The 50,731-nt window shown below is 59.5% G+C and carries 48 protein-coding genes and 7 tRNA genes (1 of these 55 only partly in view); 39 read left to right on the forward strand and 16 right to left on the reverse strand.

Annotated features, from left to right (window positions below):
* Positions 1-226, forward strand: partial view of a hypothetical protein gene (locus QM647_RS08985; protein WP_414995168.1) — the 3' portion only. 587 nt of this gene lie to the left of the window's left edge; the window shows 226 of its 813 coding nt (coding positions 588-813); the start codon falls outside the window, past its left edge; the stop codon is at positions 224-226.
* On the opposite strand, the gene QM647_RS08990 is transcribed toward QM647_RS08985, so the two are convergent.
* The 3 genes from QM647_RS08990 to QM647_RS09000 all read right to left on the reverse strand — a co-directional run bounded on the left by QM647_RS08990 (position 171) and on the right by QM647_RS09000 (position 760).
* Complete coding sequence (locus tag QM647_RS08990; protein ID WP_414995226.1) at positions 171-293, reverse strand: hypothetical protein; 123 nt, start codon at positions 291-293, stop codon at positions 171-173. The genes QM647_RS08985 and QM647_RS08990 overlap by 56 nt on opposite strands.
* A gap of 99 nt (positions 294-392) precedes the next feature.
* Positions 393-469 (reverse strand) — tRNA-Asp (locus tag QM647_RS08995).
* A 214-nt stretch (positions 470-683) separates the two neighbouring features.
* A tRNA-Asp gene (locus QM647_RS09000) sits at positions 684-760 on the reverse strand.
* Positions 761-1,139: 379 nt separating this feature from the next.
* Here QM647_RS09000 and QM647_RS09005 point away from each other — a divergent pair.
* The 19 genes from QM647_RS09005 (at position 1,140) to QM647_RS09095 (ending at position 19,904) form a co-directional block, all read left to right on the forward strand.
* Positions 1,140-1,517 carry an NADH-quinone oxidoreductase subunit A gene (locus QM647_RS09005; RefSeq protein WP_414995169.1) on the forward strand — a complete coding sequence of 126 codons (378 nt, stop codon included), beginning with the start codon at positions 1,140-1,142 and terminating at the stop codon, positions 1,515-1,517.
* Positions 1,508-2,068, forward strand: a complete 561-nt coding sequence (locus QM647_RS09010; protein WP_414995170.1) for a NuoB/complex I 20 kDa subunit family protein — start codon at positions 1,508-1,510, stop codon at positions 2,066-2,068. The genes QM647_RS09005 and QM647_RS09010 overlap by 10 nt, the downstream gene beginning before the upstream one ends.
* A gap of 12 nt (positions 2,069-2,080) precedes the next feature.
* Complete coding sequence (locus tag QM647_RS09015; protein ID WP_414995171.1) at positions 2,081-2,683, forward strand: NADH-quinone oxidoreductase subunit C; 603 nt, start codon at positions 2,081-2,083, stop codon at positions 2,681-2,683.
* A 43-nt stretch (positions 2,684-2,726) separates the two neighbouring features.
* Positions 2,727-3,941: an NADH-quinone oxidoreductase subunit D gene (locus QM647_RS09020; RefSeq protein WP_414995172.1), complete on the forward strand. Its 1,215-nt coding sequence runs from the start codon at positions 2,727-2,729 to the stop codon at positions 3,939-3,941.
* Positions 3,938-4,285, forward strand: coding sequence for a hypothetical protein (locus QM647_RS09025; RefSeq protein ID WP_414995173.1), 348 nt, complete (start codon positions 3,938-3,940; stop codon positions 4,283-4,285). Before QM647_RS09020 ends, QM647_RS09025 begins: the two co-directional genes overlap by 4 nt.
* A gap of 98 nt (positions 4,286-4,383) precedes the next feature.
* Positions 4,384-5,049 carry an NADH-quinone oxidoreductase subunit NuoE gene (nuoE, locus tag QM647_RS09030; protein WP_414995174.1) on the forward strand — a complete coding sequence of 222 codons (666 nt, stop codon included), beginning with the start codon at positions 4,384-4,386 and terminating at the stop codon, positions 5,047-5,049.
* Complete coding sequence (gene nuoF / locus QM647_RS09035; protein WP_414995175.1) at positions 5,049-6,374, forward strand: NADH-quinone oxidoreductase subunit NuoF; 1,326 nt, start codon at positions 5,049-5,051, stop codon at positions 6,372-6,374. Before nuoE ends, nuoF begins: the two co-directional genes overlap by 1 nt.
* A 7-nt stretch (positions 6,375-6,381) precedes the next feature.
* Entirely contained in the window at positions 6,382-6,810 is a 429-nt protein-coding gene (locus QM647_RS09040; protein ID WP_414995176.1) for a TM2 domain-containing protein, read from the forward strand.
* A gap of 70 nt (positions 6,811-6,880) precedes the next feature.
* Entirely contained in the window at positions 6,881-8,941 is a 2,061-nt protein-coding gene (nuoG, locus tag QM647_RS09045; RefSeq protein WP_414995177.1) for an NADH-quinone oxidoreductase subunit NuoG, read from the forward strand.
* A 13-nt stretch (positions 8,942-8,954) separates the two neighbouring features.
* Positions 8,955-10,025: an NADH-quinone oxidoreductase subunit NuoH gene (nuoH, locus tag QM647_RS09050; RefSeq protein WP_414995178.1), complete on the forward strand. Its 1,071-nt coding sequence runs from the start codon at positions 8,955-8,957 to the stop codon at positions 10,023-10,025.
* Positions 10,022-10,513: an NADH-quinone oxidoreductase subunit NuoI gene (nuoI, locus tag QM647_RS09055; protein ID WP_414995179.1), complete on the forward strand. Its 492-nt coding sequence runs from the start codon at positions 10,022-10,024 to the stop codon at positions 10,511-10,513. Before nuoH ends, nuoI begins: the two co-directional genes overlap by 4 nt.
* Positions 10,514-10,530: 17 nt before the next feature.
* Positions 10,531-11,145: an NADH-quinone oxidoreductase subunit J gene (locus QM647_RS09060; protein ID WP_414995180.1), complete on the forward strand. Its 615-nt coding sequence runs from the start codon at positions 10,531-10,533 to the stop codon at positions 11,143-11,145.
* Complete coding sequence (nuoK, locus tag QM647_RS09065; protein WP_414995181.1) at positions 11,142-11,450, forward strand: NADH-quinone oxidoreductase subunit NuoK; 309 nt, start codon at positions 11,142-11,144, stop codon at positions 11,448-11,450. The genes QM647_RS09060 and nuoK overlap by 4 nt, the downstream gene beginning before the upstream one ends.
* A gap of 74 nt (positions 11,451-11,524) precedes the next feature.
* Complete coding sequence (gene nuoL / locus QM647_RS09070) at positions 11,525-13,603, forward strand: NADH-quinone oxidoreductase subunit L (protein ID WP_414995227.1); 2,079 nt, start codon at positions 11,525-11,527, stop codon at positions 13,601-13,603.
* An 18-nt stretch (positions 13,604-13,621) separates the two neighbouring features.
* Entirely contained in the window at positions 13,622-15,124 is a 1,503-nt protein-coding gene (locus tag QM647_RS09075; protein ID WP_414995182.1) for an NADH-quinone oxidoreductase subunit M, read from the forward strand.
* A 15-nt stretch (positions 15,125-15,139) separates the two neighbouring features.
* Positions 15,140-16,567: an NADH-quinone oxidoreductase subunit NuoN gene (nuoN, locus tag QM647_RS09080; protein ID WP_414995183.1), complete on the forward strand. Its 1,428-nt coding sequence runs from the start codon at positions 15,140-15,142 to the stop codon at positions 16,565-16,567.
* Positions 16,568-16,670: 103 nt separating this feature from the next.
* Positions 16,671-17,432: a biotin--[acetyl-CoA-carboxylase] ligase gene (locus QM647_RS09085; RefSeq protein ID WP_414995184.1), complete on the forward strand. Its 762-nt coding sequence runs from the start codon at positions 16,671-16,673 to the stop codon at positions 17,430-17,432.
* A complete protein-coding gene (locus QM647_RS09090; protein WP_414995185.1) occupies positions 17,416-18,228 on the forward strand; it encodes a type III pantothenate kinase in 813 nt (270 codons plus the stop codon). Before QM647_RS09085 ends, QM647_RS09090 begins: the two co-directional genes overlap by 17 nt.
* A gap of 8 nt (positions 18,229-18,236) precedes the next feature.
* Positions 18,237-19,904: a ribonuclease J gene (locus QM647_RS09095; protein ID WP_414995186.1), complete on the forward strand. Its 1,668-nt coding sequence runs from the start codon at positions 18,237-18,239 to the stop codon at positions 19,902-19,904.
* A gap of 296 nt (positions 19,905-20,200) precedes the next feature.
* Here QM647_RS09095 and phaC read toward each other — a convergent pair whose 3' ends face one another.
* Positions 20,201-22,189, reverse strand: a complete 1,989-nt coding sequence (phaC, locus tag QM647_RS09100; protein WP_414995187.1) for a class I poly(R)-hydroxyalkanoic acid synthase — start codon at positions 22,187-22,189, stop codon at positions 20,201-20,203.
* A 208-nt stretch (positions 22,190-22,397) separates the two neighbouring features.
* Between phaC and QM647_RS09105 the strand changes: the two genes are divergently transcribed.
* The 9 genes from QM647_RS09105 to QM647_RS09145 all read left to right on the forward strand — a co-directional run bounded on the left by QM647_RS09105 (position 22,398) and on the right by QM647_RS09145 (position 27,920).
* Positions 22,398-22,886 carry a hypothetical protein gene (locus QM647_RS09105; protein WP_414995188.1) on the forward strand — a complete coding sequence of 163 codons (489 nt, stop codon included), beginning with the start codon at positions 22,398-22,400 and terminating at the stop codon, positions 22,884-22,886.
* 79 nt (positions 22,887-22,965) lie between these two features.
* Positions 22,966-23,976 (forward strand): class II fructose-bisphosphatase, encoded by a 1,011-nt coding sequence (gene glpX, locus QM647_RS09110; protein WP_414995189.1) that lies wholly within the window; start codon positions 22,966-22,968, stop codon positions 23,974-23,976.
* Between the two features lies 1 nt (position 23,977).
* Complete coding sequence (recJ, locus tag QM647_RS09115) at positions 23,978-25,834, forward strand: single-stranded-DNA-specific exonuclease RecJ (protein ID WP_414995190.1); 1,857 nt, start codon at positions 23,978-23,980, stop codon at positions 25,832-25,834.
* Positions 25,835-25,922: 88 nt separating this feature from the next.
* Positions 25,923-25,997 (forward strand) — tRNA-Glu (locus QM647_RS09120).
* Positions 25,998-26,256: 259 nt separating this feature from the next.
* Positions 26,257-26,823, forward strand: coding sequence for a cold-shock protein (locus QM647_RS09125; protein WP_414995191.1), 567 nt, complete (start codon positions 26,257-26,259; stop codon positions 26,821-26,823).
* Between the two features lie 233 nt (positions 26,824-27,056).
* Positions 27,057-27,133, forward strand: a tRNA-Pro gene (locus QM647_RS09130).
* A 41-nt stretch (positions 27,134-27,174) separates the two neighbouring features.
* Positions 27,175-27,251 (forward strand) — tRNA-Pro (locus QM647_RS09135).
* 271 nt (positions 27,252-27,522) lie between these two features.
* Positions 27,523-27,828, forward strand: a complete 306-nt coding sequence (locus QM647_RS09140) for an ETC complex I subunit (RefSeq protein ID WP_414995192.1) — start codon at positions 27,523-27,525, stop codon at positions 27,826-27,828.
* A gap of 15 nt (positions 27,829-27,843) precedes the next feature.
* Positions 27,844-27,920 (forward strand) — tRNA-Arg (locus QM647_RS09145).
* 11 nt (positions 27,921-27,931) lie between these two features.
* On the opposite strand, the gene sseA is transcribed toward QM647_RS09145, so the two are convergent.
* Entirely contained in the window at positions 27,932-28,762 is an 831-nt protein-coding gene (gene sseA / locus QM647_RS09150; protein ID WP_414995193.1) for a 3-mercaptopyruvate sulfurtransferase, read from the reverse strand.
* Positions 28,759-30,252 (reverse strand): cryptochrome/photolyase family protein, encoded by a 1,494-nt coding sequence (locus tag QM647_RS09155; RefSeq protein ID WP_414995194.1) that lies wholly within the window; start codon positions 30,250-30,252, stop codon positions 28,759-28,761. The genes sseA and QM647_RS09155 overlap by 4 nt, the downstream gene beginning before the upstream one ends.
* Before the next feature lie 61 nt (positions 30,253-30,313).
* Here QM647_RS09155 and QM647_RS09160 point away from each other — a divergent pair, with 61 nt between their 5' ends.
* The 3 genes from QM647_RS09160 to QM647_RS09170 all read left to right on the forward strand — a co-directional run bounded on the left by QM647_RS09160 (position 30,314) and on the right by QM647_RS09170 (position 33,220).
* Positions 30,314-31,087: a glycosyltransferase family 2 protein gene (locus QM647_RS09160; RefSeq protein WP_414995195.1), complete on the forward strand. Its 774-nt coding sequence runs from the start codon at positions 30,314-30,316 to the stop codon at positions 31,085-31,087.
* Complete coding sequence (locus tag QM647_RS09165) at positions 31,087-32,004, forward strand: lysophospholipid acyltransferase family protein (RefSeq protein ID WP_414995196.1); 918 nt, start codon at positions 31,087-31,089, stop codon at positions 32,002-32,004. Before QM647_RS09160 ends, QM647_RS09165 begins: the two co-directional genes overlap by 1 nt.
* A gap of 94 nt (positions 32,005-32,098) precedes the next feature.
* Positions 32,099-33,220 (forward strand): DUF3089 domain-containing protein, encoded by a 1,122-nt coding sequence (locus QM647_RS09170; protein ID WP_414995197.1) that lies wholly within the window; start codon positions 32,099-32,101, stop codon positions 33,218-33,220.
* Here the strand turns inward: QM647_RS09170 and recG are convergent.
* The gene (gene recG, locus QM647_RS09175; protein ID WP_414995198.1) at positions 33,217-35,283 is read right to left on the reverse strand and encodes an ATP-dependent DNA helicase RecG; all 2,067 of its coding nucleotides are present in this window, start codon (positions 35,281-35,283) and stop codon (positions 33,217-33,219) included. The two genes, QM647_RS09170 and recG, sit on opposite strands and share 4 nt — an antisense overlap.
* A 64-nt stretch (positions 35,284-35,347) precedes the next feature.
* On the opposite strand from recG, the gene QM647_RS09180 reads away from it, so the two are divergent.
* Together QM647_RS09180 and mfd are read left to right on the forward strand one after the other, a co-directional pair.
* Positions 35,348-35,644 carry a succinate dehydrogenase assembly factor 2 gene (locus QM647_RS09180; protein WP_414995199.1) on the forward strand — a complete coding sequence of 99 codons (297 nt, stop codon included), beginning with the start codon at positions 35,348-35,350 and terminating at the stop codon, positions 35,642-35,644.
* Between the two features lie 7 nt (positions 35,645-35,651).
* Positions 35,652-39,137: a transcription-repair coupling factor gene (gene mfd / locus QM647_RS09185; RefSeq protein WP_414995200.1), complete on the forward strand. Its 3,486-nt coding sequence runs from the start codon at positions 35,652-35,654 to the stop codon at positions 39,135-39,137.
* 7 nt (positions 39,138-39,144) lie between these two features.
* Here mfd and QM647_RS09190 read toward each other — a convergent pair whose 3' ends face one another.
* The 8 genes from QM647_RS09190 to QM647_RS09225 form a co-directional block, all read right to left on the reverse strand.
* A complete protein-coding gene (locus QM647_RS09190) occupies positions 39,145-40,473 on the reverse strand; it encodes a diguanylate cyclase domain-containing protein (protein WP_414995201.1) in 1,329 nt (442 codons plus the stop codon).
* A 103-nt stretch (positions 40,474-40,576) separates the two neighbouring features.
* On the reverse strand, positions 40,577-40,819 hold the full coding sequence (locus QM647_RS09195; RefSeq protein WP_414995202.1) for a sulfurtransferase TusA family protein: 243 nt from the start codon (positions 40,817-40,819) through the stop codon (positions 40,577-40,579).
* Positions 40,816-41,736 (reverse strand): LysR family transcriptional regulator, encoded by a 921-nt coding sequence (locus QM647_RS09200; RefSeq protein ID WP_414995203.1) that lies wholly within the window; start codon positions 41,734-41,736, stop codon positions 40,816-40,818. The genes QM647_RS09195 and QM647_RS09200 overlap by 4 nt, the downstream gene beginning before the upstream one ends.
* A 201-nt stretch (positions 41,737-41,937) precedes the next feature.
* Positions 41,938-43,293, reverse strand: a complete 1,356-nt coding sequence (locus QM647_RS09205) for a glycoside hydrolase 5 family protein (protein ID WP_414995204.1) — start codon at positions 43,291-43,293, stop codon at positions 41,938-41,940.
* A gap of 302 nt (positions 43,294-43,595) precedes the next feature.
* Positions 43,596-44,486: a class I SAM-dependent methyltransferase gene (locus tag QM647_RS09210; protein WP_414995205.1), complete on the reverse strand. Its 891-nt coding sequence runs from the start codon at positions 44,484-44,486 to the stop codon at positions 43,596-43,598.
* Between the two features lie 68 nt (positions 44,487-44,554).
* Complete coding sequence (locus QM647_RS09215) at positions 44,555-45,502, reverse strand: homocysteine S-methyltransferase family protein (RefSeq protein WP_414995206.1); 948 nt, start codon at positions 45,500-45,502, stop codon at positions 44,555-44,557.
* A gap of 157 nt (positions 45,503-45,659) precedes the next feature.
* The gene (locus QM647_RS09220; RefSeq protein WP_414995207.1) at positions 45,660-45,881 is read right to left on the reverse strand and encodes a hypothetical protein; all 222 of its coding nucleotides are present in this window, start codon (positions 45,879-45,881) and stop codon (positions 45,660-45,662) included.
* Positions 45,854-45,943: transfer RNA gene (locus QM647_RS09225), tRNA-Ser, on the reverse strand. Before QM647_RS09225 ends, QM647_RS09220 begins: the two co-directional genes overlap by 28 nt.
* Before the next feature lie 275 nt (positions 45,944-46,218).
* Here QM647_RS09225 and QM647_RS09230 point away from each other — a divergent pair.
* The 5 genes from QM647_RS09230 to QM647_RS09250 all read left to right on the forward strand — a co-directional run bounded on the left by QM647_RS09230 (position 46,219) and on the right by QM647_RS09250 (position 50,243).
* The gene (locus QM647_RS09230) at positions 46,219-46,929 is read left to right on the forward strand and encodes a septal ring lytic transglycosylase RlpA family protein (RefSeq protein WP_414995208.1); all 711 of its coding nucleotides are present in this window, start codon (positions 46,219-46,221) and stop codon (positions 46,927-46,929) included.
* An 83-nt stretch (positions 46,930-47,012) separates the two neighbouring features.
* Positions 47,013-47,657, forward strand: coding sequence for a dTMP kinase (gene tmk / locus QM647_RS09235; RefSeq protein WP_414995228.1), 645 nt, complete (start codon positions 47,013-47,015; stop codon positions 47,655-47,657).
* Positions 47,654-48,649, forward strand: a complete 996-nt coding sequence (locus QM647_RS09240) for a DNA polymerase III subunit delta' (RefSeq protein WP_414995209.1) — start codon at positions 47,654-47,656, stop codon at positions 48,647-48,649. The genes tmk and QM647_RS09240 overlap by 4 nt, the downstream gene beginning before the upstream one ends.
* A gap of 8 nt (positions 48,650-48,657) precedes the next feature.
* Positions 48,658-49,446 (forward strand): TatD family hydrolase, encoded by a 789-nt coding sequence (locus QM647_RS09245; protein WP_414995210.1) that lies wholly within the window; start codon positions 48,658-48,660, stop codon positions 49,444-49,446.
* The gene (locus tag QM647_RS09250) at positions 49,446-50,243 is read left to right on the forward strand and encodes an MBL fold metallo-hydrolase (protein ID WP_414995211.1); all 798 of its coding nucleotides are present in this window, start codon (positions 49,446-49,448) and stop codon (positions 50,241-50,243) included. Before QM647_RS09245 ends, QM647_RS09250 begins: the two co-directional genes overlap by 1 nt.
* Positions 50,244-50,278: 35 nt before the next feature.
* On the opposite strand, the gene QM647_RS09255 is transcribed toward QM647_RS09250, so the two are convergent.
* Positions 50,279-50,506 carry a hypothetical protein gene (locus QM647_RS09255; protein WP_414995212.1) on the reverse strand — a complete coding sequence of 76 codons (228 nt, stop codon included), beginning with the start codon at positions 50,504-50,506 and terminating at the stop codon, positions 50,279-50,281.
* Between the last annotated feature and the right edge of the window lie 225 nt (positions 50,507-50,731).

Consider the following 50,731-nt stretch of genomic DNA (forward strand, 5'->3'; position numbering starts at 1 on the left):
CGAGGTTACCGGATTGATGCCGACCACGGTAGCATTAGACGAATCTGCAATAGTGCAGGCTGCGTCTGCCACGGCTGCCATCAAGGCACTAATGAAGGACAACAAAACTGGATTAGTGCCTCATATAATGGCCATACAGTATGAAAGCACCGCAACTGATGGTGATCGAGCTAAGTTGCTACAAGCGATAAATCGAACGAACCAGCCATATTGCTTAGCCACCTGATCATCCGGACAGCATCAGCCCATCGTCCGGTCCTCAACGATCTGACGAAGTGCGTTTTCCCAATAATGGGTTGAAGGCGTGAAGGAACTTTTCCGGTAAAGCGTGATTTTCAGGAGAAAAGAGCAGGGAAAATGCGGTGCCACCCGTTGCTTAATCAAAGCAGGGGTGGCGCGAGTGACGGGGCTCGAACCCGCGACCTTCGGCGTGACAGGCCGACACTCTAACCAACTGAGCTACACCCGCATTCCCTTGTCTCGTCGTTCGGCACTGGTCCGTTGCGTCGAGAAGGTGCGCTTAGTAATTCGGCCCGGGCGGGGTGTCAACTCATAAAAAACGGTAATTCACAGGCAAGGCAAAAACCCGGACAAGCTTATGGCCCCGGTAAAACGCATATCTGTTATTTGAAAGAAATCAGAGGGAAAATGCGGTGCCACCCGTTGCTTAATCAAAGCAGGGGTGGCGCGAGTGACGGGGCTCGAACCCGCGACCTTCGGCGTGACAGGCCGACACTCTAACCAACTGAGCTACACCCGCATTCCCTTTTGTCCTCGTCGTCAGGCTTAAGTGAGCCGCCGTCGAGGAGGTCCGCTTAGTAGTTCGGCGAGGGCAGGGGTGTCAACCGCTAAAAGTACAAAAAGAGACGACAGGAGGGCGAAGCCTTGGATAACTTTGTCCTTTAAGCGTCAGTATTTGCGAGTGATTTGCATTAGCTTTGCTTGTGGCGAAAAAATGTAAGAAAGTTGTAAAAAGCGATGTTTTTCGCACTGCAATGGTTTGAAGCTTTGAACAGAGTGGTCTAATAGCTGACTAACTGAGTCCGGGGCCGTCGTTAATGCGGCTGCCGGGATGCTATAGTAGCTCACGACTCAGATGTGTTTTGACCCGAGTTATCACGAGGGGTTGAGGTGACCTGATGAACGAATTTCTGCTCCATTATCTGCCGGTCATCGTTTTCATAGTCATAGCCGCCGTTTTGGGGCTGGGCTTCATGATCGGCGCTCTGGTGGTCGCCCCGAAGGCGCCGGATACCGAAAAGCTGTCGGCTTATGAATGCGGCTTCAATGCCTTCGATTCGGCCCGCCAGAAGTTCGACGTTCGCTTTTACCTGGTGTCGATCCTCTTCATCATCTTCGATCTGGAAGCTTCCTTCCTGTTCCCGTGGGCCGTGTCGCTGTTCGACATGCCGAACGGCGGCATGCACGTCGCCTTCTGGTCGATGGTGACCTTCCTGGTCGAACTCGGTCTCGGCTATATATATGTGTGGAAAAAAGGAGCCCTGGAATGGGAGTAATCATTCCTGCCGGATCTGCTGGCCGGTCTTCGGTTGAAGGCTACGATCCCGCGGTCCATGACAAGTTCTTCGAGCAGGTCTCGGCTGAACTCGATCAGAAGGGCTTCCTGGTGGCTTCGGCCGACGACGTCATCACCTGGGCCCGTACCGGCTCGCTGATGTGGATGACCTTCGGTTTGGCCTGCTGCGCCGTCGAAATGATGCAGGCCTCGATGCCGCGCTACGACATGGAACGCTTTGGCATGGCCCCGCGCGCCTCACCGCGCCAGTCTGACCTGATGATCGTCGCCGGCACCCTGACCAACAAGATGGCCCCGGCGCTGCGCAAGGTCTACGACCAGATGCCAGATCCGCGCTATGTGCTCTCTATGGGCTCATGCGCCAATGGCGGCGGCTATTATCACTATAGCTACAGCGTCGTGCGCGGCTGTGACCGTGTCGTGCCGGTGGATGTCTATGTGCCGGGCTGCCCGCCGTCCGCCGAGGCGCTCCTGTACGGCCTTCTGCAACTGCAGAAGAAGATTCGCCGTACCGGCAGCATCCGTCGCTAAGGGGAGGGGCATATGTCTTTAGAGAAACTGCAGGCCCTCGCTGAACAGGCCCAGGCCGACTTCAAGGAAGCGATCGTCGAATCCGTCCTGGCTTTCGGCGAATTGACCCTGACGGTCGATCGCGAGCGCATTGTCGAGATCATGGCGAAGCTGAAGCAGGCGCCCTACCGCTTCCACCAGCTGATCGATGTTTGCGGCGCCGACTATCCTAAGCGCGCCCAGCGCTTTGACGTCATCTATCACCTGCTGTCGCTGACGCAGAATATTCGCCTGCGGGTCAAGGTCCGGACCGATGAAGTCCTGCCGGTGCCGTCGATCCGTTCGGTCTATCCGAATGCCGACTGGTACGAGCGCGAAGCCTTCGACATGTACGGTATGCTGTTCTCCAATCACCCGGACCTGCGCCGTCTGCTGACGGATTACGGCTTCCAGGGACATCCCCTGCGCAAGGACTTCCCGATGACGGGCCATGTCGAGGTGCGTTACGATGAAGAACAGAAACGCGTGATCTACGAGCCGGTAAAGCTCACTCAGGAATATCGCAAGTTCGACTTCCTGTCGCCGTGGGAAGGCGCACAATACGTGCTGCCGGGCGACGAGAAGGCAAAGACCTAGGCTTTCGCCTGGGATTAAGAGTTACGGATAAGGGTTTGATTTCATGGCAGACGGTGTAGAGCCTTTTGTGAACAAGAGCGATGACGATCGCAAGTTCACGATCAATTTCGGCCCGCAGCATCCGGCGGCGCACGGTGTGCTGCGCCTCGTACTGGATCTTGACGGTGAAATGGTCGAGCGCGTCGATCCGCATATCGGCCTGCTGCACCGCGGCACCGAGAAGCTGATGGAATCGCGCACCTATCTGCAGAACGTGCCCTATTTCGACCGCCTCGACTACGTGGCGCCGATGAACCAGGAACACGCCTTCGTTCTGGCCATCGAAAAGCTGCTCGGTCTGGAAGTGCCCAAGCGCGGCCAGCTGATCCGCGTCCTGTTCTCGGAAATCGGCCGCATCCTGTCGCACATCATGAACACGACGACTCAGGCCATGGACGTCGGCGCCCTGACGCCGCCAATCTGGGGTTTCGAGCATCGTGAAAAGTTGATGGTGTTCTATGAACGCGCCTGCGGTGCCCGCCTGCACGCCAACTATTTCCGTCCGGGCGGCGTCCACCAGGATCTGCCGCCGGAATTGATCGAAGATATCGCCAACTGGTGCCGCAACGAATACCTGCCGGCGCTCGACGATATCGAAACCTTGATCACCGAAAACCGCATCTTCAAGCAGCGCAATGTCGATATCGGCGTGGTCTCCAAGGAGCAGGCGTTCGACTGGGGTTTCACCGGCGTCATGCTGCGTGGCTCGGGCGTGCCGTGGGACCTGCGCAAGTCGCAGCCCTATGAATGCTATGACGAGCTAGAGTTCGACATCCCGCTCGGAAAGAACGGTGACTGCTGGGACCGCTATCTCTGCCGCGTCGAAGAGATGCGCCAATCTGTCAAGATCATGCTGCAATGCATTGACAAACTTAAGGTAACGCCGGGCCCGGTCCTCTCGACCGACCACAAGGTCACGCCGCCGCGCCGCGCCGAGATGAAGAATTCGATGGAAGCCCTGATCCATCACTTCAAGCTCTATACCGAAGGCTTCAAGACGCCGGAGGGCGAGGTCTATGCCTGCGTCGAGGCGCCGAAGGGCGAATTCGGCGTCTATCTGGTCTCTGATGGCACCAACAAGCCCTATCGCTGTAAGATCCGCGCGCCGGGCTTCCCGCATCTGCAGGCCATGGACTGGCTGAACCGCGGCCACTTACTGGCCGACGTTTCTGCTATCCTCGGTTCGCTGGATATCGTTTTCGGGGAAATCGACCGATGAACCCCAGCCTACTGATTGCCGCAGGTCTGCTGGTCGCGCTTATGGCGTTCAGCGTCTACATGTCCCGCCCTAGCTGGCCCTACCATACCGGTGGCGCCAAAGGCTTTATCGCGGACATGCTGACCTATCTGCTCCTGCCGGTGGTCCCGATGCTGGTCTGCGTTCTGGGCTTCGGTCTGCTCGTCCAGGCCCGCCCGGAGATGGAAAGCGATACCGCGCGTTTCGTTCTGGTCGGCATTGCGCTGGTGGGTCTGCTCGGGGCGCGCCGTCTGCCGTTCGTGGCCGCCGCGCAGAACCGTGTCCGTCTGGCGCGTAATGCCCGTTACGAGGCGATGCAGAAATGACCCAGGCTGTGATTTCTGTGAAGCTCCGTATTTTTAAACTGTCTTTCATCGGCTACGGGTGTAAAGCCCGCGCTGAACTGTATCTGTAGAGGGTCCTGATGGCTGTACGTCGTCTTGCCAAGGAGCAACCGGCCAGTTTCACCTTTTCGGCGGAAACGCTGGAAAAGGCCAACTGGTGGATTGCCAAATATCCCGAAAGCCGTCGCCAGAGCGCGGTGATCCCGATTCTGTGGCTGGTGCAGAAGCAGGAAGGCTGGGTCTCCGAGCCGGCTATTACCGCTATCGCCAAGCTGCTGGCCATGCCGCAGATTCGCGTCTTCGAAGTGGCAACCTTCTATACGATGTTCATGCTGGAGCCGGTCGGTTCGGCTGCCCTGATCCAGGTCTGCGGCACCACGCCCTGCATGCTGCGCGGCTCCGATGCCCTGATGCATGTCTGCAAGTCAAAGATCGGCCCGAAGGACAAGCTGTCGGCCGATGGCAAATTCACCTGGCAGGAAGTCGAATGCCTGGGCGCCTGCACCAATGCGCCGATGGCCCAGATCAATGACTATTACTACGAAGACCTGACGCCGGAAAACCTGGCCCAGATCATCGATGATTTCGCTGCCGGCAAATCACCGAAGCCCGGTCCTTACAATGGCCGTCATACATCGGAACCGCTGGGCGGCGTGACCTCGCTGACCGATCCGAAGCTTTATGACGGTTCGGCCGCCAAGCCGGTCAAGATTCCGAACTTCCCCGCTCCTGAGGTAAAAGCGTAATGACCCAGACCGTCACAGGCATTCTGCAGGACAAGGACCGCATCTTCACCAACCTCTACGGTTTCCAGGACTGGGGCCTTGAGGGCGCGAAGCAGCGCGGCGCGTGGAATTCGACCAAGGATATCCTGTCGTGCGGACGCGACTGGATCATCACCAACATGAAGAATTCGGGCATGCGCGGCCGTGGCGGCGCCGGTTTCAATACCGGCCTGAAATGGTCCTTCATGCCGAAGGAAGTCAAGGATCGCCCGCACTATCTCGTGGTCAATGCCGACGAATCCGAGCCCGGTACCTGCAAAGACCGCGAAATCATGCGCCACGATCCGCAGCTGCTGATCGAAGGCTGCCTGATCGCCTCGTTCGCCATGCAGGCCCATGCGGCCTATATCTACCTGCGCGGCGAATACGTGCTGGAGCGCGAGCGCATGGAAGCCGCCGTCAAGCAGGCCTATGAGGCCAAGCTGATCGGCAAGAACAATGTCCATGGCTGGGACTTCGACGTCTATATCCATCACGGTGCCGGCGCCTACATCTGCGGCGAGGAAACCGCCCTGCTGGAATCGCTGGAAGGCAAGAAGGGCCAGCCGCGCCTGAAGCCGCCGTTCCCGGCCGGCGCCGGCCTCTATGGCTGCCCGACCACGGTCAACAACGTCGAATCCATCGCTGCCGTCGGTGCCATCCTGCGTCGTGGCGCGGACTGGTTCGCCTCGTTCGGTGCGCCGAACAATGCCGGCACCAAGCTGTTCTGCATTTCGGGCCATGTAGAGCGCCCGTGCAATGTCGAAGAAGCTATGTCGATCCCGTTTCGCCAGCTGATCGAAGCCCACTGTGGCGGCATCCGCGGCGGCTGGGGCAATCTCAAGGCGGTCATCCCCGGCGGTTCGTCGGTGCCGATGATCACGGCCGAGCAGTGCGAAGACCTGCCGATGGATTTCGACTCCCTGCGTAATCTGAAGTCGGGCCTCGGCACGGCGGCGGTTATCGTCATGGATAAGTCGACCGACCTGATCCGCGCCATTTCGCGTCTCAGCTATTTCTACAAGCACGAATCCTGCGGCCAGTGTACGCCGTGCCGCGAAGGCACCGGCTGGATGTGGCGCGTGATGGAGCGAATGGTGAAGGGTGACGCCGATCCGGCGGAAATCGACACCCTGCTGGAAGTGACCACCCAGGTCGAAGGCCATACCATCTGCGCGCTCGGCGACGCGGCGGCCTGGCCGATCCAGGGCCTGATCCGTCACTTCCGCCACGAGATCGAGGACCGGATCACGCTGTACAGGTCGAGCAAGAGTAATTTTGCCGGCCATTCAGTGGCGGCGGAGTAGGGGAGCCATGCGGGGCAAGGTGCTTTCATTCAACGGATCGACAGGCCTCATCAGCGGTGATGACGGCCGGCGCTATACTTTCAGCGTTAGCGATCTGATGGGTGAGACGGTCTATGTCCCGGCGGGGTCCACGGTGGATTTCGAGACGTCGGGTGACAGTGCGGTAAGCATCTATGTCATTGCGACGGCGGTGGGAGAGAAGAACAGGTATGTCGCGGCGATTCTCGCCTGCCCGTTTTTGTTGGGCATGCTGGGTTTGCACAAGTTTTACCTGGGGCGCGTATGGGCTGGCGTGGTTATGCTGGTCGGTACATGCCTGATCATCACCAGTCCGCTGGTGGGGCTTATCGCCTTTATCGAGATGCTGATTTATCTGATCAAGTCTGATCAGAGTTTTTATGAAGACTATGTTGCGGGGAACAAGTCATGGTTCTAGGGCGTGAAACGCTTGTGGAAAACATGATGAAATTCCGTAATTTATTTGCAAATGTTGAGGTGTAACAGGCATGGCTAAGGCAAAAGTCAATGGTGTGGAGGTCGAGTTCGACCCCGGCATGACCGTGCTGCAAGTGGCGGAACTGGCGGGCGAGGAAATTCCCCGTTTCTGCTATCACGAGCGCCTGTCGATCGCCGGCAACTGCCGCATGTGTCTGGTCGAGGTAAAGCCCGGACCGCCGAAGCCGCAGGCGTCGTGTGCGCTGCCGGCCGCCGAGGGCCAGGAAATCTTCACCAACACGCCGATGGTCAAGAAGGCCCGCGAAGGCGTGATGGAATTCCTGCTGATCAATCACCCGCTCGATTGCCCGATCTGTGATCAGGGCGGTGAATGCGACCTGCAGGACCAGTCGGTGGCCTACGGCAAGGGCGACTCTCGCTACGACGAGAACAAGCGCGCCGTCGAGGAAAAGAACCTCGGGCCGACAATCAAGACTTTCATGACCCGCTGCATCCAGTGCACGCGCTGCGTCCGTTTCACCACGGAAGTGGCCGGCGTCACCGAAATGGGCATGATCTCGCGCGGCGAAAATGCCGAAATCACCTCCTATCTGGAACGCTCGGTGTCATCGGAACTGTCCGGCAATGTCAACGACCTGTGCCCGGTCGGCGCCCTGACCCACAAGCCGTGGTCGTTCAACTACCGTCCGTGGGAACTGACCAAGACCGAGACCATCGACGTGCATGACGCCCTGGGGGCGCATATCCGCGTCGATAACCGTGGTCCGGCCGTGCTGCGCGCTCTGCCGCGCCTCAAGGAAGAGATCAACGAGGAATGGCTGACCGACAAGAGCCGCTATGCGGTCGACGGTCTGTCACGCCAGCGCCTTGATAAGCCCTATGTCCGCAAGGACGGCAAGCTGGTGCCCGTGTCGTGGGATGAGGCCCTGACGACGGTCGCTGGCAAAATAAAAGCGACCGATGCCTCGAAGGTCGGTGTCATTGCCGGCGACCTGATCGACGCCGAAGCCATGAAGGCCACCAAGGACCTGTTCTACGGTCTGGGTGTCACCAATCTCGACTGCCGCCAGGAAGGCGCCAAGGTCGGTCCGGTGACACAAGCGACGCCACGTGAGGCCTGGTTGTTCAATTCCGGCATCGCCGGTATCGAGGAGGCCGACGCCATCCTGCTGATCGGCACGGACCTGCGTCACGAAGCCTCGCTGATCAATGCCCGCATCCGCAAGACATGGCTGAAGAGCCAGGTGCAGGTGGCGGTGATCGGCGAGCCGGTCGACCTGACCTATGACTATGCGCATATCGGCGCCGGTCCAAAGGCCCTGAAGGACCTCAAGAAGCACGCTTTCCGCGATGTGCTGAAGAACGCGAAGAAGCCTGCCATCCTGGTTGGCAGCAATGCCATTTCCGGCGCGGACGGCGCGGCCGTCCTGAAGGAAATCGCCATCATCGCCGATGACTACGATGTCGTCCGCGAAGACTGGAACGGTTTCAACATCGTCCATACGGCCGCCTCGCGCGTCGCCGGTCTCGATCTCGGCTTCGTGCCGGTCGGCGAGGCCAAGGACGCGGCGGCCATGCTCAATGGCGGCGTGGACCTGCTGGTCCTGCTCGGTGCCGATGAAATCAATACGTCTGGCCTCGGCAAAACCTTCGTGGTCTATATCGGTTCGCACGGCGATGCCGGTGCTGCCGCCGCCGATGTGGTGCTGCCGGGGGCCGCCTATACCGAGAAGTCGGGCATCTACACCAATCTGGAAGGCCGTGTTCAGATCGCCGAACGCTGCGTCTTCCCGAAGGGCGAGGCCAAGGAAGACTGGGCCATCATCCGCGCCCTGTCCGGCTATGTCGGCCACACCCTGCCTTACGATAACCTGGCGGCCCTGCGCGACAAGCTGATCACCGATCATCCGGTCTTCGGGCGCATCGATGTCCGTCCGGCACCGAAGGCTTTCGATGTGAAAGCGATCGGCGCCAAGGGCGAGATCGCCGACCGCGTCTTCGCTTCACACATTACCGATTTTTATCTGACCAACCCCATCGCCCGCGCCTCCGTGGCCATGGCGGAGTGCTCGGCGGCCCGTAAACCGGCCGTGAGCCTGGCGGCTGAGTAAGGACATACTGACGATGGAAACATTCTGGTCATCGCCTCTGGGCTGGACGATCATCACGGTGGGGGAAACCCTGGCGGTCATCATGGGCGTCATGGTGTCGCTGGCCTTCCTGCTGTGGGGCGACCGCAAGGTGTGGGCGGGCGTGCAGCTGCGCAAGGGCCCCAACGTGGTCGGGCCGTTCGGCCTGATGCAATCCTTCGCCGACTTCTTCAAGTTCCTGTTCAAGGAAGTGGTCATTCCGGCCGGCGCCGACAAGGCGATCTTCCTGCTGGCGCCGCTCCTGACCTTCATCATCGCCTTCCTGGCCTGGGCGGTCATTCCGTTCGCACCGGGCTGGGTGGTGTCGAACATCAATGTCGGCATCCTGTACCTGCTCGGCGTGTCCTCTCTCGGTGTCTACGGCATCATCATGGGCGGCTGGGCCTCGAACTCGAAATATCCCTTCCTCGGCGGCCTGCGTTCGGCGGCCCAGATGGTATCGTATGAAGTCTCGATCGGCTTTATCATCGTCACCGTGATCCTGTTGGCCGGTTCGATGAACCTGTCGGATATCGTCACCGCCCAGGGCGGCGGCATCCTGAACTGGAACTTCCTGGGTGGTGGCAATCAGCTGGGCCTCGGCATTATCAAACTGCCGGTCATGTTCGGCATGATGGTCATGTTCTACATCTCGGCCCTGGCCGAAACCAACCGCCCGCCGTTCGACCTGCCGGACGCGGAATCGGAACTGGTGGCCGGCTATCAGGTCGAATATTCCTCGACCCCGTACCTGCTGTTCATGATCGGCGAATACGCCAACATCGTTCTGATGTGCGCCCTGATCTCGATCCTGTTCTTCGGTGGCTGGGAATTCCCGGTGCCGCTGCCGCTGGCGCATGACAGCCTGCCTTACATCCTGATCAGCCTGCTGACCTTCATCGTCAAGGTGGTGTTCTGGTTCCTGATGTTCGCCATGGCCAAGGCGATTGTGCCGCGCTATCGCTACGATCAGCTGATGCGCCTGGGCTGGAAGGTCTTCTTGCCGCTCTCGCTGGTCGCCGTTCTTGTTATTGCTGGTTACCGCGTCTATGGAGGCGCTCTATGATATCGCGTATTTCCTCCGGCGTTAAAGCCATGTTCTTGCTTGATTTCTGGGGCGCTACTGTCCTGGCCGTCAAGTATATGTTCAAGCCCAAGGCCACGATCAACTATCCCTTCGAAAAGGGGCCGATCAGCCCGCGTTTCCGCGGTGAGCACGCTTTGCGTCGTTATGAAAACGGCGAAGAACGCTGCATCGCCTGCAAGCTGTGCGAAGCCATCTGCCCGGCTCAGGCCATCACCATCGAAGCCGAGCCGCGCGCCGACGGCAGCCGCCGCACCACGCGCTACGACATCGACATGGTAAAGTGCATCTATTGCGGCCTGTGTCAGGAAGCCTGCCCGGTCGACGCCATCGTCGAAGGCCCGAACTTCGAATTCTCGACCGATACCCGCGAAGAACTTCTCTATGACAAGCAACGTCTTCTGGCCAATGGCGATCGCTGGGAACGCGAAATCGCCCGCGCGCTCGAACTCGACGCGCCATACCGTTAAGAGGCACTGAGAGAGACATGACTGTAATCGCAATCGCCTTTTATCTTCTGGCTCTGGTGACCCTGGCTTCGGCCCTGATGGTCATCACTGCCAAGAACCCGGTACACAGCGTGCTGTACCTGATCCTGGCCTTCTTCTCATCGGCGGGCCTGTTCATTCTGATCGGCGCGGAATTCCTCGCCATGTTGCTGGTCGTCGTCTATGTCGGCGCTGTGGCGGTCCTCTTCCTGTTCGTCGTTATGATGCTGGATGTGGATTTCATCAAGCTACGCCAGGGCTTCGCCAACTATCTGCCGATCGGTCTCGTGATCGGTCTCGTGCTGATGGCCGAACTGATTTCGGTCAGTATCGCCATCGCCGGCCACGGCGCCGCCGCCGGCAGCCAGCCTTTGATTGCCACTGCCGCTGAACCGAACATCAAGATGATCGGTCACGCCCTCTATTCGACCTATATCTACCTGTTCGAAGCCGCCGGCTTCGTGCTGCTGGTCGCCATGATCGGCGCCATCGTGCTGACGCTGCGCACCCGCCCGAACGTCAAGCGCCAGGATATTTTCAAGCAGGTCACGCGCCGCCGCAAGGATGCGGTCGAGATCGTGCCCGTCAAGACCGGAGAAGGTATTTCGGAATGACTATAGATCTCGTCCATTATCTCACGGTTTCCGCCATCCTGTTCACTATCGGGGTGCTGGGTATCTTCCTCAACCGCCGCAACGTCATCATCATCCTGATGTCGCTCGAACTGATCCTCCTGTCGACCAACATCAATTTTGTGGCGTTCTCGGCATGCCTGCATAATGTCCAGGGCCAGATCATGGCCATGTTCGTTCTGACCGTCGCCGCGGCCGAAGCCGCCGTCGGTCTCGCCATCCTCGTGACCTTCTTCCGTAATCGCGGCGATATCGCCGTCGATGACGCCAGCATGATGAAAGGATAAGCATCGTGCTCACCGTTCACGCCGCCGCCGAAGCCACCCAAAGCCTGGCTACCTTAAGCCCTGGGTCTTCCGGCATGGCCACTCTTGTTACCCTTTGCGTGTTCGCACCGATCGTCGGTGCGGCCATTGCCGGCTTCTTCGGCCGCCGCATCGGCAATATCCCGTCGCAGCTGGTGACCACCGGCCTGCTGTTCGTCGCCTGCGCCTGTGGCTGGTATACCTTCATCCAGCACACCTGGGGCGGCATGGCCGATTTCACGGTCCAAGTCCTGCCGTTCATCAATATCGGTGATTTCCATTCGGCCTGGTCGATCCGCATCGACGCCCTGTCGTCGACCATGCTGATCGTCGTGACCTCGGTCTCCTCGCTGGTTCACCTCTATAGCTGGGGCTATATGAGCGAGGACCCGTCGCGTCCGCGCTTCTTCAGCTATCTGTCGCTGTTCACCTTCGCCATGCTGATGCTGGTGACCGCCGCCGATTTCATGCAGCTGTTCTTCGGCTGGGAAGGGGTGGGCCTGGCCTCGTACCTGCTGATCGGCTTCTGGTTCAACAAGGAAAGCGCCTCATCGGCCGCCATCAAGGCCTTTGTCGTCAACCGCGTCGGTGACTTCGGCTTCGCGCTTGGTATTATGACAGTCTTCTGGCAGTTCGGCACAATCAACTTCCACGAACTGTTCCCGATGATCGCCGCCCACCAGGGCCAGACCTGGGAATTCCTCGGCCAGTCCTTTTCGGCCCTCGATCTAGCCGCCTTCCTGCTGTTCATCGGCGCCATGGGCAAGTCGGCGCAGTTCTTCCTGCACACCTGGCTGCCGGACGCCATGGAAGGCCCGACGCCGGTTTCGGCTCTGATTCACGCCGCCACCATGGTCACCGCCGGTGTCTATATGGTGTGCTTGCTGTCGCCGCTGTTCGAATATGCCCCGGTCGCAAAGACCATCGTCGCCTACATTGGTGCCATCACGGCCATCTTCGCCGCTTCGATCGGCTTCACGCAGAACGACATCAAGCGCGTCATCGCCTATTCGACCTGTTCGCAGCTCGGCTACATGTTCTTTGCCGCAGGGGTAGGGGCCTATCAGGCCGCCATGTTCCACCTGTTCACGCACGCCTTCTTCAAGGCCCTGCTGTTCCTGGGCGCCGGTTCGGTGATCCACGGCATGCACCACGAGCAGGACATGCGCAAGATGGGCGGCCTGTGGAAGTATCTGCCGATCACCTACGGCGTCATGACCATTGGCACCATCGCCATTACCGGCCTTGGTATTCCGGAAACCCAGTTCGGTTTCGCCGGCTTCTTCTCGAAGGACGCGATCATCGAATCCGCCTGGGCCGCGCATAACACCCCGCAGGGCATGTTCGCCTTCTGCATGGGTATCGCTGCCGCGCTCCTGACCTCCTTCTATTCGTGGCGCCTGATTGCCATGACCTTCCACGGCAAGAAGCACTGGGAACACGCGCATGATGACCACCATCATGAAGTCATCGATGGGCACGATGCCTCCGAACCGGCACATAATGACCATGCTCATGCCCATGATGACCATGCGCACGACGATCATCATGGTCATGGCCACGACCATACGCCGCATGAAAGCCCCTGGGTTATGCTGGTGCCGATCTGCCTGCTGGCCTTCGGCGCCGTCTTCGCCGGTGTGATCTTCGCGCCTTACTTCATCGGTGCGCACGCCCATGAGTTCTGGGGGCACGCCATCTTCACGGCGCCGACCAACCACATCATGCACGAAGCGCACGAAATCGAGGAAATGTGGGTCAAGCTCGCACCTCTGGCCGTGACCCTGATCGGCATGGCGCTGGCCTGGTACTTCTATATCGTCAATCCGAAGCTGCCGAAAAAGATGGCCGCCAATGATGGCCCGGTCTACAACTTCCTGTACCACAAGTGGTATTTCGATGAGATCTATCAGGCGACCTTCGTCAAGCTGACCAAGGTTCTGGGCGATGTCTTCTGGAAGGTGCTCGATATCAAGATCATCGATAACCTCGGCCCGAACGGTGCCGCCTGGACCGCGCTGAAGTCGGCCAAAAACCTGGTGAAGACCCAGACCGGTTATGTTTATCACTACGCATTCGCTATGTTCCTCGGCGTTGTGGGATTGTTGTCCTACGTCCTGTTCTGGGCTCACTAAGGGGAGATGGATTTTAAAATGATACCCGCTATCCCCAATCTTCTGAGCATCATCACCTTTGCGCCCCTGTTCGGCGCGGCGGTGATCGGCATCTTGCGCGCCATGGCCCGCAAGGATGACGAGGCTGTCATGGCCCGGAACGCCAAATGGATCAGCCTGTGGACCACGCTGATCACCCTGGTCCTGTCCGTCGTCATGCTGGCCGGTTTCGACCACAGCAAGGCCGGTTACCAGTTTGAAGAACATTATCAATGGTTTGGACCGATCTCCTACCACATGGGCGTTGACGGCATCTCGATCCTGTTCGTCCTTCTGACGGCCTTCCTGATGCCCCTGTGTATCCTGGCCTCGTGGGAATCGATCAAGGAACGCATCACCGAATACATGATCGCCTTCCTGCTGCTGGAAACCCTGGTCATCGGTGTTTTCACCTCGCTCGACCTGTTCCTGTTCTACATCTTCTTCGAAGGCGGCCTGGTCCCGATGTTCCTGATCATCGGTATCTGGGGCGGCAAAGACCGTATCTACGCGTCCTACAAGTTCTTCCTTTATACGCTTCTGGGCTCGGTCCTGATGCTGGCGGCCATGCTGTATATGGTCAGCGTTGCCGGCACCGCCGATATTCCGGCCCTGTCGCAGTTCGCCTTCGCCCGTGAAGTCCAGCCCTTCCTGTGGTTCGCCTTCTTCGCCTCGTTTGCGGTCAAGATGCCGATGTGGCCGGTCCACACCTGGCTGCCGGACGCTCACGTTCAGGCGCCGACCGCCGGTTCGGTCATGCTGGCCGGTATCCTGCTGAAGCTCGGCGGCTACGGTTTCATCCGTTTCAACCTGCCGATGTTCCCTTATGCGTCGCAGATGTTCGCGCCCCTGGTCATGATCCTATCGGTCATCGCCATTGTCGTGACCTCGCTGATCGCCTTCCGCCAGACCGACATCAAGAAGCTGATCGCCTATTCATCGGTCGCCCACATGGGCTTCGTCACCATGGGTATCTTCGCCGGCAACGCCCTGGGCGTGCAGGGCGCCGTCTTCCAGATGATCAGCCACGGCCTCATCTCCGGCGCGCTCTTCCTCTGCGTCGGCGTCGTCTACGATCGCTGGCACACCCGCGAGATCGCCTTCTACGGCGGCCTGACCAAGCTGATGCCGCATTACGCCTTCGTCTTCCTGCTGTTCACCATGGCCAATGTCGGCCTGCCGGGCACGTCTGGCTTCATCGGTGAAATCACCACCATGACCGGCGCTTACAAGTGGGGCACCTGGGTAGCCTTCGTGGCGACCACCGGCGTCATCTTCTCGGCCGTCTATGCGCTCACCCTCTACAAGCGTGTGATGTTCGGCGAGGTGCATAACCCGGAACTGAAGAAATATCCCGACCTGTCGGCGCGCGAGATCATCCTTTTCGTGCCGCTGATCGCGGGTACGATTGCGCTGGGCGTCTATCCGGCCTTCGTATTTGACATTACCACTGCCAGCGTTGATACGGTCGTCGCGACCTATCAGTCGATCATCGGCGGATAAAGGACGAGACACATTATGGACTTTCATCTCGCTCTAAACCTGGCCCTGCCCGAAGCGATCCTGGCGATCTCTTCGCTGCTGATCCTCGTCTTCGGCGCGTTCCGCGGTGACAAGGGCATGATCTCGGTCAGCGCCCTCTGCGGGGTGGCCCTGATCGCTGCGGCCTTCGCCGCCGCCTTCGGACATCAGGGCTCGGCCTTCGCCGGCGCCTTTGTTGTCGATGGCGTGGCCCTGTTCGCCAAGGTCGTCATCTATATCGCCGCTGTCTTCATCATCGTTCTGGGGCAGGGCTATTTCGACCGCGTCGGCGGCGCCCGCTTCGAATTCCCGATCCTGATCACCCTGGCCGCGCTCGGCATGAGCATGATGGTCTCTGCCGGTGATCTGATCTCGCTGTATGTCGGCCTGGAAATGCAGTCCCTGGCGCTCTATGTGCTCGCTGCCTTCCGCCGCGACGACGCCAAGTCGTCCGAAGCCGGCCTGAAGTACTTTGTTCTAGGCGCCCTGTCGTCCGGTCTGCTGCTCTACGGCGCCTCGCTGGTCTACGGTTTCGCCGGTTCGATGAACTTCCACGACATCGCCCAATCGGCCACCACCAATGCCAATGTCGGCCTGATCTTCGGCCTGGTCTTTGTCATTGCCGCCTTTGCCTTCAAGGTCTCTGCCGCACCGTTCCATATGTGGACCCCGGACGTCTATGAAGGCGCGCCCACCCCGGTCGTCGCTTTCGCTGCCGGCGCCCCCAAGTTCGCCGCCATGGTTCTGCTGGCCCGCGTGCTGCAGACCGGCTTTGGCCATGAAACCTGGCAGTGGCAGCAGGTCCTGCTGGTCGTCTCGGTTCTGTCCTTCGTTGTTGGCGCCCTTGGCGGCCTGATGCAAAAGGACATCAAGCGCCTGCTGGCCTATTCGTCGATCGCCAATATGGGCTATGCTTTGCTGGCCATTGCCGCCGGCAATGTCGGTGTCGCGCCCCTGCTGATGTTCTTCGTACTCTACATGGTCGATACGCTGGGTCTGTTCACCGTTCAGATGGCCCTCAGCCGTAAAGGCGAGCCGGTCACCAAGATCGATCAACTGGCCGGCCTGGCCAAGGTCAACATGCCGATGACCATTGTCATCACCATCCTGGCCCTGTCGGTGCTCGGCATGCCGCCGTTCGGAGGCTTCTGGGCGAAGTACTTCGTTTTCGGCGCCGCCATCACCGCGCACCTGTGGTGGTTTGCCGCCGCCGGTCTGGTCGCCTCGGTCGTGGCCGCCTTCTACTACCTGCGTATCCTTAAGCTTATGTGGTTCGATGCGCCGGTCGGTGAGATGGACAAGACCCCGTTGGAAGCCCGCTGGATCGCCTATGCCGCCGCCGCCTTCTCGTTCCCGGTCGTGATCGCCTTCCTGATCTACGCCTGGCCGGTGGCGCAATCGGCCGCGCAGGGCTTCGGCCAGTAAAAGACATTGCGTGACCCCGGGCGTGACCCGGCCGGGTTGCGCGACTGTTCTCCTGATGCGCCTTTGATTCCAGAGGCGCATCTTTGCTTTTGGGATAGTGCTTGTGGCCGATTTCGAAATCTTCGACTCTCTTTCGTCAACTCAGGATCTGAGCCTGGCCCGGCTGCGTGCTGGGCGGGAAGGGGCCGGCTGGATACTGGCGAAGGAGCAGACCAAGGGTGTTGGCCGTCACGGCAAGTCTTGGGTCGGCACCAAGGGCAATTTCATGGCTTCGCGCTGGGAGACCATGGAACTGGATGTCCGTCGCGCCCCGCAGCTGTCCTTCGTTACGGCCCTGGCCGTCTATGAGATGCTGCGTCCGCTGGTGCCGGATACCGACCAATCCATGCGCATCAAGTGGCCGAACGATATCCTGCATCGTGGCCGCAAGCTGTGCGGCATACTGGTCCAGACCGAGGCGACCGAAACACCGGGCCATCTCGGTGTCGTTATCGGCATCGGCATGAACCTGCGTGTGGCGCCGATTCTGGAAGGCTACCTGACCGTGGCGCTGAAGGAGATCAGCCCGGAAGCCAAAAATCTCGATCCGGTGGCTCTGTTGCACAAGCTGAATGGCCACCTCGATGGCGTGCTTGATCTGTGGCGCCGTTCGGATTTCAATGATATCGCCAAGGCGTGGCTTAAGCGCGCCTATGGAGTTGATCGTCTGGTCAACGTCACGCACGAAGGCGCCACCCTGACCGGCCGTATAGACGGCCTTGATGAGTTCGGCGGGTTGAAGATCAGGGCGGCGGACGGTCAGGTCTATACCGTCACCGGCGGCGATATCACATATGGAGATCTGGTCCATGCTTCTGGCGATTGAACAAGGTAATACCAATACGCTGTTCGCCATCCATGACGGCTTGGCCCGTGACGGCAGCGGCTGGATCGCTCAGTGGCGTGTGGCCACCGAAAGCACGCGCACGGCCGATGAATACGCCGCCTGGCTCCACCAGCTGATGCAGATGCAGGGGCTGGATTTCAAAGCAATTGACGATTGCATCATCTCTTCGGTCGTGCCGCAGTCGCTGTTCAACCTGCGCAAGCTGGCCCAGCGCTATCTGGTCGGCAACCGCCAGCCCTATATTGTCGGCGAAAATACCCACCTCGGCATCGAGGTCCGCATCGATAAGCCGCGCGAAGCCGGCGCCGACCGCCTGGTCAATGCCGTCGGCGGCCATATGAGCTATTCGGGCCCGCTGATCATCATCGATTCCGGCACGGCCACCACTTTCGATGTCGTCGGCGCCGATGGTGGCTATGAAGGCGGGGCGATTGCCCCCGGCATCAACCTGTCCCTGCAGGCCCTGCACCAGGCAGCGGCCAAGCTGCCGCGCATTGCCATCGAAAAACCGGCCCGCCGGATCGGCAAGGATACGGTCAGCGCCATGCAGTCCGGCATCTTCTGGGGCTATATCGGCCTGATCGAGTACATGATTGCCTCCATCCAGGCCGAATATGGGCAAAAGATGACGGTTATCGCCACAGGCGGGGTTGCGTCCCTGTTTGAAGGGGCTACAGACAGGATCGATCATTTCGACCACGACCTGACCCTGCGTGGCCTGCTCGAAATCTACAAGCGGACGCTCGCTGAAGCCGCCGCAACCCGAACGGCATAAAGAACAAGATGAAAAAGCACAAAGACGAACTGGTGTTCCTGCCTCTGGGCGGATCGAACGAAATCGGCATGAACCTGAACCTCTACGGGTTCGGCCCGGCGGATAACCGGCAATGGATCATTGTCGATGTCGGTGTCACCTTCGGTGACCTGACGACGCCGGGGATCGAGGTGATCGTGCCCGATCCCGAATTCCTGATCGGCGAAAACATTCTCGGCATCGTGTTGACCCATGCCCACGAGGACCATATCGGCGCCATAGGGTGGCTGTGGGAAAAGATCAAGGCGCCGGTCTTCGCCACGCCCTTCACCGCCTATCTGGTGCGCGAGAAGCTACGCGAGGCCGGCGTTGAGGATTTTGATCTCACCGAGGTGCCGCTCAATGGCAAGGTGGCGCTCGGGCCGTTCGATATCGACTATATTACGCTCACGCACTCGATCGCCGAGCCGAACGGCCTGGCCATCCGTACCGAACTGGGCACGGTTTTCCATACCGGCGACTGGAAATTCGACGAGGCGCCGATCACCGGCAGCCCGACCGATATTCCCGCCATTCGCAAGCTGGGCGACGAAGGCCTGCTGGCCATGGTCTGCGATTCGACCAATGTCTTTGTTGAGGGCCGCGCCGGTTCCGAAGATGATGTCCGCATCGAACTGACAAAGGTCATCAAAGGCCTTAAAAAACGCGTCGCCGTTGCCTGCTTTGCCTCGAATGTGGCGCGGGTCGATTCCGTCATGCGCGCCGCCATGGAAGCCGGCCGCAAGGTCTGCCTGGTCGGCCGTTCGATGCACCGCATCACCGCTGCGGCCCGTCATGTCGGGCTGCTGGCTGGTGTCCCGGAGCCGGTGACCGAAGGCGAAGCCCAGCACCTGAAGGCCAATGAGGTGCTCTATCTCTGCACAGGTTCACAGGGTGAGCCGCGCGCCGCTTTGTCGCGCATCGCCGATGGCAATCATCCGCTCGTCAAACTTAAGGAAGGCGATGCCTGCGTCTTCTCCTCGCGCGTCATTCCCGGCAATGAAATCTCGATCCGTTCCCTGCAGAACCGCCTGTCGGACCTGGGCGTCGAGATCCATACCGAGCGCGACCATCCCGGCATCCACGTTTCCGGCCATCCGTGCCGCGATGAGCTCAAGGAAATGTATGCCCTGGCGCGTCCGCGCGTCGCCGTGCCGACCCATGGCGAACGCCGCCACCTGCTGAAGCACGCGGCCCTGGCCGAGGAATGCGGTGTGGAGGAGCATATCACGCCGCACAATGGCGAGATGGTGCGTCTGGCGCCGGGTCTGGCCGAGATTGTTGATGAGGTGCCGTCGGGCCGCCTGTTCGTCGATGGCGGCCATTTGGTGCCGGAGGCTTCCGATGCCCTGCGCGAACGCCGCCATGCCGCCCATAACGGCATGATGTTCGTCGCCTTCGCGCTCGATGGCAAGAACCGCCTGTCCTCCATCGTTGAGGTGCGTGGGCTGGGCCTGGCCTATGAGGACGACGACATCATCTCCGACCAGCTGGAAGCCATTTGCAACAGCGTCGAGAAGGCGATCAAGGCTATGCCGACCGAAACGCGGGAAGATGACGAAGCCGTCGAAACCCTGGTGGCGCGGATCGTCAAGAAGGCGGCCCAGGCGATCTGGGGACGCCGCCCGATCGTCGAAACCATCATTCTGCGCACCTGAAACGGTTTCGTGCGGCAAGGGATTTTTGCGGTTCGCCTCACCGGTGAGCCGCTTTTACCATTGAGATCAGTGCATTAACATTAGTCAATGTTGATTATTTTGATTCTGGAGTTTGGCTCTATCCGGTAAAAATCGGCTATATTCGGTTAGTGCGTTGAATTATTAAAGAATAATTTCTGGAAGTGATAAAATCAATGTTGATTTTATCACTTCGTAAAGCCTGAGAAAATGGCCAGTTAGTGCGTTGAAATTTCTTAACTAATTTCCGTTCTCAGATTAACGCACCAGGCGAAAAATCATGACTTGACCATGACGTAAGAGCCAGGCGCGTCCATCAAGGGTTTGAGCTTGCCATTGGCCGGGTCGCGTGCCGGCACCATTTTGCCGGCGCGTTCATTGAGCCAGCCGGCCCAGTGGGGCCACCAGGAACCGGGGTGCTCCACGGCGGTGTCGATCCATTCCTTCAGTGTATCGGGATGGGCTTCATTGAGCCAGTGCATGTACTTCTTCGCGTCCGGCGGATTGACGACGCCGGCAATATGGCCGGAACCCGCCAGCATGAAGGTCACCGGACCGCCGAACAGCTTCGAGCCCTTATAGACCGAGCCGGGCGGGGCGATATGATCCTCGCGTCCTGCCTGTTCATAGATCGGGATCGTCACCTTCTTCAGGTCGATATCGACTCCGGCCAAGGTGAGTTTGTGATTGGTCAGCGCGTTTTCGCCATAGAACTTGCGCAGGTAGAACATGTGCAGCGCCTTGGGCATCCGCGTCTGATCGGCGTTCCAGCACAAGAGGTCGAAAGGCGTCAGCTCCTTGCCCAGCAGGTAGTTATTGACGAAGAAGGACCAGACCAGATCATTGGCGCGCAAGGAATTGAAGGTATCGGCCATGGCCGAGCCGGGCAGGACACCACCGGCGGCATCCATCTGGCGCTCCAGCTCCTTCAGCCAGGTTTCGCTTGTGAACAGCAAGAGATCGCCGGCTTCGGAAAAATCGTGCTGCGCGGTGAAGAAGGTAGCCGATGAAATCGTCCGGTCGCCCTTGGCCGCCATGTGGGCGAGGGCGCAGCCGAGCAGGGTGCCACCGATGCAGTAGCCCACGGCATTGACCGACTTCGCGCCGGTCTGCTCGATCACCTTCTGCACAGCCTCATAGACCCCGCCGAACAGGTAATCCTCGAAGGTCGTGTCCTTCATCGAGGCATCGGGATTGACCCAGGCGACGAGGAAGACGGAAAAGCCCTGGTCGACCAGCCACTTGATCAGCGAATTCTTGCTCTGCAGGTCGAGAATATAGAACTTGTTGATCCACGGCGGGAAGATCAGCAGTGGAATGTCGCGCACCTGTTCCGTGGTCGGGCTGTATTGCAGCAGCTCGAAATAAGGCCCGCGATAGATGACCTTGCCGGGCGTGGTGGCGACATTACGTCCAACAACGAAACTGTCGGTATCGGCCTGGCTGATCTTCAGCTTTCCATCGCCGCGCGCCATGTCATCGGCGAAACGTTCCATGCCCTTGACCAGGCTTTCCCCGCTGGTCTCCACCAGGGCTTTGAGCGCGGCCGGATTGGAGAACAGGAAGTTGGACGGTGACATGGCATCGGTCAGCAGCTTGGTGAAAAACTCCGCCCGGCGCTTGACCATCGGGTCGATGCCCTCGGCGCTGCTGATCAGCTTGTTGATCCAGTTCGATGACAGCAGGTAGGATTGCCGCATCATGTCAAACATGATGTTTTCCTGCCAATGCGGATCGGCAAAGCGCTTATCTGCCGATTTGCCGCCCGGCGCCGCTTCTGTGCCAAGAGTTCGGCGGGTCATCTTGCCCCACAGTTCCATATAGCCCGTCAGGAGCTCGCTTTGTGCCTCGACCAGCTTGTCCGGCTTCTGAGCCAGGGAATTCATGACTTCTGTCATGGCCGGCCCGACCTGGAAGGGATCGCCGGGCAGGGCGCTACTGTCACCTTGCGCGAAAACCGTCTTTGCCAAGGCGCTCTGGGCGGTCATTGCCGCCTTGGCGATATTGACCGACAGGGCTTCCATCTTGCGCAGGGTATCGTTGTCGAAGGCGGGCGGCTCGGGCGTCTCGATCGGAGGCGGGACAAATGGCTTTTCAGGCGCTACCGGCTTCGTTGCCGCCTTTTTGACAGGTGCTGCCTTCAGCGCGGGCGCTTTTCTGCTTGCCTTTTCAGGAGTCCTCTCTGCCGCCGTCGCTTTTGGCTTTGCGGCGACCTTGGTCACCGGGGTGGCGGTACTCGGAGCGGCTTTGCGCGGTGTTTTGGTCATGAGCGATTCCCGGCTATTCTGGTGCCCGTGTCTACACTGGCCGCCCTTGGGTTCGGAGGTCAAGCCGTCTAAAATTATATTTCACTGCACCGGATTTTGCTTGTCTTGGTCATATCCCTGCCGGTATTTTATGTTACCCATGAGGACAAGTCAGGATTGTGAACGCTGATTTCCTCCCTCGAACCGTCGCCCTATGGAGCGCATTGCGTTGAAAAAAAGCTATCTGCTGCGTTTGCCGGCGTCTGTTCTCGTGTTGGCCCTGGCCTCGGGCGCGACTCACCTGTGGGCGCAGACTACGGATGCAGCGCCTCAAGCGACTTCCGAGACCGCTCCCCAGGCAACGCCCGAAACTCTACCCCCAACGTCTCCCGAGCCCGCAGCCCAGACAACCGCTCAGGCAAATCTGGATACCATGCCCAAATGGTCCGAATTTCCGGTTCCGCCCACGGATGTGCCGACGGCCCGGGAAATCAAGGCCCAGGTTCATGCCACCAAGACCAAGGGCAAGCAGTTGAAGGCGGAAGTCGCTGCTCTTGTCTGGGACGATACGGTTGCCGAGACATTCGCGGCGGATGCAAAAAGCCGCATTGATCCGGCACAGGCTGGGCCGATCGATACCGATCTTACCCCGGCCCAGATCGATGCCATGGCGGCTGACTTGCGCAAACGTGGCGCCGCGCCCCCGCCTATAAAATAATCCGGCGGTTGGATATCCACACTCGGCAACAGGGACCGGGTGACGCCAGCCAAGCCACCCTCAAAAAAAGAAGAAGAAAATGCCAGAAACAGCGGATTTCACCAAGGACGCCCGGCCCAGGGCCGCACGCGATTTCGACCTGAGCCTCGATATCGTTCGGGTGGCGGAAGAAGCCGCCATCGCCTGCCATGCTCATGTCGGTGGCGGCGATGAACGCGCGGCCGATCAGGCAGCGGTCGATGCCATGCGCAATGCGCTCAACGCCATAGAAATGGACGGCCGCATCGTCATCGGCGAGGGGGATCGGGATGAAACGCCCATGCTCTACATCGGTGAATCGGTCGGCACCGGCAAGGGACCGGCCATCGATATTGCGCTCGATCCGCTCGAGGGTACAACCCTGGCCGCCAAGGCCATGGCCAATGCCCTGGCGGTGATCGCCTTTGCGCCGCGTGGCGGTATGCTGCATGCGCCCGATACCTATATGGAAAAGCTGGCCATCGGGCCCGGTTATCCGGAAGGCGTGGTGGATCTCGACTGGACGCCGGAAGAAAATGTCCGCTCCCTGGCGAAAGCCAAGGGTGTGGCGCCTTCGGAAATCGTGGCCTGCGTGCTCGACCGACCGCGTCACGATGCCATCATCACCGGCCTGCGTAAGGCCGGGGCACGCGTCCACCTTATCACCGATGGCGATGTGGCCGGTGTAATCCATACCGCCCAGCCGGAAACCGGCATCGACATATATATGGGGCAGGGCGGCGCGCCGGAAGGTGTGCTGGCCTGTGCTGCGCTGAAATGCGTCGGCGGTCAGTTCCAGGGACGCCTGGTGTTCCGCAATGCCGACGAGCGCAGCCGTGCCGCCCGTTTGGGCGTGACCGATTTCGACCGCAAATACACGCTCAACGACCTGGTTAGTTCCGATGCCGTTTTCATCGCCACCGGTATAACCCACGGCACGCTGTTGCGTGGCGTTCAAAAGGAAACCAATGTGCGCGGCGACGGCTTCGTCACCACCGAAAGCCTTGTCATGATTTCCAAAACTCATACGGTGCGCCGTCTTTCCATGCGCCGCCCGCTGGTGAAGGCCTGACATGGATACAGGCGCGCCCCTGAAACCCGCAGTCGACGTGCCGCCCTATCTCGGCGTCACGGCCTCTCTGAGCGGCCGGATGTGGCGCGAGCGCGTGGCCGCCAATGGTGTTTCTGCGGAAAGCCTGCGCGAGATTACCCACCGCCTGGCTCTGATGAATGTCGCCGAGAGCGATTTCGTCGAACCGTTGGCTCGTTTTGCCGCCGGGCGCGGAATAACGTCGGACACCTTGCAGGACTTCATTTTCCCGACATTGAAGGCGCTTTTTCCTGAACCGTCAGCCTTCATGGACATGGATAAGGCGGTGACCGCCATGCTCGATGCTCTGAAGCGCAAGGCGAAGATCAGCATTTTCGCCGACTACGATGTCGACGGCGCCACCAGTGCGGCGCAGCTGGTGCGTTGGTTCCGTCACATGGGCCACGAGCTGGATGTCTATGTCCCCGATCGCCTGACGGAAGGCTATGGCCCCTCCAATGCGGCCTTCGATACCCTCAAACGTCAGGGGACCGACCTCGTCATCACGGTTGATTGCGGCGCGATGGCGCACAAGGCGCTCGATCATGCCGCGGATATAGGCCTCGATGTCGTTGTGATCGACCACCACCTGATGCGCGAGGAGCCGCCGCGTGCGCTGGCTGTTGTCAACCCGAACCGGCCCGGTTGCGGCTCGGCACAGGGTAATCTGGCAGCCGCGGGCGTGGTGTTTGTCGTACTCGCGGGATTGAACCGCGAAGCGGAAAAGCGTGGCCTGTTTACGGATCGGGCAAAGCCGGACCTTCGCCAGTGGCTGGATCTATCGGCGCTCGGCGCCATCTGTGACGTCACGGCCCTGACCGGCTTCAACCGCGCCCTGGCGGCGCAGGGGCTGAAGATCATGTCGCAGCGCAAGAATGCCGGCATCAACGCCCTGATGACCGTGGCAGGTGACAAGTCGTCCGCCGTGAGCCTGATGAGCACCTTCCATTCCGGTTTCGTCATCGGCCCGCGCATCAACGCCGGCGGGCGGGTCGGGCGTTCCGATCTCGGCGTTCGCCTGCTGTCGACCGATGATGCCGACGAGGCTGCCGGGTTGGCTCAGGAACTCGACGCGCTCAACCATACCCGGCGCGATATCGAGGCTCAGGTGCTGGAAGAGGCGGTGCAGGTAGCGGAAACGCAAGGGCTCTGGCCCAGCGAGGACCCGGTCATCGTCGTGGCGCGCGAGGACTGGCATCCGGGCGTGATTGGCATTGTGGCGGGGCGTCTGCGCGAACGCTGGCACAAGCCGGTGGTCATAATCGGTATCGATCCGGTCAGCGGCATGGGCAAGGGATCGGGCCGGTCGCAAGCCGGAATTAATCTGGGGGAGGCGGTGGGCGCCGCTTTCGAGGCGGGGATTTTGCTCTCTGGTGGCGGTCATGCCATGGCGGCGGGCTTAAGCGTTGAGCGCGAGCGAATCGGCGAGCTGCGCCGGTTTATCAATGACTATGTTTCCAGCCATGTTGCGGAAGCCGATCTGATCGAGACCGTCGATGTCGACGCCATCCTGAGCGTGCGCGCGGCCACACGGGCCCTCTATGATTGCTTCGATCTGCTGGCGCCTTATGGGCAGGGTAATCCGGAACCCCTTCTGGCCTTCAGCTCGGTACGAGTCGGATTCGCGCAAGTAATGAAGGGCGGACATGTCCGCTTCGAGTTGAATGACGATACCGGCGCGAAGCTGAAGGGAATCATGTGGCGGGCAGAGGGTACAGCCATAGGTGACGCCTTGCTGCGTCCTGCGGGTCTGATTCACGTCTTGGGGCGCCTGAAAGCCGATGACTATATGGGGCGGCGAGGGGTTCAACTGGAAATTGAGGATGTGGCCCTGGCCTGACAGGTCACGAAGATCGTTAAAGAAATAAAATAAAAATAGCGCTTGCATAGATAAGGGAGAACGGTTACCAAGCGCACCTCCTGAACGCGGTCCCTTCGTCTATCGGTTAGGACGTCAGGTTTTCAACCTGAAAAGAGGGGTTCGACTCCCCTAGGGACTGCCACAGGGCTTGCTTTTTTCAGCCTAAATTTATCGTTCGCGGGCCTGTTTGGATGTGCCCTGCTGACTTATCCACAGAAAATTACCGTTTGGTAACGTTCTCACGTGGTCGCGTGATCACAAAAGTACTCGCCTAAAACGATTTTCTAGCGTATTTTCTCAATCCATACGAATATTTTCTCTTTTTTGCCTCCCAAATTGAGATATCCGTGTTATTATAAATGGTGTCACTTGCTAGTACATGGCGACATGGGTGAGGATATATGAGTTTGTTTGATTACAATAAGAGCGAAGTCGACGAGTTAGTATCGATCTCAGGGCACGTAAAATGGTTTGACGCTGCCAAGGGTTATGGCTTCATCGTACCGCAGGACCCGACATTGACCGGTATGCGGGATGTTCTGCTTCACATTTCCAGCCTTCGCGATCAGGGACGTGACAGCGCCCATGAAGGAGCGAAGATCAGCTGCAAGATTGCCAAGCGTGCCAAGGGCTGGCAGGTTATCGAAATAGACGACCTGGATGCCGCGGCCGATGTCGGTCATGCGATTGCACGATCGGATTCACCCGGCCTGCGCGCGTCGCGTTCGGTGCCGGAAGGGGTTCGGGTCGGTGATCTGGAAGCCGCCACGATCAAGTGGTTCAACCGCACCAAGGGCTATGGCTTCGTTGTTCGCGGCAATGACCCGACGGATATCTTCATCCATATCGAGACACTGCGTCGATATGGCCTGGAAGATGTCCAGCAGGGCGATACCATCATGGTACGCTTTGGCGAAGGTCCCAAGGGGCTTGTCGTCACCGAGGTCCATCCCCGGGCCCTGGTATAAAAACTTAAAGCCAGATCAGGTTTTCATGAAAAGCGCCGACGGGTAACCGCCGGCGTTTTTCGCATGTCACACGTGCTCTGGGTTATCCACGTTTTTATGGTGATGGGGCGCGGTGAAAGCGATAAAACTCAGCGGCTTGGCGTTTTTTCCTGTTTTGAGGGCTTGCGGACGCGAAGCGAAAGTGGCATGAAGCGCGCCTCTCAGCCAGTGCTCATCTGATCCTGGCCGGGCGACGGGGTGTAGCGCAGCCTGGTAGCGCAGCTGTTTTGGGTGCAGCAGGTCGGAGGTTCGAATCCTCTCGCCCCGACCAGCACATCGGCGTGAAAGCCTGTGGTGGGAAATTTATAGTGTCGGGGCGTAGCGCAGCCTGGTAGCGCGCCTGCTTCGGGAGCAGGAGGCCGGAGGTTCGAATCCTCTCGCCCCGACCATTAAAAAAGCCGGTCCCATAAGGACCGGCTTTTTTAATGCTTTGAGCCGGGAGACGCGAACTGCCTTGTTACCGCTTAGCACAGTGAAGACAGTTTTCTTGCCCCGACAAAAAATGTACCACGCAGGGCGAGTGGCTGTATTGTCTTTCTTATAGGTTTGGTAGTAACAGACAAGGAGCGTACGGGCCAACGAATCCGTACGGCCTGCTTTCCGCGCGCTTTTAATCCGAAAAGTGCGTTACACTTTTCGGAAGCGCTTCAGGAGACGACGATGTTTGCGCGTATTTTCAAGCCCGCCAAGACCGCCATGCAATCCGGCCGCGGCAAGACTCACGACTGGATTCTGGAGTTCGAACCCAAGTCGGCGCGCACCCCGGACCCGCTAATGGGCTGGACATCCTCCGCCGATACCGATGCGCAGGTCCGCCTGACTTTCGAGACCAAGGACCAGGCCATGGCCTTCGCCGAGCACCACGGTATTCCGTACCGCCTCGTTGAGCCCGAATTGCCGCCGAAGATCATCAAGGCCTATGCCGACAATTTCGCCTACGGCCGCAGACAAAGCTGGACGCACTAGCCCTTTCGGGTTTCAGGCTCCGTAGCTCAACTGGATAGAGCATCCGCCTTCTAAGCGGACGGTTACAGGTTCGAGCCCTGTCGGAGTCGCCACCTGCGCGCCATCAGGCCGTCTCAACCTCGGTGTCCAGGCTTGCCTGACCCCATTCTGCCCAGGAGCCGTCATAAAGCCGCGTATCCTTGTGGCCGGTTTCATAAAGCGCCAGGCTGATAATGGCGGCCGTCACGCCCGAACCGCAGGTCGTGACGATGTCAGCCCCATCTACCACGCCATGATCGCGCAAAATATCTTCAAGTTCGGCCCTCGGCTTCAATGTCCCGCCGCTGATCAGCTCACCGAACGGCAGGCTTCGGCCGCCGGGCATATGACCTGACCGCAGTCCGGCGCGTGGTTCTGGCACAGTGCCGGCAAAGCGGCCTGCCGGGCGGGCATCCAGAACAACAGATTCCCCCTTTTTCAGCACGGTTCGCAGTTCTTCCAGACCCATGGCCATTTCAGGTGTCGGATGAGGGGGGTAGGTCACGTGCGACGGCGTCTCCACAGTGTCCGTGACAGGCAATCCCTCTGCCTGCCAGGCGGGCAGGCCGCCGCGCAGCACCTGCACCTTGTCATGGCCCATCAGTTTGAAGGTCCACCACACCCGTGCCGCTGAAAACAAGCCCTGGCGATCATAGATGACGACATGGTCCGTCGCCGAAACGCCCATCTGCCCCACGGCATCGGCGAATTGGGCCGGTGAGGGCGCCATGTGTGGTAGGGGACTGCTTCGATCGCTGATCGCTTCCAGATCGAAGAAAACGGCGCCGGGAATATGGGACTGGCCGTAAAGCGCCTTCATGTCGGTGCCGTCCAGCGCCCAGCTACCATCGATAATCCTGACGGCCTGCCGGTCGCTCAGCGCCTTCAGGCAGCCGGGTTCTATCTGCGCGCTCATTCCTCGTCTCCGTGCCGATACATGTCATCGCTGCGCCGCTTATAGGTTGCAAGTGCCCGCTCGCGGGCAAGGGCGTGATCGACGATCGGTTGTGTATAGTCAGGGATATGATGTGATTTGTCTACCTTTTCAGCTGGATCACGCGACTTCTTCATGTGGGCAAGTCGCATATCATCCTGTGCATAACCTGGTATATATCTGGCGCGATATTGCCCCTTGGGGTCAAATTTCTCGGCCTGGGTGATCGGGTTGAAGATGCGGAAATAGGGGGCGGCATCTGCCCCGCAACCCGCCACCCATTGCCAGCTCGCCGGATTATTGGCCGGATCGGCATCGAGCAGGCAATCCCAGAACCATTGCTCGCCGCGGCGCCAGTCGATCAGCAGGTGCTTGACCAGAAAGGAGGCGGCGACCATGCGTACGCGGTTGTGCATATAGCCGGTCTGCCAGAGCTCGCGCATCCCGGCATCGACCATCGGATAGCCGGTTTCGCCCCGGCACCAGGCGCCAAAGCCGGCGTCGTCGTCGCGCCATTCGAAGCTATCGAAATCGCGCTTGAAATTGACCCGATCGAGTCGCGGTTGTTGCGCCAGCAGGCCATAGGAAAACTCGCGCCACGCCAGTTCGGCTCGGAACTTGTCAGCACCCACCGTCAGTTCTTGGTCGGCTTCAACCGCCTTTGCCGTCTCGAACAGAATGCGCTGCGGGCTGATTTCGCCAAAACGCAGATGCGGCGACAAATGGGAGGTAAGGTCAAGATCTGGCCGGTCCCGATCCTCGGCATAGGTCTTGAGATGATTTTTCAGGAATGACCGTAAGCGGCCGCGCGCGCCAGCTTCTCCCGGTTTGAAACCATCGAACCCCGCGGCCCAGTCCTTGCCGGAGGGGGTAGGCTTTGGTTCCAGACCGAGCGCCTCCAGCGCCAGTCCTTGGGGCCATCGGTCGGGCGTGGACCATTCGCCGGTTACAGGTGCGGAATTCAGCCGCACATCGCAAATTCCAGACGCCTGCAGGGCCTTGTAGAAGGGCGTAAAGACACGAAACGGCTGGCCCGCCTGCGTGGTCAGGCTGTTCGGCAGGGTGAGCAGGGTGGTGTTGTGCCTGTGCAGTTCCGCGCCGATATCCGCCAGCGCTTCGCTCAGATGCCGGTCATGAACCTCAGTTTCTGGATCAAAAGTGTGGGAGCAAATAATTGTTCTAGCTTTGAATTCTTGCGCCAGTCCGGCCAGAATGATCTGAGCATTGCCGCGCTCTATGATCAGCCGCGACCCGCGTCCGCGCAGGTCCGAGCCCAGCGCTGCGAGTGACCGGTGCAACCACCATTTCGACGCCGCACCCAGCGGCCTTGTGGCGGTGTTTTCATCCCAGATATAGACGGGCAGGACAGGCTGGCCGCTGGCTAGGGCTGCCGCCACGCCGGCATGGTCATGCAGGCGCAGGTCAGAACGGAACCAGAGAATGACAGGTGGTTTTGCGTCGTGTTTTTCCATCATATACTCAAAAGGACGCTTGCCTGTTCAGGTGCTCTTGGGCACAAGGGGTAGCATGGAAATGCCACGACACGTACCCTTAAGCTGCTGTATTATCGCCCGAAACGAAGGCGATCGGATTGGTGAGTGCATTCGCGCCGTCCAGGGACTGGTGGATGAGGTGGTGGTGATCGACAGCGGTTCCACGGACGATACCGTCTCCGTCGCCGAAGGCCTGGGCGCCCGAGTCATTCATCATGACTGGCCGGGCTATGGTCCGCAGAAGCGCTACAGCGAGGATTGTGCATCATACGACTGGATTCTCAATCTGGATGCCGATGAAGTGGTTACCCCGGCGCTTTTTGCCGAGATCAAAGCGCTGATGGCGACGCAACCGAAGCTGAGCGCCTATCGCTTTCGTATCAAGAATGTCTATCCGGGCAAGGCGAAGCCGCGTCTATGGGCCGATTATCACAACTATGTCCGCCTCTATGACCGCCGCATCGTGCGCTTCCGCGAAAGCCTGGTGCACGATACGGTCGATACCAAAAACGAGACCGTTGGCCAGCTCAATGGTGCGGTGATGCACTTTTCGGCGCGCTCCTACGAGCATATTCGCGCCAAGCTCGATTCCTACACCAACCTTCAGGCCAAGGTGCTTAAGAAACCGGCCTGGGCCATTCGCCTGCGCCTGCCGTTCGAATATCCCTTCGTCTTCCTGCGCTATTACCTGTTCCGCGCCCATTTTACCGGCGGCTGGGATGGCCTTTACAGCAGTCACCTGGCGGCCGAAGCGCGATGGAATCGCCTGCGCAAGATCCTGTCGGCGCAAAAAGCCCAAAAGGCGGTTCACTGATGTCCGGCAAGCCCACCTTCTGGCAGGACGTCGCCTGGCGCCTCGAAGCCCTGCTGTACGATCTCTTCGCCGGCTTTACGCGCCTTCTGCCGATCGATACGGCCTCGGATTTCGGTGGCTGGCTGTTCAGGACCCTGGGGCCGCTGACCCCGGTGCAAAAAACGGTCAGGCGTAATCTCGAACTGGCCTTTCCGGAGATGGATGACGCCGCGCGCGAAACCCTGATCCGCAAGCAATGGGAAAATACCGGCCGCACCATGGCCGGTGAATTCGCCGTCATGGACCGGATTGTGAAGGATACGTCACGTGTTGAGACCGAGGGATTCGAGCGGCTGGAGGCCATTGCCGCCAGCGGCAAGCCGGTGATCTTCATTTCCGGCCACTTATCGAACTGGGAGGTCATGAACATCCCTATTCTGGCGGCGAAAATTCCCTATATCGTCACATATCGTGCCGCGAATAACCCCTATGTCGACGCACGGATTCGTGCCGGGCGCGCCGCCTATGGCGTCAGCCTGTTTGCGCCAAAGGGCGGCGATGGCGCCAAGGAACTGCTGGCCGGGTTGCAGAAAGGCGAATCCGTCGGGCTGATGAACGACCAGAAGTTCAACCGCGGCGTACCGACACCGTTCTTTGGCCATATCGCCGAAACGGCGCCGGGGCCCACCAAGCTGGCTCAGCGTTTCGGCACGGTGTTACAACCCCTGACCATTCGCCGGCTTCATAAGGCGCGTTTCCGGGTCACCGTCCATGAGCCGATAGAGATTGAAAGCACCGGTCACAAGTCTCAGGATATAGACGCAACGGTCTGTAAGATAAGTGCTTTTATCGAAAAGGCGGTGCGCGACAATCCGGAAGAATGGTTCTGGGTTCACAAGCGCTGGCCGAACAGCCTCTACAAGGCACCTGAGCAATGAGCTCTTTGCCTGTTATCTTGGGTCACAAAAAGTGAAGCCCTAATGGGCCATCGGGCTTTGTTTCGCTGGCAGGACATCATAAGCTTCCAGGCGAATGTGGAAGCAGGTTTTACAAAAGCGCAAACTCAGCCTCCTGGCCGGAATCGCCATCATTGGCTTTCTGACGCTGGCCTTCCTTTATTTGCAGAACGACATTCACCGCAATTATCTCGATCCCAAGATTCCCTTCCAGATTTATCATCCGCCGCCCGCGCCGGATTACCGCAAGCCCGAAGACTGGTATCTTAATCCCGGCCTGGCGCATTATTATGCCGATCCGCGCAAGGTCGATGTCTTTTTCGTCCACGGCACGACCTATAATGGCGGCGAACAGTGGCTGGGCTCGATCACGAGCAACGCTGCCCGGGAAGGCGTCGAGCGGGTGCAACTGCCAAACTATGCCGGTCCCTTCGCCATCATGGGCAATATCTATGCGCCGAAATACCGCCAGGGCAGCCTGTTCACCCAGCTGACCCTCAAGGAAGATTCTCGCGAAGCCCGGCAATTTGCCTATACGGACGTCGAGGCCGCCTTTACCGCTTTTCTCAAGCAGCGGCATGGTGGCAGGGGCTTTGTGATTGTCGGGGTTGAGCAGGGCGGCTTGTTGGCCTCAAGGTTGGTGCGCGATGTGGTGGCGAAGAGCCCGGAACTGAAATCGCAGCTCGTGGCGGCCTATCTGCTGGAAACCCTGGTGCCGGAGAGCCAGTTTGGCGTGCAGAGCCCCACACCAGTCTGCCTGTCGCGCCAGCAGACAGGCTGCATCATCAGCTATGCCAGCATCGATTCCGGCCGCCCGGATATCGCTCTGCAGGTTCTGCAAAAGGCAGCTTTCTGGGAAGGCGACCACCTGCTGCCCATGGGGTCGCAGAAAGGCGTCTGCGTCAATCCGCTGAATGGGGTGGCTTCGGGTGAGGAGATCGATGCCCGCCGTTCACTGGGCGCCACCAATGCCACAGGCCTGGAATGGGGCACCGAGCCTCCCCTGACCGCGCGCAAGGTCTCCGCCCATTGCCTCGGCGGGCTGTTATTCGTCAACAAGCCCAATTCCGCAGGCTTCGACGATGATGGTACATGGGAAGACCAGAGAAAGGTAAATCCTTACAATCTGTTCTACGGCGATCTTCAGGCGGATGTTCAGGCGCGCTGGCAACAGTATGAGGCGGTTCCGGCGGCTTAGTCCTGCTTGTCGGCGAGATCGGATCGCCAGTCGAACAGTTGTCGCAACACCTCAATGGCCTTGCGACGCGGTTCCGGCAGGGCGTCGCCATGCTCCAGAATATAGACCGCCTCACGCGCCGCCATGGCGATCAGGTGTGTATGGGCCACCGGATCGACAAAGCGATAATCGGGAAAGCCGGATTGCTTGGCGCCCAGAATGTCGCCTTCACCGCGCAGTTTCCAATCCATTTCGGCGATCTTGAAGCCATCTTCCGTATCGCGCAGCAGTTCCAGCCGCGCTTGGGCCGTCTTCGACAGGGGCGTATCGTAGAGCAGGATACAGGCGCTCTTGTCGCGCCCGCGCCCGACCCGCCCGCGCAACTGATGCAGTTGCGCCAAACCGAAGCGTTCCGCCTGTTCGATGATGATGATCGAGGCCGTCGGGACATCGATGCCGACCTCGACCACGGTCGTGGCGCACAGGATTTTCAGTTCACCCGAGGCAAATTGGCTGATGACGGCGTCCTTGTCTTCGGAGGCCATGCGGCCATGCACCAGCCCGATCTCGATTCCGAGGTCTTCCTGCAGCTCACGATGGCGCCGTTCAACAGCGATCAGGTCGGATTCGGCAGTGTCCTCGACCAGCGGACAGATCCAGTAGGCCTGCGACCCGTCCGCCACAGCGGTGCGTAGGCGGTTGACGACATCCGGCAGCCTCTGGCGCGGCAGGACGGCGGTCTGGATCGGCTGCCGGCCGGCCGGCTTTTCGTCAAGGATGCTGAGATCGGCCTCACCATACTGGGTCAGGGCCAGGGTGCGCGGAATGGGGGTGGCGGACATTGACAGGTAATGAACTGCTTCGCCTTTGGAAAACAGCTTCTGCCGTTGCCCGACACCGAAGCGGTGCTGCTCATCGATCACCGCCAGCTGCAGGCTGTGGAAATCGACACCTTCCTGAAAGACCGCATGGGTGCCGAAAACAAGGGTGGCGTCGCCGGCAGCCACAAGAGCCCGCTTCTGCTCACGGAGCCTGCCCTTATCACGGCCGGTCATTATTACTGAACTGACGCCGATAGCCTCCAGAATTGGCAGACTTTTTTCGTAATGCTGCCGCGCCAGGATCTCGGTCGGCGCCATCATCACGCTCTGGAACCCGCCCTCGGCAAGATCGATCATCGCCAGCAGGGCTACCAGGGTTTTCCCGGCCCCGACATCGCCCTGGATTAGGCGGTTCATGCGGTGGCCGGAGCGCAGGTCGCGGCGGATATCTTCCAACGCACGCACCTGCGCCCCCGTCAGGCCGAAGGGCAGGCTGGCCAGGGCGCGATCGGATAGATCATGAAAGTCGATGACGCGCGCCGGCGTGCTCTGCCGGTGCTGCTTACGGCTTTTCAGCGCCAGCTGGTGTGCCAGAGCCTCATCATAGGCCAGACGCAGGCGATGACGCGAGTCGATCGACATATCCAGTTCGCCAGACGGATGATGAATATGGGCCAGAGCTGCGTTGAAGGCTGGCCAGGCATGCTTGTCGAGCAGGGGCCTGTCCTGCCATTCCGGCAGATCGGGCAGGCTGGCCAGCGCCGTCTGGACAAATTTGCGGATCATCCGGGACGACAGGTCGAGGGTCGCCGGGTAGACCGGTTCGCAGGCGGGAATCTCTTCCGCGCGCACCTCATCGACGATATAGTCTGGGTGCGGCATCTGCAAATACTGGCCGTACTTCTCGATCTTGCCGCTGATTATCCGCTCGGCGCCGACCGGATGCTGGGTTTCGAAGCCACGGATGCGATGAAAATAGGTCAGTTGCAGGCGGCCGGTATCGTCAAACACATCGACGCGCTGTGGCGCCTTGGGAGCGGAGGGCGGGTAGCCGCCGATTCGCACCCGCACCGTCTGGACCTCGCCGATACGTGCCTCGGCCAGCTTTACCAATGGCCTTTTTATCAGCCCCGATGGCAGGAAGAAGGCCAGGTCGCGTATATGTATCCCGACATGCGCGCTCAGTGCAGGCGCCAGCTTCGGCCCGACGCCTTTCAGGCTGGTGACCGGCGCATAGTAGGGAAACAAAATTTCTGGTCGCATGGGCTTATCAAGCACCAAAAATGCTTTATGAGAAGGCCTCGTGATCGTTTGGGAGTGTAAAGCTGTGCCTAAAGAAGCTGAAACAGAAACCGGGCTGCGGGAGGCCCGCCTGAGAAAGCTGTCCTTCCGCGCCTGGCGTCGCGGCTTCAAGGAGGCGGATATCATTCTCGGCAACTTTGCAGACGATATGCTGCCCGGAATGACCGATGAGGAACTGGATATCTTTGAAGTCCTGCTCGAAGTGCCGGACCAGGATCTCTATGGCTGGATCATCGAACGCGATCCTACGCCACCGGCGCATCAATCTATAATTATGAATAAACTCAACGATTATTATAAAATAGCTTACACAAAGATCTAAATTTAAAATGCCCGATTTGTCACGGATAACAGGCTCGACGGGCGAATTTGTCCTGAGTGGTGCGCCAGAAGGCTATGACAGCCTGATCACTGCCGATCTGGCGCGCACTGAAAAGCTCAGCGTGTTCGTAGCGCGTGATTTCGCTCGCATGAATGGCGTTGCGGAGGCGCTGAAATTCTTTGCGCCCGATCTGACGATTCTGAACTTTCCGGCCTGGGACTGTCTGCCTTATGACCGCATGAGCCCGACGCCGGGTATCGTGGCCCAGCGCATGTATGCCCTCTCGCAACTGGCGGCGTTCCGCATCCAGGCGCCCGCCAGCCCGGTCCTGTTGCTGACCACGGCTGCGGCCCTGATGCAGAAGGTGCCGCCGCTCAGCGTCATCAATGAAGGCCGCCTCTCGCTGAAGCCCGGCCAGTCGCTCGATATCCGCGACCTGGAAACCTATTTCCTGACGCACGGCTATACGCGCGTCTCGACCGTGGCGGAAAAGGGCGAATTCGCCGTCCGTGGCGGCCTGCTCGATGTGTTTTCACCAGGCCATGATGAGCCGGTCCGGCTCGATTTCTTTGGCGATACGCTCGAATCTATCCGCAGCTTCGATACCGAAAGCCAGCGCTCGCTGAAGCAGATCACCTATCTGGATTTCACCGCCGTGGCGGAAATCCGCATGGATGAGGCCAGTGTCAGCCGCTTCCGTCAGCACTATCTCGAAACCTTCGGGGCACCGGGCGATGACCCGATCTATACCGCCCTGTCATCCGGTATCCGCCGGCAGGGCGTCGAGCATCTGCTGCCGCTGTTCTACGATAAACTCGATACCGTCTTCGACTACCTGCCCGCTAAAACCCTTGTCATGATCGATGCGCTGGCGGAAAACGCCTTTGCAGAACGCGCCGCCAGCGTTCAGGACGCCTATGAACTGCGCGCCGACGCGATGAAGGAAAAGGGCGGGGCGGCCTATCGCGCCTTAGCCCCGGTGAAGCTTTATCTCGATGAAGCGCACTGGAATGCCGCGCTGAGCGGCCAGCGCATCCGTCGTTTCGAACCTTTCCAGCGCGAAGGCGCGCAGGTGATCGACCTCGGCGGTCGGCCGGGCCGTAATTTCGGCCAGGAACGTTTGCTCGATTCGACCAACCTGTTCACCGCCGTTACCGATCACGCCAAGGCCCTGGCCAAACAGGGCAAGCGAGTGCTATTCGCCTCGTGGACCGACGGGTCTTCCGATCGCCTGGGCGTCATGTTGGCCGATCACGGCCTGACCGGCCTGCGGCTGGCGGCGGATTGGGCGGATGCCGTCAGCTTCGGTGTCGCCGGCACCAAGGTGAAGCCGATCCAGCGCGCGGTCCTGCCGCTCGATCACGGCTTCGAGACGGAAAGCCTGGCTGTCATTTCCGAAACCGACATTTTAGGCGATAGATTAGCCCGTCCGCGTAAACGTCGGCGTGCCCAAAACTTTCTGGCCGAAGCATCGGCCTTGTCGCCCGGCGATCTGGTGGTCCATATCGAACACGGCATTGGCCGTTATGACGGCCTGAAGACGCTCGATGTCGCCGGCGCGCCGCACGATTGTCTTGACCTGCAATATGCCAACGACGCCAAACTGTATCTGCCGGTCGAGAATATCGACCTGCTGACGCGCTACGGCGCCGACAGCGACAGCGCCCAACTCGACCGCCTTGGCTCGGCCAGCTGGCAGGCGCGCAAGGCAAAAGCGAAAGAACGTCTGCGCGAAATGGCCGATGGCCTGATCCAGCTGGCAGCTGCACGCGCCATGAAGCAGGGCCAGACCATTGATCCGCCATCGGGTCTCTATGACGAGTTCTGCGCCCAGTTCCCCTATGAGGAAACCGACGACCAGCTCAATGCCATCGCCGATGTTCTGGAAGACCTGGGCAAAGGCCAGCCGATGGACCGCCTGATTTGCGGCGATGTCGGTTTCGGCAAGACCGAGGTGGCCCTGCGCGCCGCCTTCGTAGTCGCCATGTCCGGCCAGCAGGTGGCTATAGTTTGCCCAACTACCCTGCTGGCGCGCCAGCATTTCAAGACCTTCAGCCAGCGCTTCCAGGGCTGGCCGATCCGCGTACGCCAGTTATCGCGTCTGGTGGGCCGCAAGGAAGCCGACGAGACCCGCGAAGGCTTGAAGAAGGGTGAGATCGAGGTGGTCATCGGCACCCATGCCCTGCTCTCTGATCAGGTGAGCTTTAAGGATTTAGGCATTGTTATTGTTGATGAAGAGCAGCATTTCGGTGTCAAGCACAAGGAGAAGCTAAAGACCTTCCGCGCCGATGTCCACATGCTGGCGCTTTCCGCCACGCCGATCCCGCGCACCCTGCAAATGGCGCTTTCCGGCATCCGTGACATGTCGATCATCGCCACCCCGCCGGTCGATCGCATCGCCGTGCGCACCTATGTCATGCCCTATGATCCGGTGGCCCTGCGCGAGGCCCTGCTGCGCGAAAAGTATCGTGGCGGGCAGGCCTATTATGTCGTGCCGCGCTTGAGCGATCTGCCCGATGTCGCCGACTTCCTGCGCGCCCATGTGCCGGAAGTGAAGTTTGTTATCGGTCACGGCCAGCTGTCGCCTACGGCACTGGAAGACGTCATGACCGCCTTCTATGAGGGCGAATACGATGTGCTGCTCTCCACCACCATTGTCGAATCCGGTCTCGATGTGCCGACCGCCAATACGCTGATCGTCCATCGCGCCGATATGTTCGGCCTGGCGCAGCTGTACCAGATCCGTGGCCGTGTGGGGCGCTCCAAGACCCGCGCCTTCGCCTACCTGACCACGCCACAGCACAAGACCTTGAGCATTGCGTCAGAAAAGCGGCTCAAGGTTCTGCAATCCCTGGATAATCTAGGCGCCGGATTCCAGCTGGCCAGCCACGACCTCGATATTCGTGGCGGTGGCAATTTGCTCGGCCATGAACAATCCGGCCATATCCGTGAAATTGGTGTCGAGCTGTACCAGCAGATGCTGGAGGACGCGGTGGCCGAACTGCGCGAGCAGAACGATACCCAGGCCGATGCCCGCAGTTGGTCGCCGCAAATTAATGCCGGTGCCGCCGTCATGATTCCCGAAAGCTATATCCCTGACCTCAATATCCGTCTGGCGCTCTATCGCCGCGTATCAGAGGCCGAGAAACTGGCGGACCGCGAAGCCCTGGCCTCCGAACTGATCGATCGCTTCGGCCCGATCCCTCAAGAAGCCGAGCAGCTGCTGAAAGTCGTCGGAATCAAGGGTTTGTGCCGGGAATCTAATGTCGCGAAGCTGGATGTCGGCCCCAAGGGTGCCGTCATCACCTTCCGCAATGACAGTTTCAATAACCCGATGGGGCTGATCAGGCTAATCCAGGCGCGACCGAATGACTGGAAGCTGCGACCTGATCAGAAGCTGTTGGTGAAAGGCGAATGGCCCGAAGCCGCCGAACGTCTGGCGGCCGCCGAGCGTATTATGAAGGATCTGGCGAAGCTGGCGGCGGAGGCTTGAACGGAGCTTAAACCGCCTCGCGATCCGGATTGCCGACCTCGGCCGCTGCGCGTGTCAAAGCCGCGGCGGCAGGCTCTCCGGCCTGTATCTCCGCCGCGCCGACGACGAATTCCACGACATAGGGCGGCTTGCCCTGACCGGAATCGAAAGCCGTGCAGCTGACCACGGCCGAGATGCGCTCCCCGACATTGCGCGCCGCGTCCACTGAAGTAGCGGGCAGGGCGATGGCGAAGACATCATTGGAGAGCCGTCCGGCGGAATCCTCGGCGCGCACCAGACGCGCCACCATCGATCCGATCTGCGGCACCGCCTTGTTGTACATGCCCTGGGTGCGGGCGCGCACAACTTCCGGCGTATCGGCGATCTTGAGCACGCAGATGCTCAAAGACCGGTTGCGCTCCGTGGCGGCTTTCGACAGACGAGCCAGATGGGCTGCGAACAGATCGCGGCCGAAAAGGCCCGTGCCCTTGTCCATCTGCGCGCCATGCCGCATCGATTCCAGCGTCCGGCGGATGGTCATCTGGCGGCGATGAGTACGGGCCAGCTTCAACAGGCGGCTGGCGATTTCAGCGATTCCCGCCTTGGGATTGGCGATATCGTTGACACCGCGCATATAGGCATCGCCGATATCGATTTCGACCAGACGGTTCAGCCGCAGCAGGACCGGCGTGTGATAGAGGCGCGTATTGCGGCGCATGCCGGCGGCGATGGACAGCGATTCTGTCGGTTGGTCACCGCCCCACAGCACCACGGCATCGAAGGTCTTGTCGTGCAGGTAATCGAAGGCGCTGTATGAGGAAAGGGCGGCCGTCACCTCGGCGCCGGACAGGGTGAGGGTATGCGTCAGGGCCAGGTATTCGGGATCGGGGCGGCCGATTGACAGAATCGCCAGGGGGGGCTGGTTGTCCAGCAGGATATCCAGGTCCTGCAGGTCGGCATTGAAGGTCTCACGACGCGTATCGTATTCTTCTTCGGCAATGCAGGCGCGCACCAGGTGTTCGAGGCTGACCACCATCTGCTGCGGATGGGCGCTGCGGGTGAAGACCATGTCCCAGCCTTCCGGCACGTCATAGCGGTCGTCATTGCGCATAAGGGCGATGGCGATGCGGCGGGGCCAGCAGGCCTTGCGCAGTTGCGCCACCACCTCAGGCCACTGGCTTTCATCGGCGCGATTGACGATAACGGCTTCGATAGGCAGGTCGTGGAGCGCCACGCAGCCCGCTTCCGGCAGTCTGGCGCTGATGGTGCGCAGCCCTAAGCGGTCCAGTTCATCCGACATGCCGTCAAGCCAGGCCCCGTCATGACTCAGTAACAGCAAACGCGCCTGAGAAATCAAGATACAAGCTCCTGTCGAGCGGCGGCAAAAACGGGGGTGAGGGACATTTGGGTACGCGATTCTTAAAAGGCAACAGTAAACATTATTGTAACATATCCGGCCTTCATGGAATGGGCGAGACCGTAAAAATCCAGCCTTCATCCACCGCTTCTGTCGATATCAGCAGATAGTTGTTTTGATTGCAGAAATGCGGCACATCGATCTGCGCCATCGGATCGTTGGCCAGCAGAATGACGCCGGCGCTCCTTTGGCGTTCCAGTTGACGGCGCAGTTTCAGCGTCGGCACCGGACAGCGGTGGCCGCGCGCGTCGATCACGACAAAGCCCTCTTTCGCGAAAGCCGTCACCGGATCGTTTCCTGGCTGAACCGGTTATGAAATTTCTGCGTCAGGAAATCCACCAGACTACGCACCCGCCGGGGCACATTGCGCCCCTGGGGCAGGATCAGGCTGATCTCGTTGACGCCCCAGTCGTAATCGGCCAGCACCACCTTGACCTCGCCGGACTGGATCGCATTCGAGGCCACATAGATCGGCATGACCATGACGCCGATACCGGCCCTGACGGCGGACATCAGCATGCTGGCGCTGTTGGAACGCATATTCGGTCGAACCTTCAGGGAAAAGGATTTTCCCTTATGCCGGTATTGCCAGAGATCCTGGGTGTGGGTGCCATTGTAATGCAGCAGCACATGGGTCTGCAGGTCTTCGGGCGTACGGATCGGCGGCATGCGTTTCAGATAGTCGTGACTGGCCACGACCACGCGTCCGGACTGGCAAAGACGCCGCACCGTCAGGCTGGAATCGTTCAGTTTCCCGACCCGCACGGCGATATCAAACCCTTCGCCGGTAAGGTCCAGTTTCTCGTCACTGAAATAGACGTCGAGTTCAATGCCGGGATAGAGCCCGACAAACTCCGCCAGCACGGGTTCGAGATAATCGCGGCCGAAGACGATCGGGCCGGTAAAACGGATGGGACCGGAGAGATCAGCCGTCGACTCGATCAGGTTCTCGGCGGCGACCTCCAGCTGAGAGACCGCCTGGCGCGCCTGCTCATAATAGAGGGTGCCGGCTTCGGTCAGATAGGTGCCGCGCGCCGTCCGGTGAAGCAGGCGGGTGAAAAGGCTGGCTTCCAGCCTGGCGACGCGCCGGGAAATAATCGATTTCGAGGTTTCCTGGCGCTCGGCGGCGCGCGCGAAGCTGCCGGTCTCGGCCACAATGAAAAAGGCATGGAGATCGTCCAGGTCGAAACGAGTCTGTTCCATAATATGCAACGCTGCGATGATTAAAGTGCGACTTCCGGCAACACCAGTAGATAAGTATAGACTGCCGGGCAAGGCCTATTCGCAGGTGCGCGTTCGTGCTGCCGCCGGTTTGGCGCCTTAAGGGTTTACAGATTATCAGAACGGCCTCTTCTGATAAACCTTGGCCGCGCCGCATTCCCTATGTGCGACGCGGCCTTTTTCTTATCCAGCTTTGATTTTCTTCAGGTTTGCGGCGTGTGCCCTGATCAACGCCTGGGTCGAAGTGTCGGTATTGAAGACACTGTACCAGCCCTGCGGTTCATGCGGCGGATCGCCGACAAACGCGGTTTCGCCACGCAGCATGTGGTGATCGGCATGAAGCGCGCGGCCGGCGCCGCCCCAGGCCCAGAAGTTCGAGCCCGCCACCGGCGTATTGTGAGCGATGGCGTCTTCCACCGCCTTGTAGATCAGGCCGTAGAAGCGATCCTTATAGGTAGTCGGCGTGCCGGCGTCATAGTTGATATTGTCACGCGGGAAGCCGAATTCCTCGAAGACGAGGGGTTTGTTGAGCTTCTGGGCGATGGCGATATGGGCGTCGATATAGGCCTGGACCTTTTGCGCGCCGGCATCGAAACTGCCGCCGAGATCGTCCTTGTCGACCCAGCTCCAGTTCTGCGGCCAGATATGTGCGGTCAGGTAATCGATATGCTCGTGCGCCTTGATGACGATCTCTTCGCTGTTATTGGCGCCCATCAAGCCTTCATGACCCAGGGAAACGAGATGGTTCGGCGCCAGGGAACGGATAAGGGCGGCGCTGTCCTTGATCCAGCCGTAATAGTCCTCAACATGGGCCTTGATATTGGCGTCGCTGCCGCCGGGACGCGGCTCGTTGGACAGCTGCCAGGCCATGACCGTGGCATCGTCCTTGTAGGCCTTGCCGGTGACCGAGTTGGTGCGGCCGAGCAGCATGCGGATATAGTTGTAATAGGCTTCCTTGGCGGCGCCGCTGGCATAGAATTGCGCGGAAAAATCGGCAAAGGCCGGCCAGGGGTGGGCCGGGTCGTTCATGTTGATATAGTTGCCGCCATTGGTCCAGTACTGGTAGGTCACCATGCCGCCCGACCATTCCCAGAAATTGGTCAGGTAAAGCACGGCCTTCATGTCGCGCTTGCCCATCTCGGCCAGCAGGAAATCGAGACCGGTCAGCAGGTCGGCATTATAGTCGCCGGGCTTGTTGGAAAAGGCCGGATCGAGCGAATTGATCAGGGGCGAGAGTTCCGATGAGCCGAGTACACGCAGGTTGGAAACGCCGAGCGCTTTCAGATCGTCCAGTTCCTTCACCAGGCGGGCGCGATCGCCAAAACTGGCCGTCGAGCCCAGATAGGCGCCATACCAGATATTGGCGCCGACATAGCGATAGGTCTCGTCCTTGAGCTTGAAGTGTATGCCGTCGACACGAACAAAATCATTCGAGCCCGTGGCTGAAGGCGGGCGTTTGGCGAGCGCGCAGCCGGCAAAAGCCAGACCCATGGTGCCCATGCCGGCGCCCATGAGCGCACGACGCGATATCTGTGACATATGACGGTTCTCCCATATTTTGTTGGCCGCTTTTGACGTCGGGCGGCGAATAGAACCGATTTAGCCCAGTTTAATGAAATTTGAAATAAATAATCGGCGATCTCCGGGGATAAAAGAATGGGATGCCAGGGTAGGGCTTTATGCCGCCCCTCAGGTATGGCTGATAAGAGGATGGGGTTAAGCGGGGGAGGTGTGGTAATTACGGCCGTATAAACGGTTCGAAAATCGCATGATGGAAGAATTGAAAAGAATGGTCTATTTTGATTTAAATATGAAATAATTCATAATTCTATTTAATTATGTTAAGGCTCTACAGGTCTGGCATCTGACCCCTTTTTCATCACCGCATAGCCATTCATCCGGCGATAGGGCCGCATCCGCTCTTCCTTCGCGAAGCGCATGAGAAAGCGCATCAGCCAGTTGGCTGGCAGGTCGCGACCCAGTTTCCGGCCTTCCTCGCCTATGAACGTCATGTCCTGGATAATCCAGCCTCTGGCGGCGAAGTAATCGGACCAGTCATTTGGCGTGGGGCCAGGATTGAAGCGGAAGGGTGCATTCTCCTGAAGTCGTTTCATAACGACGCCGCGCGCCGCCAGATTCAGGAAGAAAGGGGAAAAATAGTCCAGTATCCAGTACCTTATATGATCCTGTTCATGCAGGTTTTGCGCTAGGGAGTCAGTGGACTCATTAGTCAAATAGGGAATGACGCCTTCGGTCAGGACCAGTATGCGGGCACCCTTGCTATGCAATCCAGCCAACAGCGCCTGGCGTGCATCGTCCTGGCTCAGGTCGCAGGCCATGCGCTCCAACCGGCAGACTGGCACTTCGTCGCGCAGGGTCTCAGTCTTGAAATCGATCATATGAGGGAAATCGACCTCGATCCATTGAAACCCGGGCGGGAGATCAAGGCGGTATGGCCGCGTATCCAGTCCGGCGCCCAGGTTGACGACACAATCGACGCCGTCCGCGACAGCGGCCAGGATATAACGGTCGATAATGTGCGTCCGTAGCGCCATGGACCAGGCCATGGCGCGCTCGATGCCCATGTGACGCGCCAGTACGTGACCACGGGCGCCGGCCAGCTTACCGGCCAGTGGATCCTTGAAGAGGGCGTCCTTGCGCTGGGTTTCCAGCCAGCGATACCAGGCCACCCAAAAGGCCGTATCGGAAACGTGCGCGATCTGTTCGGTCATTTATGCCGCCTTTCCCTGAGTATAGTGTCAGGAAAAACCAGCAAAAAGAAGACACATCCTTTGAGGCGCTATTGCCACCGCGCCTGCCGCACATGGCGGGCGATCTCGTTAAGATGGGAATCCCAGGTGCCGCAGCATCCGCCCCAGATATCGATATGCGGATAACGCCGTGCCAGCACGCCCATGCGTTCGCCAAGATCGGCCGGATCGCCGTCCTCCAGATGGCCGATCTCACAGAGATCCATCTTGTCTTTCGAACTGGCATTGGGCCGCAGACTGCGCAGCCGCAGAATCCAGTCGCCCGCTTCAAGCGAAGGCTCGAATTCAAGCGGATGCGAACAGTTGAGCCCGTAAAAATCCGGCCTGTCTTCGCCGGCTTCGGCATCGACCGTTTCTATGGCTTCTTTCAGGCTGGGGCCGGATTTCAGGCGATGATTGCTGTCCAGAGTGAACGAAATATAGAGCGGTACCTCCAGCCGCGCCGACGCGCGTGACACGCCGATCGCTTCGGCAACATTATTGAAGGTGACCGCGCTCATGAAATCGATACCCGCACCTTTGAGTGTTTCGATCTGGAAGCTATGATAATCTTCGGCCTCATCAGCGGTAATGGTGCGATTGAGCGAATAGGCATCGCCACGGGGCCCGGCCATGCCGCCAATCAGAATTTCCGGAACCTGGCTTTCATAGGGGCGCGATATGTCGCGCAGGAACCCGACCGATTGCACCAGGGCGTCGGCAAGGCCAGAGCGCGAATAGCCGAGTTTTTCGCCCCAATCCGGACTGGCGCGATAATCGAGTCCGGTGAGCATGACCGCAAAGCCGTGTTTGGCCGCGGCATCGAGCACGCGCGAATACATGCCTTTCAGATCGGCCATCGCCCGTGGATTATCGAGAAGGGGATACATGGCAAACTCAGGCAATTCGTGCCCGAATTTGTACATGATCTCGGTTTCCTGACCGCCTTCGGTCAGATAGATAATATCGTCACGCTGTACTGGAAAGCTCGTTTTCATCGAAACCTCCTTTCGTAACGGCGTTACCGTAACAACAAAATCTCTTTTGTACAAGGCGCTGCCAAATGATAGATTTGTGTCAGGCCCCTCCGGTTTGAGAGACCTTCAAGCCCTTATGCGCATTCTGCCAGCCACCGCTGAACTGGTGCCCGCCTTTTCAAACCTGGCGGCGGCGACCTTTGCCGAAACCTTCGGCTATCTGTTTTCGACGGAAGATCTGGATGCCTTTATCGCGCAATCCTATGCACCGGGCGTTCTGCTGGAAGCGACTGCGGCGCCCGATGGCTTCTGGCGCGTCGCTCTCCAAGCCATTATTAAAAAAGCCGACCCAAGGGCCGGCTTTTTTAATAATGGCGGACAAGGTGGGATTCGAACCCACGGTAGGCTTCCACCTACGGCGGTTTTCAAGACCGCTGCCTTAAACCACTCGGCCACCTGTCCGCACGAGGGAAGGGCGCTTGTAACGGGCTTCCACAGACGTGCCAAGTCCCGATCATGTATTTTGCCGAAAAATTTGACCGGAAGCCATTCTGTCAGGCAACCGCTAAAAGAATTTCACACTCCCGGTTCATGCCTAACCGGTTTTAACCAAGATTTCGCAATTCGGGCGCAGGATGCTATGTGTAGATTGCACTTTTCAGGGCCTGATGCCTGCCATGACCGAGCCAGAATGCTCACCTATATGTTTAGCTTCAAGGGTCTTACCCCTTGTTTCCATGCTGTTTCTGGCTGCGTGCGCCACTACCCATACCGACAGCGGCCTGACTGGGCCGAAAGTGGCGCAGAACCCGCAGTATAATCCCGGCAATTTCCGCCCCTATACGGTGCGCGGCAAGACCTATTATCCGCGCGTGCCCGAACCTGGCCACACCGAAACCGGCACGGCCTCCTGGTACGCCGGGGAATCGCCCAACACCACCACGGCCGATGGAGAATATTTCGTGGCCGATGGCATTTCGGCTGCCCACAAGACCTTTCCCCTGCCCAGCATCGCCGAGGTCACCAATCTCGATAACGGCCGCACCATCCGTGTGCGCGTCAATGATCGCGGGCCGTTTGTCGAAGGCCGGGTAATGGATCTGTCGCGCGGCGCCGCCAAGGCGCTGGGAGTCTACGCCACAGGTACGGCACGGGTGAAGATCACCTGGCTCGGCCCCGCCGACCGGATGCAGACGGCGCCGATCTATGCCGCACCAGCTTCGCGGCCGGACGACGACCAGCGCTATATCGTGCAACTCGGGGCCTATTCCCAGAAAGACAATGCCGAGCGCGCACAGGATCGGTTGGCCGATGCCCGGATCAACAGCCGCGACAATCTCTATATCGTCTACACCGGTCCCTATACCGGCGCGGCCGCCGCGGAAACCCATCGCCAGGCCGCTATCGATGCCGGTTTTGCCGGAGCGATACTGGTTCACAGCGATTAAGGCCATCAGCGTTTTTTGGACTTGAGAAATCCGTCAAAAGACGGTCTATCTCCAGCGTGAGCCATTTACCCGAACATTCCCCTCTGAACGGCGGGCGTTTCATCGTCTTTGAAGGCGGTGAGGGCGCCGGCAAGTCCACACAGGCAAAAGCGCTGGTGGCGAAGCTGCGCGCTATGGGGCTTGAGGTGGTGCAGACGCGCGAACCCGGCGGATCGCCCGGCGCGGAAGCCCTGCGCGACCTGCTGGTCAATGGCGAGGCGACGCGCTGGTCGGCCACAAGCGAGCTTCTGATGATGTATGCCGCGCGCGCTGACCACCTAGAAAAGGTCATCCGGCCGGCCCTGCAGCGCGGCGCCTGGGTGGTCTGCGACCGCTTTACCGATTCGTCCCGCGCCTATCAGGGCGCAGGCGGAGGCGTGGCACAGGGCTTTATTGAACAGGTCGATACCGCTGTGGTCGGCGATACTCAGCCGGACCTGGTGCTGGTGATGGACATGCCGGTCGAGGCGGGTCTGCGCCGGGCGAAGGCCCGCGGCGATGGCGAGAACCGTTTTGAATCGAAGGGGCAGGTCTTTCATGAGCGTCTGCGCGCCGGCTTTCTGGCGCGCGCCGGGCAATTTCCGGCACGCTACCGCGTCATCGATGCCGACCAGGGCATAGAACCGATCACGACTGAGATCTGGGCGCAGGTTCAGGCCGCTTTCCCTGATGTGCGAGGCGCGTCGTGAGCGAAGTCCTGACATCGCCGCGCGAGAGCTTTGCCTTTGAAAACGGCGAGACGGCCGATCAGGCCTTTGCTTCGGCCTATGAGAAGAACCGCCTGCACCACGCCTGGTTGCTGTGCGGACCGCAAGGCCTCGGTAAGGCCAGCTTTGCCTTCCGTTGTGCGCGTTTCCTGATGGGGCGCGACCGTGACAGCCGGCAAGGTGTGCTCGGTATGTCGCCGGATGACGCTGATGTGCGCCTGATCACGGCCAGTTCGCACCCGGACCTGTTGGTGCTCGAACGCGAAATGGGCGATGGCAAGCTGAAGAAGAATATCAGCGTCGATGCTGTCCGCGAGATCGGCGAATTCTTTTCCAAGGCGCCCTCGCGTTCGCCCTATCGCGTGTGCATCATCGATGCCGTGGACGACCTGAATATCAATTCAGCCAATGCCTTGTTGAAAATTCTTGAGGAGCCGCCTGAAAAGGGAATTATCTTCCTTATCTCGCACTCACCGGGGCGTCTGCTGGCAACCATTCGCTCGCGTTGCCGTCGGCTGACCTTCACGCCCTGGAGCGATGCGGCGGTCGAGGCCTTCCTGCGCAAAAGGGTTGAGAGCGACGAGGAAACCATCGGGCGGCTGGTCCATCTGGCGCATGGCGCGCCGGGGAGGGGCCTGACTCTGCTGGAGGAAGGAACTCTGGAAATGGATGCTTTCGCCGGCCGGCTGCTGGAAAAGCCCCTGCCGCCACGCGCCGAGCTGATGCAGGCGGCGGCCAGTTTCAAATCGTCCTCGGCCAAGAATGACGGCGCGCGCAAGTTCGCCAGTTTCATCAACTGTCTGACCGATCGCATTCACGAGCGTACGCTCAGCGCCGCGACGCCGCAAATCGGGCAATCCTACGCCCAGCTGTGGTCGCGCCTGAATAATGCCGTGCCGGAAACCGAGGCTGTGAACCTCGATCGCGGCGACTATTTCTGGTCCATATACAATGAGCTGGCGACCCTTTCCTGAAGTAATAGATGACGCAATTTCGCTACATAGATTCGCACGTTAACCTACACGCTCCGCAATTCGCCGAGGACCAGGCAGAGGTGATTGATCGCGCGCGGGCCGCCGGCGTGGATCTGATGGTCAATATCTGTGACCGGGTTTCGAATTTCGACGCCGTCTACAAGTTCGCCGAAGACCATGCGGATATCTGGGCGACCGTCGGCACTCATCCGCACGAATCGCGTGAAAACCCGGACCTGACGACGGCGGACCTGCTGGCCCTGGCCGAGCGGCCGAAGGTGGTCGGCATTGGCGAATGCGGGCTCGATTTCCACTATGATTACAGCCCACGCGAGGTACAGGCACAGGTTTTCAAGGCGCATATCGACGCGGCGCGGCAATCCGGCCTGCCACTGGTGGTCCATACGCGCGAAGCCGATGACTGGATGGCGCAGATACTGAGCGAAGCGCATCAGGCGGGACCGTTCAAACTGCTGCTGCACTGCTATACCAGCGGCGCCGAACTGGCGAAGACCTGTGCGGAAATGGGCGCCTGGTTCTCGGTGTCCGGCATCGCCACCTTCAAGGCGGCCGAGGATGTGCGTGCCGTGATCCGCGACATGCCGGCCGACCGGATCATTATCGAGACCGATTGCCCGTATCTGGCGCCCATTCCCATGCGCGGACGGCGCAATGAGCCGGCCTTTGTGCCCCATGTCTATGACAAGCTGGGAGAAATCCGCGGCTGGACACTGGATGAGGTGAGGGCGCGCACTCATGAAGCCTTTTTCAAGCTGTTCGATCGGATTGCCATCTGATGTCCCAAACCCTGACAGTCCGGATATTGGGATCGGGATGCTCGACCGGCGTGCCGCGCATTGACGGTTACTGGGGCGCCTGCGATCCGGAAAACCCGAAGAACCGGCGTACGCGTTGCTCAGCCTGGTTTGGATTGTCGGATGGGAATGGTCTGACCTCGGTGGTTGTCGATACCTCACCGGAATTTCGCGAGCAGATGATTCGCGCCGGCGTGCCGCATATCGACGCGATCCTGTGGACTCATGACCATGCCGACCAGACCCACGGCCTCGATGACATGCGCGCCTACACCTTTGCCCGCGAAAAGCCGATCGACGGCTATATGGACGCTGCGACCTACGACAGCCTGACCAGCCGTTTCGGCTATGTGTTTACGGGCAATCTCGGCTATCCGCCGGTCTGCTATCCGCATCATATGCCGCCGCACGGCGCGCCCTGGTCCATTTCCGGTCCGGGGGGCGACCTGCCTGTGATCACTTTCGATCAGGCGCACGGACCGATCCGTTCCGTCGGTTATCGGCTGGGCGATGTGGCCTATTCCAGCGATATATCGGATTTGCCGGAGAGCAGTTTCGAAGCTCTGGAAGGCCTGAAGGTATGGATCGTGGATTGCCTGCGCTACAAGCCGCATCCGACGCATTCGCATCTCGAAAAGACGCTTGGCTGGATAGAACGGCTCGGGCCTGAGCGCGCCATCCTGACCAATCTGCATCAGGATATGGACTACGAGGCGCTTACGGCGATCCTGCCGCCGGGCGTCGAGCCAGCCTACGATCAGATGGAAATAGTCATTTAATCCAAAAGATTAATGCGTCTATTTCCCATAATGCATCAGTCGTAATCTAGCGCTACGCCACCATAGTAGGTCGTCGGATTATGCGCATGCTCGAAAACGGCGCTGTCGATCATGCCAATAACAAACAGGGCCACGATCAGGGTTGCCACAAAGGCCAGCACCATGAGCAGATTGATGTTGGATGCGTGACGATGCGCGTGAAGTGTCAGTTGACCAAAGGTGTCGGTGGTCGGTTCGAAATGAACGGCAGACATGGTGGCCATGGCGGAACTCCTTACAGACCTGATTATGGCGGCGTCCTGAAAACGCTATTGGCTTTGCCGTAAAAACGATGTGCGTGAATTCGACAGGCTGCGTAAGGAAGGCATAAAAGAGATCATTTCCTGCGACAGATATCCATTATTTCCCATAATATTTATTATGCGATAAAACGATGTAGATCACCGATAGAAAGGACACGCCTCTCACGGATAGAAATGACACAGTCC

Origin of the sequence: Asticcacaulis sp. (assembly GCF_047605585.1) — a bacterium.
Lineage (GTDB): Bacteria > Pseudomonadota > Alphaproteobacteria > Caulobacterales > Caulobacteraceae > Asticcacaulis.

Excerpts from the sequence above, each read along its gene's own strand:
- nuoK (WP_414995181.1), top strand. The coding sequence starts at position 11,142 with ATGACTATAGATCTCGTCCATTATCTCACGGTTTCCGCCATCCTGTTC.
- QM647_RS09015 (WP_414995171.1), top strand. The coding sequence starts at position 2,081 with ATGTCTTTAGAGAAACTGCAGGCCCTCGCTGAACAGGCCCAGGCCGAC.
- sseA (WP_414995193.1), bottom strand. The coding sequence starts at position 28,762 with ATGAGCGCGCAGATAGAACCCGGCTGCCTGAAGGCGCTGAGCGACCGG.
- QM647_RS09025 (WP_414995173.1), top strand. The coding sequence starts at position 3,938 with ATGAACCCCAGCCTACTGATTGCCGCAGGTCTGCTGGTCGCGCTTATG.
- nuoH (WP_414995178.1), top strand. The coding sequence starts at position 8,955 with ATGGAAACATTCTGGTCATCGCCTCTGGGCTGGACGATCATCACGGTG.
- QM647_RS09125 (WP_414995191.1), top strand. The coding sequence starts at position 26,257 with ATGAGTTTGTTTGATTACAATAAGAGCGAAGTCGACGAGTTAGTATCG.
- nuoG (WP_414995177.1), top strand. The coding sequence starts at position 6,881 with ATGGCTAAGGCAAAAGTCAATGGTGTGGAGGTCGAGTTCGACCCCGGC.
- QM647_RS09005 (WP_414995169.1), top strand. The coding sequence starts at position 1,140 with ATGAACGAATTTCTGCTCCATTATCTGCCGGTCATCGTTTTCATAGTC.
- QM647_RS09040 (WP_414995176.1), top strand. The coding sequence starts at position 6,382 with ATGCGGGGCAAGGTGCTTTCATTCAACGGATCGACAGGCCTCATCAGC.
- QM647_RS09140 (WP_414995192.1), top strand. The coding sequence starts at position 27,523 with ATGTTTGCGCGTATTTTCAAGCCCGCCAAGACCGCCATGCAATCCGGC.
- QM647_RS09200 (WP_414995203.1), bottom strand. The coding sequence starts at position 41,736 with ATGGAACAGACTCGTTTCGACCTGGACGATCTCCATGCCTTTTTCATT.
- nuoL (WP_414995227.1), top strand. The coding sequence starts at position 11,525 with ATGGCCACTCTTGTTACCCTTTGCGTGTTCGCACCGATCGTCGGTGCG.
- QM647_RS09095 (WP_414995186.1), top strand. The coding sequence starts at position 18,237 with ATGAAAAAGCACAAAGACGAACTGGTGTTCCTGCCTCTGGGCGGATCG.
- QM647_RS09170 (WP_414995197.1), top strand. The coding sequence starts at position 32,099 with ATGTGGAAGCAGGTTTTACAAAAGCGCAAACTCAGCCTCCTGGCCGGA.
- nuoF (WP_414995175.1), top strand. The coding sequence starts at position 5,049 with ATGACCCAGACCGTCACAGGCATTCTGCAGGACAAGGACCGCATCTTC.
- QM647_RS09060 (WP_414995180.1), top strand. The coding sequence starts at position 10,531 with ATGACTGTAATCGCAATCGCCTTTTATCTTCTGGCTCTGGTGACCCTG.
- QM647_RS09255 (WP_414995212.1), bottom strand. The coding sequence starts at position 50,506 with ATGGCCACCATGTCTGCCGTTCATTTCGAACCGACCACCGACACCTTT.
- QM647_RS09155 (WP_414995194.1), bottom strand. The coding sequence starts at position 30,252 with ATGGAAAAACACGACGCAAAACCACCTGTCATTCTCTGGTTCCGTTCT.
- QM647_RS09020 (WP_414995172.1), top strand. The coding sequence starts at position 2,727 with ATGGCAGACGGTGTAGAGCCTTTTGTGAACAAGAGCGATGACGATCGC.
- QM647_RS09010 (WP_414995170.1), top strand. The coding sequence starts at position 1,508 with ATGGGAGTAATCATTCCTGCCGGATCTGCTGGCCGGTCTTCGGTTGAA.
- QM647_RS09215 (WP_414995206.1), bottom strand. The coding sequence starts at position 45,502 with ATGAAAACGAGCTTTCCAGTACAGCGTGACGATATTATCTATCTGACC.
- QM647_RS09245 (WP_414995210.1), top strand. The coding sequence starts at position 48,658 with ATGACGCAATTTCGCTACATAGATTCGCACGTTAACCTACACGCTCCG.
- QM647_RS09230 (WP_414995208.1), top strand. The coding sequence starts at position 46,219 with ATGCTGTTTCTGGCTGCGTGCGCCACTACCCATACCGACAGCGGCCTG.
- QM647_RS09210 (WP_414995205.1), bottom strand. The coding sequence starts at position 44,486 with ATGACCGAACAGATCGCGCACGTTTCCGATACGGCCTTTTGGGTGGCC.
- QM647_RS09075 (WP_414995182.1), top strand. The coding sequence starts at position 13,622 with ATGATACCCGCTATCCCCAATCTTCTGAGCATCATCACCTTTGCGCCC.
- nuoE (WP_414995174.1), top strand. The coding sequence starts at position 4,384 with ATGGCTGTACGTCGTCTTGCCAAGGAGCAACCGGCCAGTTTCACCTTT.
- recG (WP_414995198.1), bottom strand. The coding sequence starts at position 35,283 with ATGCGACCAGAAATTTTGTTTCCCTACTATGCGCCGGTCACCAGCCTG.
- QM647_RS09205 (WP_414995204.1), bottom strand. The coding sequence starts at position 43,293 with ATGTCACAGATATCGCGTCGTGCGCTCATGGGCGCCGGCATGGGCACC.
- QM647_RS09090 (WP_414995185.1), top strand. The coding sequence starts at position 17,416 with ATGCTTCTGGCGATTGAACAAGGTAATACCAATACGCTGTTCGCCATC.
- phaC (WP_414995187.1), bottom strand. The coding sequence starts at position 22,189 with ATGACCAAAACACCGCGCAAAGCCGCTCCGAGTACCGCCACCCCGGTG.
- QM647_RS09250 (WP_414995211.1), top strand. The coding sequence starts at position 49,446 with ATGTCCCAAACCCTGACAGTCCGGATATTGGGATCGGGATGCTCGACC.
- glpX (WP_414995189.1), top strand. The coding sequence starts at position 22,966 with ATGCCAGAAACAGCGGATTTCACCAAGGACGCCCGGCCCAGGGCCGCA.
- QM647_RS09160 (WP_414995195.1), top strand. The coding sequence starts at position 30,314 with ATGCCACGACACGTACCCTTAAGCTGCTGTATTATCGCCCGAAACGAA.
- nuoI (WP_414995179.1), top strand. The coding sequence starts at position 10,022 with ATGATATCGCGTATTTCCTCCGGCGTTAAAGCCATGTTCTTGCTTGAT.
- QM647_RS09165 (WP_414995196.1), top strand. The coding sequence starts at position 31,087 with ATGTCCGGCAAGCCCACCTTCTGGCAGGACGTCGCCTGGCGCCTCGAA.
- recJ (WP_414995190.1), top strand. The coding sequence starts at position 23,978 with ATGGATACAGGCGCGCCCCTGAAACCCGCAGTCGACGTGCCGCCCTAT.
- nuoN (WP_414995183.1), top strand. The coding sequence starts at position 15,140 with ATGGACTTTCATCTCGCTCTAAACCTGGCCCTGCCCGAAGCGATCCTG.
- mfd (WP_414995200.1), top strand. The coding sequence starts at position 35,652 with ATGCCCGATTTGTCACGGATAACAGGCTCGACGGGCGAATTTGTCCTG.